Here is a 56064-nt window from a genome sequence, read left to right on the forward strand (position 1 = left end):
TTAACAATCTCCTTAAAATACGTCCATCTTGCTAAATCCACAGCAACAACTCTTCCAGTTTCCCCAACCATGTAAGCTAACGGCACTGTTGATATGGCATGAGCTCCGCAGCCTATCTCAAGAATATTCATTCCTTCTTTAATCCCGGCAAATTGCAAAACTTTAAAACGTTCGAGCATCTCAATGTGGAGCCAGTTATTGGGAAGAGAAGGTTCATCCCTTGGTGGTATCTTTGAAAGAATATCTTTTACAAATTCTTTTTCAGAGTTCACGGCTGAACACCGATTACATTGTAAAAACAGCTCTCTTTAAAGCTCTTTTGCAGAAAAAGATTTAAAAGTTGAGGTTGATATTTATGCAGACAAAAATTTTGAAAGAACAAATAAGGCCATCACTTGTGGGCAAATATTGCCCTAACGACTCCATTTTCAATGGCATCAATTCTGACAAAGCCGAACCTTTCGAACTGCACTATGTCGTCAACTTTAACATCTGCATCTTTCTCAAGCAGACCTCTCTTGACTATGAGCTCATCTCCCTCTGGAATTATAACTTCGCATTCTTTTCCTTCTGGAACCCAGTGAATCATATGCCATCTGTGTTCTCTCGCCTTTTCATATTCAATGCTGTCAAACTCTGCAACTATCTTCTCTTCACTGACCTCAAGGAGCTTAACATTGAAGAGGTCTTTGAGCCTTATGTATCCACTCTTTTTAAGCAGCTCCAAATCATCTTTTGAAACATAAATTGGTTTTTCTGGCATGAATTTGAGCTCTCTGTATCCTCTCTCGGGATGATCTGGATGGAGCGGAACTTTTGCAGTGAATTCTTTGTCAAAGCCTTTGATATACATTGGAATTGGGTCAGCAACAAAGAAATAGCGGTTTGCTATCGGGTCAATCAGCTTTCTGTTTATCGCAGCCAAGTTGTCCCAGCTTATGGTTGTGTCACTCCTTTTAAGCCCGACGCTTACTATGAGTTCTTTAATAGCCTCCGGAAGGATTCCTCTTCTCTTTAATGCCCTAATTGTTCCTAATCTCGGGTCGTCCCAGCCTAGGTATCTGCCCTCCTGAATTCCTTTTCTCGTTTTTGATTTGCTCAGAATTACTCCTTCAATTGACAATCTACCATGATGAACAGTTACTGGATACTCCCAGCCGAAATACTCGTAGATATATCTTTGCCTCGTCTCATTCTCGGCATGCTCTTGTCCTCTGAAGATGTGAGTTACGCCGAGATCATGGTCATCGATAGCTGATGCGAAGTTATAGAGTGGCCAAACTCTGTATTTATCCCCAGTTCTGGGATGATCTGGATTGTCAATTATTCTTAAAGCGGGCCAGTCTCTTACAGCAGGATTTGGATGATTTAAATCAGTTTTTATCCTAACAACAGCTTCTCCTTCTTTATAAGTTCCGTCAAGCATTTTTCTCCATTCTTCAAGCTGAACTTCTGGAGGTAAATCTCTATGTGGACAGGCTTTTCCCCCATCTCTAAGCTTTCTAAATTCCTCGGGCTTACAAGTGCAAACGTAAGCTTTACCCATCTTTATTAGCTCTTCAGCATACTTGTAATAAATCTCAAGCCTGTCGCTGGCATAATGGATTTCATCAATCTTGAAGCCGAGCCACTTTAAATCCTCAATTATCCACTCATAAAAGATGGGCTCGGGTCTCTTCACCTTAGGATCGGTGTCATCAAATCTCAAAATGAACTTGCCATCATACATCCTCGCATATTCGTGGCTTAAAATAGCTGCACGGGCATTTCCCAAGTGAAAAGCACCATCGGGATTTGGTGCAAATCTTGTAACTACTTTACCCTTCTCAGCTTTGGGAAGCGGGGGCAAACCTTTCTTTTCTTCGTGCTTCTTCTCTACCTTCTTAAAGAACTCCGGATAAATCTCTCTGAGCTTTGCCTCTTGCTTTTCTATGCTCATACTGTTGACTTCTTCAACTATCTTACTCACAATAGGAATTATTTCCCTAGCTTTTGGTCTCAGCTCTGGATGGCTGCCGAGAACTTTGCCTATGACTGCCTTAGGGTTAGCTTTTCCACCGTGCTGAATTGCGTTGATGAGCGCGTACTTTAAAATTAACTCTTCCATACTATCACCTCTAAAAGAGTGAGCGTTGGGAGAGTTATAAATCTTCTGAAATTTCTGGAATGTCTCTGGGCAGTTGATGTTTTTGAAAGTAAGAATATCTAGCGAAGAGGCAAAAGCTTTAGAATCTAAGGGCAACCAGAAAAAGCTAAGAGATGGGTCTAAATATTATTGTTCATCTTATACCTATCAAAAAGCCTTAAAAACGTCCAAGGAACCAAAAACACCATTGCGAATGTCGATAATGCAAATGTTGGCAATCCGGGAGCTCCAGATTTCCAAGCGACGTAGCCAGCCCCACTGACAAATAGACCAATAGTCGTCATTATTGCCCTCTTTTTAAGAGGTATCTCTGATGTATCTGGCAGATTGAATTGTTTAAATGCTGAATATCCCACCACAGCACCAATTAGAGAACCCTCAACTATTGAAAATGTTTCGTTGGCATACCCAACACTCCTTGATATTACAGGGAGCAGAAGGCTTAGAATAATCCCTAACAGAGCAACTTTTGGCGTGTATTTGATTTTTTCCTTTAGATACACCCCAATGAAAATAACTGCTGTTCCCAGCAGAATTCCGCCAAATATATCTCTCCAATAGTGGACTCCTAAAACTATTCTAGAAAGCGAAATTAGGACTATCATGGCCAAGCAGAAAAAGTGAACTCCAATGCTCTTTTTTGTATAGGCAAAGTATCCGAATACCATACTTGAGCCTTGAGCATGCCCGCTTGGAAAGCCATATCCTCTGGCTTCAACTATTCTGTAACTCTCGGGAGGTCTCGGCAGCTTGAAGAAATTTTTAAGGAACAGATTAATCCACATGCCGAAAATGAAAGGAATAAAGAGTGCTATTCCATATGATGAGCTGTAGCCGAGGTATATCACTGGGATTAAAACCATGTAAAATTTCTCATCTCCGAAGAATGTTATAGCCTTCCAAAATGCATAAACTTGAAAGTGGGTTGCTAAAACGGAAGAAAGCATGAGAAAAATTGAAACAGCAAGTAATGCCTTGTCAAGTCTCCTCATAGTTGCACCTCAAAGGTATTTCTCGAAAAACTCCAGAATTCTCTTCTTATATTCATCTTTTGCTAGGAGTATTGTCCTGACATGAGGAGCTTCTGTAACCCAAAGCTCAACGTTTTGATTGATTTTCTTATTCCTTTCATGGAACTCCTGGATTTCTTCAACTTTAACGAGCGGGTCTTTCTTTCCAGCTATTAGTAAGAGGGGCTTCTTCACTTTGTCTGCATATTCTAATGGATGAACAGGTTTTCCGCCGCTTATCCACATTGTGAAGGGCTTAACAAAGATATATAGCCATTTGGGGAGCTTTGCAAAATATTTGAGCCCTCTTGCTCCTGTTTTGTCGAGGTGCATTGGTGGAGAATCGGCAACTCCACAGCAGACTCTTTCGTCTTCAGCCAGAGCCCTTATAGTGACCATTCCACCCATTGAAAAACCTATAAGTCCAATCTTCTTAGCTTTCTCTGGGTGATTCTTCCTAAGCCAGTCAATTGCTGAGACTAGATCAATCAACTCTTTGTCCCCAACTGTTGTGTATTTTCCCTCACTCTTTCCATGTGCTCTGAAGTCAAAGGCAAGAACATTGTAGCCAGCTTTTAGTAGAATCTCCATCGTCGGTTTTATGTAGATGTCGTTCCATTTGCTTGAGGTGTATCCGTGGAGTGGGATTACTGTTTTTTCATTTTCTTGGTCAATCCACCATGCTTGAAGTTTTAGACCGTCTCTGGTTTGTATCATCACTTCCTCGTAGTTATAGCCTAAATCTTTTGGTGTCCACTCTTTAATCTCTCTCGGTGGCTTGACCATTTTGTACGCTACAAAGACCACAAAGAGGAAAAAGAAGACTAAGAGGATAACCAAAATTTTCAGAATCATGACTGCTCACCCGGCTCAAGGTTCTTCATACGCCATATCATTGGCATGGCCAACAACACAAGCAGTGCACCGATTGGGAATAAAATGCGGTAATTTTCACCGGCTAAGTCAACTATTGCACCACCAATTGTTCCTGCTAAAAGCACTGGTAGTGAACGAGTAGCTTCAAAGAATCCATAGTATCTGCCCGTAAATGCCTCTTTCTCATAGTGCGTCAATAAATCGCCGATAACTGGATAAGATGCTGCCATTAGTATTCCCCAACCTATTCCAGCTAATCCCAATGCTATCACTATTTCTGTTTGCGTTCTTATGAACCATCCCCAAAGTTGCGGCAAGGCAAAAATGATGCCTCCGAGAATTATGCTGAGCCTCCTTCCAAGCTTGTCATAGATTATTCCTCCAGGTAGAGCTCCAAGAAGGACTGTTATGTTGAATAGAGCCATTAAGTACAAGCCGAGAGATGTCACGGCTTTAACGTTCTCTTCAGTAGCTGAACCGTGGAGGATAAATGCAAGAATTCCATAGAGGAAGATTGCTATGAACTCAAAGCTCATCCACCAGAGTGTTTGTGCAGCATAGAACTTGAGGAAGTCCTTGTTTTCAACTATGCTCTTTAAATATCCGATGAGACTTTCGTCCTCTTCAATTTCTGGTGCTTTTGGTTCTTTAACTATGAAATACACAAACAATGCTGCACCGATGAGAAAGGCAGCGGTTACTATGAAAGGTATCTTTAGATATGGTGTTTGAGCTAGGGCTTTTATACCTTCGGCTTCTCCTGTTTCGGCAACAGCTTTGGCTATCAAAAATCCTGCTAACCCAAAGAGGAAAAGATTGCCTGCCCATTCCAAAAGCGTAATTACACCGCTCGCTTTTCCTCTTTCACCACTCTCTATTGTGTCTGGCATTAAGGCTCTAAACTGTGCGGTGTATAGGTGCATTGAGAAGTAGAAGAATGCTAGCGTTAGTGCGAAACCTGCCAGAGGTACTCCAAGTGCATAGGCAGTGTAAATCATTAACGCTGCAACTCCAGCCAATATTCCCCCGATCATTATGAAAGGTCGTCTCCTTCCATGTTTTGATTTCAATGTATCGCTGTAATATCCCAAGAGTGGTGGGATTAGCAGTCCAATGATACCTTCAAGGGCTAGGATTGTTCCTTTGATAAATGCAGACTGAGTATAGCTGGAAAGCAATGGAAAGGAAAGTCCTTTATTTAATGCCCATCCTACACTTCTACTAAAACCAAGAAGCGCTAATCCCAAGACTACTCCCCAGCTGAACCTTTTACGCTCCATTACACCCCCTCCGTTTTTGCTAAATAAAAATTAAGTTTCTGAAAGTTTTATGCTTTATGGTGGTTGGAAAACAAGAAAAAAGCAAAAAGAAAGTCAATCCATATCTGGAATTAGCTCGTATATGTCTTGTGGCGTTTGCCCTACAATGTCTCCTCTTCTGACAAACTGGACTGCAATCAGTGCCAAGACAAAGAATATTGTAGCAAAGATGAGCAACGACTGATATCCAAAGTGGTCTATTGCTATTCCAGAGAGAGGTGGCGCAAAGATGTTCGCTGCCATTGAGAAGAAGTAGTAGAGACCCGTATAGCCACCAACTTTTTCTTCTGTTGTCATGTCAACGACCATTGGGAGTGAGTTTACGTTCACCATCCCCCATCCAAAGCCTCCAAGGAGGAAGAGTCCGGCAAACGCTTTTACAACGAGGTTTACTGCTATTTTCCCGCTTGCAGCTTGGGTTCCGAGATATAAGGCAATAAGCATTACAACTATTATCACGAATAGTCCTAGTGTTATTGTTCTTTTTCTTCCAATTTTTCCTCCTATGAATCCTGCAGGGATTGAGAACACCATAAATCCTAAGGCGAAAAGTCCAAGCAAGAATGCTCCGGTGCTTTCTTTTATTCCTAGTTCAAACTTTGCGTAGCTTGTGAAAAATGTTTCTAGGGAATTAAATGCTATGAACCACAAGAATATTGCCAGCAAGATGAATAGAAGGCTCTTTTCTTGGCTTGCAAAAACGTCTTTGAGATTCTCCTTCAGCTCCCCAAAGCTTTCGTGACTCGTTTTCTTGAGCAGTTCCCATAAGCTGACCTTTTCCTTTGATGGCTTTCTGTATTCTTCCGGTTCTTTTATAAAGATGACAACCAGCAAATTGGCAATCAACATCATTGCGGCTCCAACATAGAAAGGTAGGGCATAGTTGATATCATAGAGAGCTTTTCCTCCAAAATACGCGAAGAGTGCACCTAATCCACCCATAAAGTTTATTATTCCATTTGCTTGGCTTCTGAATCTAGATGGGGTTATATCTGGCATTAGAGCAATTACTGGAGATCTAAAGACTGCCATGAAGAAGTTCATCAAGATGATAGTTCCCATCATTAGGGCTAAGTTTTTGTGTGCCCTTGCAACTGGTATCAAAGCAAAGAATATTGCTGCAGATGGTGCCCCTATTAGAATATAAGGCATTCTCCTTCCCCATCTTGTTCTTGTTTTATCACTTAGTGCTCCAAGGTAGGGAAGCATAACAATTGCAAAGACATTGTCTATAACCATTACAATACCAATTATAAATGAGCTCAGTGCAAAGTCTTTCAGAAATATTGGCACATAAGCGTTGTACAATGCCCAGATAATGCTTATTCCGAAGAATCCAAATCCCAAAAGGAATATCCTTTTATAGCTGAACTTTTCGTTCATTATTGTACACCTCCTGCATTTGATGCATATTTTTGTCTAAGTGACAAGACATTTTTAAATTTTGAGCATATGTATTTGGAGTTGTGATGAAAATGTCCAGAGCTCTAGTCCTTGGTCACAGTGGCTTTAGGGAGTTATATCCAGAAAACACTATAATAGCGTTTGAAAAAGCAATTAAAGCTGGAGCCGATGGAATTGAGTTTGATGTTTGGCTCACAAAAGATGGAAAGCTTGTTACACTTCATGACGGCAAATTTAGGACAAATGATGAAGTTTACTGCATTAAGGAGTTGAGCTTAGAGAGCCTTAGAAATCTCCACCCTTATGGCAAATTTATCCCAACTGTTGATGAACTTTTTGAAAGGTTTCCCAACTCAATTTTTAATATTGACGTGAAGGATAAAGAAGCTGTAAAGCCTCTTTTAAAACTTGTTGAGAAGTTTGACAGCTTTGATAGGGCGATATTTTCATCTCCAAGCCCCGAGACACTTAAATTTATTAGAGAACATTCTAAAGAAGCTATGCTTGGATTTTCTATAGTCACGGAAGCTGGAATAGCCAAAGCAGCGTTGCTTAAAAGAAACTTGAACTTGTATTCCCTCCACGTGCCGTTAGATGGTATTAGCTATGTGGGATTCCCTATGTTTGTTGCTCTGTTAAAGTGGGCAAGAGGGTTGGGAGTTAAGGTCTTTATGTGGAACTATGAAATGGATGAGCTTTTCTGGTTGCCTAGATTGAAGGGATTATATGACGGAATTATTGCAGATAACGTTGTAAAAGTACTAAATCTCTTAGAATTAGGCGTTCTTTAGGCAAAATGTTTTTAAACTGTAGAAGGTGTTTCTTTTGAGGCGATGGACATGCCAAGCTGGGAAGAGAACAGAGTTTTAGTCCTTGGACATAGAGGATTCATGTCAAAATATCCTGAGAACAGTATTTTGGCATTTGTTGAAGCTATAAGTGCTGGTGCAGATGGTATTGAGCTCGACGTCTGGCTGACCAAAGATGGGAAAGCGATAATAATGCACGATGAAACTTTAGAAAGAACTGCAAAGATAAAGAAAAAGACCAAGGATGTTACTCTTGAGGAGATAAAGGCTGCTGACTTGGGGATGGGTCAGAGGATTCCAACTCTTGAGGAAGTTTTCCAAGCTATCCCAAAAGATGCTCTCATTAATATCGAGATTAAAGATGTAGATGCTGCAGAGGAGAGTATTAAAATAGTTAGAAAATTTGATGCCTGCGATAGAGTTATGATTTCTTCATTCAACATCGATGCCCTCAGAAAGGTTAGGGAATACAGCGAAAATGTTAGACTTGGCCTTTTAATTGATAATGAGCAGGTAGTCCCACAAATTCCTAAGCTGAAGAAAGAGCTCAAGCTCTGGTCTGTGAATGCTCCTATGGAAGGAATACCAATTATTGGATTTGAGAAGTTCAGGCAGGCTTTGGCTTGGGCTAAGAGCTTGGGATTAAAGGTTGTGCTTTGGACTGAAAATGACGAGCTATACTATCAAAATGACAACTTAAAGCGCTTAGTGGGTCTTTTTGATGTCATAATTACGGATGATGTTGCAAGGATGATTGAATATCTGAAGAGTTTAGGTTTGAGGTGATTCCTTTTATTTCTTCATGCTTGAGTGAGCGAAGGAATTATATATTGCCGGAGTGTATTCCTAGATGGTGGGAAGATGGAAATTGTGATTCCTGATGATGTTCTTATATCGCTCAAGCTTCCCAGAAAGGAGCTTGAAAAGGAGCTTAAGCTCGAGTTAGCGGTTATTCTTTATCAACGGGGAGCATTGTCACTTGGGAAAGCCGCTAAACTTGCGGGCATTACAAAAAGGAAGTTCCTGGAGGAACTTGCAAAAAGAGGGATTCCAAGACACTACACAGAAAAGGAACTTGAGGAGGATTTGGAGTTTGCCCGTAGTTAGCAACTCCACACCGTTAATTCACTTGGCTAAGATTGATAGACTCGATCTTCTAAAAGAGTTCTTTGGAGAAATCTTTATTCCTGAAGCCGTTTATAGAGAGTGCATCCTTGAGGGTAAAGGTTCAGAAGATTCTGAGCTCATTGAAAAGGCTGAGTGGATTAAAGTTGTGAGAATAAAAGACGAGACCCTCAAAAAGTCTTTAATGCTCGAGCTTGATGAGGGAGAAAGTGAGGCAATAGTTTTAGCCCTTGAGATGAATTCCGAATTGCTCCTCATTGATGACTATGATGGTAGGGAAATTGCAAGGGCATTAGGTTTGAAAGTTACAGGAACAATTGGTGTCTTGTTAAAGGCAAAGTTTCAAGGAAAAATCACCAGCTTAAAAGAGGAGCTCGAAAAGCTCAAGAAAACCGGCTTTTGGCTAAGCGATGAGCTTTATAAAAAGATATTGGAAGAAGTTGGAGAGAGTTAAGTTTCCTTTGCCTTCTTCATGCCGATTTCAACGCCCTTGGCTATGGCTTCTTGGAGAAGTTGCTGAGTCTTAAAGAATCTATACCTGCGATAAGCAAAAATCCCAATAATTAAAGCGGCAAATGTTGATAAACCATCAATCATGGCCAAATACAAATTTCCAGAGGAGTAATACGCCATAGGGTTAAATAAAAACCCTAACGCCCAAATGAATATGAAGCTTTTGTAAATTTTTCTGAATCTTCAAGGGACTCTCCTAGGATGCTACCTTTTTCCTCTGGACATCCCAGATACTTAAAAATACGATAAATACATAAACAATGCCTAGGAAGTACCTAACTCCTACAGAGATATAATCAGTGTCCATTTCCCTTCTCCCTCCGGGATATTAGTAAATTTCTATTCTCTTTTGAAATATTTATAGATTTTCCCTTCTCCTGAAGGGTGAATATATCGGGGCGAGGGACGTCAGCCCCCGATAGATGAGAAAAAGCGAGGTGTGGAGCGGAGCTCCACTACAGGGGATTGAAGGTAGAGGAAGATAAGGGGGCGGAGCCCCCTTGTCGTCCCTCACCGAAGGGTTAATATATCTAACTTGGTGATTTTTCATTTTGGTGAACATCAATGGACAAATTTATACTTTCTCTTGATGAAGGGACAACTTCTGCTCGGGCAATAATCTTCGACAAGGAGAGTAACATCTTGGGGGTTGGGCAGTATGAGTTTCCCCAGTATTACCCAAAGCCAGGATGGGTTGAACATAATCCTGAAGAAATCTGGGATGCTCAGCTTAGGGCTATAAAAACAGCTCTAGAAAATGCTAAAATCACTCCAGAGCAGATAGCAGCAATTGGAATAACAAATCAGAGGGAAACAACGATAATCTGGAACAAAGATGGAAAGCCGGTTTACAATGCTATTGTCTGGCAGTGCAGAAGAACTGCGGAGATAATTGAGGACATTAAGCGAAATTATGGAGAGATAATAAAGGAAAAGACGGGACTTGTTCCAGATGCCTATTTTTCAGCTTCAAAGATCAAGTGGCTCCTTGACAACGTCCCAGGTTTGAAAGAAAAAGCTCAGAAAGGGGAAGTGATGTTTGGAACAATTGACACCTTCTTGATTTACGAGCTCACAGGTGAACATGTTACTGATTACTCCAATGCCTCAAGAACGATGCTCTTCAATATCAAGAAGCTAGAGTGGGATGAGGAGCTTTTGGAAATCTTCGGAATTCCAGATGCAATTTTGCCTGAGGTTAAGGAGTCAAGTGAGATTTATGGCTACACTAAAAAAGAGCTGTTTGGTGTTGAGATTCCAGTGAGCGGAGACGCTGGGGATCAGCAGGCAGCTCTGTTTGGGCAGGCATGCTTTGATGAAGGCATGGTAAAAGCAACTTACGGCACTGGAAACTTCATCCTCGTCAATACAGGCAATAAAATAAAGTATTCCCAAAACCTTCTCACGACCATAGCTTGGGGATTGAATGGAAAAATCAGCTATGCCCTTGAGGGAAGCGTTTTTATAACCGGCGCAGCTGTTCAGTGGCTTAGGGATGGGTTAAAAATTATAAACAGTGCAGCTGAAACCGAGGAACTTGCCTCAAAGTTAGCATCAAATGAGGGAGTTTACTTTGTACCAGCCTTTGTTGGTCTCGGTGCTCCTTACTGGGATCAGTTTGCAAGGGGTTTGATAATTGGTATAACAAGAGGCACTACAAGGGAGCACCTTGCGAGAGCTACGCTTGAGGCGATAGCGTATCTCACGAAAGATGTGATAGATGATATGGAGAAGGAAGTTTCAATCAAGGAGCTTAGGGTTGATGGGGGAGCAACCAAGAACAACTTCCTCATGCAGTTCCAAGCTGACATCTTAGGAAAAATGGTCATAAGACCTGTTGTTCAAGAGACAACCGCTTTGGGAGCTGCATATCTGGCTGGTTTAGCAGTGAACTACTGGGAAAGCTTAGAGGAAATCAGAGATCTTTGGAAAGTTGAAAGAGTGTTTGAACCAAAGATGGATGAGAAAGAGAGGGAAAAGCTCTACAAGGGTTGGAAAGAGGCCGTAAAAAGAGCTCTAGGATGGGCAAGGATCATTGGAATTTAAGTTCTCAAATTTTGGTTTTAGGGCATTATTGAAAGTATTTTCACATTTAAAGCCTGTTGGAAGCAGAAAATATTTAAACTTTACTTCATCTAACTTTTAAATATTTGAAGTGGAAACCAGTGGAGGTGTATTCATGAAAACTAAAGTCGCTATTATCGGTGCTGGAATTGTTGGTGCAAGCATTGCCAGAGTTCTCAGCAGGTACGAGAATCTTGAAATTCATCTGATAGAAAAGGAAGCAGATGTTGGATGGGGAGTCAGCAAGGCAAATACAGCTTTAATCCATGGAGGTTACGATGATGATCCAGACAAATACCCAATGAGAGCAAAGCTGTGCATAAAAGGAAATCGCTTATGGCACCAATGGGTTAAGGAGCTTGAGATTCCCCACATATGGAATGGAGCATTGATTGTTGCCCTTAAAGATGAGGACTTTGATGAGCTTGAGCGGTTATTAGAGAGAGGAAAGAGAAATGGCGTTCCAGAGATGAGAATAATCGATAGGGAGGAACTGTTTCATCTCGAACCCAATGTGAATCCAAACGCCTTGGGTGCTCTTTATGTTCCAATAGTTGGTCAGATAGGGCCAATACCAGCTGTAATTGCAATTGTTGAGAATGCTGTTGCTAACGGGGTAAAGGTTCACTTAGAGACAGAAGTTAGAGGGATAAAAGTAGAGAACGGGGAAGTTAAAGGTGTTGAGACAAACAATGGCTTCATTGAGGCTGATATTGTAATAAATGCTGCTGGTCTCTATGCTGATGAAATATCAAAGATGGCTGGAATTGATTACTTCGAAATTCATCCGAGAAAAGGTGAATACTGGATTTTTGATGAAGGAATTCCGGGTCCAAATCATGTTCTCTTTCCAACACCGACTCCAATAAGCAAAGGTGTTGTTGTCACAACTGAAATTTCTGGTCATCTAATGATTGGGCCAAACGCTCAAGATTTGCCTAAGGACTACAAGGATGACACAAGCACAACGAGGGGAGGTCTTGAAGAGGTCTGGCAAAAAGCTCAGGAAATCTGGCCGAATTTACCTCCGAGATGGAAGGTCATCAGGACTTTTGCTGGACTAAGACCAGAACCCACTGGAGGGGACTTTATAATTAAGGCTGAGGAAGAAGTTCAAGGCTTCATAAATGTTGCCGGAATCCGCTCGCCTGGCTTAACTTCAGCCCCAGCAATCGGATACGAAGTTAGGGACATAATTGAGAGAGATTTGGGAATCAAGCTTAAGGAAAAGGAGAAGTGGAACCCATATCGCAAGGAAATCACTCATTTCTTCATGCTTCAGCCCAATCAAATCAATGAACTCGTAAAGAAGAACCCAGCTTATGGCAGAATTGTCTGCCGCTGTAACAAAGTTAGCGAAGGAGACGTTTTGGAGGCAATTGAGAGAATGAAGTTCATTGGAGTTAAAACGCCAAGCGTTGATTCAGTTAAGTTCAGAACAAAAGCCACAACAGGAACTTGTCAAGGCTCATTCTGTAAGGTAGTGATAATCAATCTGCTGGCTAGAGAATATGGTATCCTTCCATGGAAAGTTACCCTCAAAGGTAAAGGCAGCGAGATTGGTATTGGGGATGTTAAAGTCCTCCTTAGGGGTGAGGCTCAATGAATTCAACTATACTCCAGTACGATGTTGTCGTTATTGGCGGTGGTCCAGCGGGTTTGGCTGCTGCTGTTAAAGCTAAAGAGTATGGATTAAATGTCCTTCTCCTCGATGAGAACGATTATCTGGGCGGAATTTTGCCGCAGTGCATTCATCCGGGCTTTGGAATTCACTATTTCAGGGAAGAGCTTACTGGACCAGAGTTCTCCCACAGATTCATGCAGAGGGTTAAGGATCTTAAGATTGACTACTTTGTGAAGGCAAGAGTTCTTGAGATTAAGAACTATTCAGACTTGGAAAAGATTGTGGTGTTCACTTCACCTGAAGGTGCTTTTGAGGTGTGGACTAAGGCAATTATCTACGCCACTGGAGCAAGGGAACGGCATGCATTTGAGATCGGCATTGTTGGAGATAGAGTGGCTGGGATTTATACGGCAGGAGAAGCTCAAACGCTCATGGACATTTACGGTGTAATGCCGGGAAAAGAGGTTGTGATAGTTGGCTCTGGAGATGTTGGCTTGATAATGGCTCGCCGCTTTGCACTTGAAGGAGCGAAAGTCAAAGCAGTGATTGAGCTGATGCCCTATCCTGGGGGTTTGGCGAGAAATGTAATGATTCTGAGGGACTTCAGCATTCCACTATACTTGAGTCATAAAGTTGTTGAGGTCAGAGGAAAGAAGAGAGTGGAGAAAGTTAAGGTCATGAAGGTTGATGAAAATCTAAGAGAAATTCCAGGAACTGAGTTCTGGATCAAATGCGACACCATGATAATTTCAGCCGGTTTAATTCCACAAGTGAAGCTCTTAACAGGCATAGGTGTTGAAATAGACCCGGCCACTGGAGGGCCTGTGGTTAATGACCTACTAGAAACCACAGTTCCAGGGATATTCGTTGCTGGGAATTCTTTGCTGATAAATGACTTGGTGGATTATGTTGCTGAGCAAGGTGAATTGGCTGCTTATGGAGCAAAGCTGTTCATTGAAAACGGGGGAATTCCAGCTGAAAAGTGGATAAAGCTTGAAAAAGGCAACAACATTCGCTTAGCTGTTCCTCACTACTTAAGCGGCAAGAGAGATGTTTACATTTATGCAAGAGTCAAAAAACCCATGGAAAATGTTGTACTTAACTTTCCAGAGATTGACAAGAAGATAAGGCTGCCTGTTGTAAGGCCCGCAGAGATGCTCAGAATTAGGCTTAGGAAAGAGGAGATAGCGAAAGCTAAGGACAAGATTACAATGGAGGTGATTCAGCAATGACAGTGGAGGTTTACAAGTTTACGTGCATCATTTGTCCCCTTAGCTGTGATATTGAAGTGGAAGTAGAGAACGGAGAGATTAAGGAAATCAAAGGCTACACATGTCCAAGAGGAAAAGAATGGGCTATCGAGGAGATTACAAATCCTAAACGTGTTGTCATGAGCGTAATTAAAGTCAAGAACGGCAACATGCCAACAGTTTCCGTAAAGACAACCAAGCCAATTCCGAAAACAAAGATTCCAGAACTCATGAAGCTTTTGGCGGAGATTGAAGTTGAAGCACCGATAAAAGTTGGACAGATAATTCTTGAAAATCCTCTCGGCTTGGATACAAAAATAGTTGCAACGAGGGAGGTTGAGAAAGTTTAGTTTTCTTTTTCCTTTGAAAATATTTCTTTGAATTTCCTATAGATTTCCTCAGAGAGCACTGAGGGTTCCTCTTCTGGAGCAAAACATCTGTAAAAGACTTTTATCTTCTCTTTGTTCCATGAATCTGCATCACATATGTGTGGACTTGTTCCCCATGTCCTTTTCTCATAGAGAATTTCTGCTGGTAGTTTATCTCTAACTCTAATTATTAGCGTTCTTTTTGTATGAGTGTACTTACCTTCTGAATCTTTCTCTGCAGTTATAATGCAGTATCCATCTTTCCATTCCGCTTTTGTAATGTTCCAAGAAGACAGCGCTTGTTTAACAAATTGGAGGGGATGAGTTAGGTATTCTCGGTATTCGCTGACATTAAAGACTTCTTTTGAAGAACTATCCTTGTATGGGTCATGAGAGTATTTGTAAACATAAATCTTGTCACCATCCTTTATCACCTCAATCACTGTCCATGAATGTTGTCTCCATGAGATACTCTGTTTGTAGTAGTCATAAGGACCACAGTTCAAATAACCATAAATAAAGTACGGCATAGTTCCCATTGGCCCCCACCATGTTTCCCCATGTATGATGTATTCGTATTTTGTCACGTTTTCAATAGAGGCTAGAACTGTTTCAGCGTTACATTCTGCTTTTGGCGCTTTCCTAGCTTTGTAAACAAAAGAGAAAGACAAAAGTGTTAGCAAGAAAATAAGTATGAGAAGTCTTTTCACCCTTTCGCACCTTTAAGCTCTTTAGCCCATTCTGGAAGCTTGTATTCATATGTGAACCTTATGGTGTATTCTCCAGTGGCACTAATTGTTTCGTTTGAGTACAGATAGGTAATCTTTGCATTGCTTTTCATAGTGAGCAAAAGAGGCCTTCCATTTTTGTCTACTAAGAGTACGCCAGCAATATTTTCCTTGACGAGCTTTCTCATCACATTGATATAATCTTGGACTGCAGTTGAATTTGGATATGATGCCATTATACTTGGTGTTGAGATGTATTGTTTAGAAAGAACAAAATGGATCTCATAGCTACTTCCTTGTTTCTTTATTCCAGTGATGTTAGCATCTGAGAGTATGTCTTTTACGTTTAATAACTCATCTCTGCTCTCAATGAACTTATTCAATATTTCCTCTTTCGTTAAACCTGGATAGTACTGTTCATATGTTTTGTATAAATCGCTGAGAGTGAATACCCATGTGCCGTTTTGCAGCTTCCCATTTTGGTTGGTTTCCATTCTCACATAATTCTTTGAGCCGTCAAAATACTGGAGCATTCTTGTTTTGTAAAGTCCGCCATCTGTGTAAGTAGCTTTGATCTCTAAAAGCTCAAAGAACTGCTTTTCTTTTCTCTTGATGCCAGAATATATATAGACTTCCCTTGTTAATGAAGGGTACTTCATTACCATCTTTTTCTCATATGTGTAAGTATCGACATTGTCAATTGCCTGCAAAATTGTTTCTTTGGTCAGCGGTTTTGAGCTCTGGAGGCATCCTGAAAAGCTTATGGCCAGAATAATTATAACAAGCAGTCCAAGGAGTTTCTTCATTTTTTCTCAACCTCACTAATCCACTCTGGGAGTTGGTATTTATAGATGACGGTTACGTTATATTCAACATACCGTTCCACTGTAACATTTGCTGCTAGGTATGTCTCGATAATTGATTTTTTCATTTCAAACTTCACAGGTAGAGAATCGTTATTAACCCACACAATGCTTACAATGTTCTCTGTAACATTCCTTCTTAGCATATTTATGTAATCCTGTATTACTTCAGAGTCCTCTGATTTTGTATCTAGAAATGTTGGAGCTTTCTCATAATATCTGACAAGCTCAAATGTAATTTTGTAAAACGTTCCATCATTTTCAATTGATGTTATAGTTGCGTTTTCCAGCATTTTCTTCAAATTAGCCAGTGTATCTCTGGTTTTTATCATTATCTCAATGAACTCTTCTTTGCTCATGTTTTTGGAGTATCTGCTCATATTTTTGTAAATTTCATCAATTGGAACTTTTCCCGTTCGGGTGGTATTTCTTTTCGAATCTTCAACTTTGAAATAAACATACGAGCCATCAAAATACTGCCACAGCTTAAAGGTGTAATTTTCATTTGTCATTTGGGTGAACTCAAAAAAGTGAAGAGTTTTTCTATCTATTCCAACAACGCCGTAGATATTGTAAGTTCTGTTCTGAGTGCTTCTTATTTCGCTAAACTCGTAGGTGTAAGCATTGACATTATTAAGTGCACTTAGAATTGAACTCTTTGTTGGCTGTTGGGCCTGTTGGATGCAACCAGAAGCAATGGCAAGTGCCAATAGACTCACCAACATAAGAACAGCAAGTTTCTTTTTCATGGCCTCACCAAAATATATTAAACTGCTGAGTTTGATAAGACTTTCGCTAGATAAAAGTAAACATGTTAAAGAGCCTCAAACTTCTGAAGGAATATTCTGAGGTCAGTCTTAAAAGGCTCTTGAGCTTTGGCTATTTTTTCTTCTAAGAGTTTTTTAAATTCTTTTTCATCGGCAGTCTTTTCTTTTAGCCCATTAATGGTCTCTTTCAGTTTATCAAAGTATTCCACGTAGGGTCTTGCTTCAAACAGGGCATCTTTAATTTTCTTTTCAAGCTCAGCCATACCTCCTCCCTCCTACAAACCAGTACCACCACTGCTTCTCTAGGTCTTCCTTCTGCCCGAGCATTACAAAGTATCTGATTAACGCCAAGTTCAGGAAGAGTAGCATTATGACGAGTATATAATACGCTGGAACAGCTATTGCAAGGAATGCATAGTAGTCCCATATGAAATGCAAGAAGATTGCAAGCGCAAAATAATTAGTTACGCTGTGGATTTTGCCTTCCGCCTTAAGTCCATATCCTACACCAACTATAGCACTCCACGTTGCGTGGGCTATTGGTGTTAAGAATGCCCTTGTTATAGTTGTTCCGACTCCATATCCAAGGCCGTATAGCAAATTCTCGGTGGCTGCAAAGCCTAATCCAGCAGCAACGCCATAAACAACGCCGTCCATTATTCCATCCATCTGGCCTGCTTTGTAGGGCCATCTAATTGCTAGAGCTTTTGCTGGCTCCTCTACAATGCCAGCAGTTAAAGCTAGATAGAATGCTGTCGCTGGGAAGATAGTGTAACCAAAGTTTACTCTCCCTGGAGTTAAAATGCTCTCAATTATGAAAGCGACTATAACCGAGAGAGTACCTCCGAGTATAAATGTTCCTATTACATATCTCTTTGGTTCTGGTTCGAATTTATCCTCATGATAAAAGTACCATAATAATGCCAATGCAGGAGCATAGGCGAAAAAGATTATTGTACTCAGCACATCCATGTTATCACCAAATTGAATTCTGCTTTTGGGCTCTTAAATTTTCCTAAGAACGTTTTTTAACTGGTTCACAGTACTGAAGTTTAGGAGTTCATCTTCTAAAGGTACTATGACTTTTGCATTTTCAATGTTAAATTTCAGAAGGAATGGGGAAACAATTTCCCTTAGAATGTCATTCCCATAAGCCCATGGAGTAAAGGCCGGTAGAACAATAAGCTCATCACTTAGCAGAAAGATTGGAACTTTAATCAATGCTCCAACTTCATCTCTAAGCCTAATTGCGGGATGTTCATGCCCTATTATGAACCTGTTCCCCTCAACAAGCTTATGTCCATGAACTATTTTCCAGCCGCTGATTTCAATCTCATCAACAACCTCAACTCCAAGCTCTTTAATCCATAATATCCCAATGTCATGATTACCTCTAATGACAACAATTTCCTTTACTAATGGAGAAATTTCCTCAAAAAATGCTCTTAACTCAAGATGCTCTCTCTTAAACGGAATAAATGAGTGCTTTAAATCGCCATTAATGATGAGTCTCTTTGGCTTTTCCTTCTGGAGCATGGCTCTTAATGAGCTTATCATTTCATGAAATGCTTTTGGCAGGTATGCTCCCTCTCTAGCCAAGCTTTCCTCATACCCCAAGTGCAAATCTGAGATAATAAGATTATTTCCTATTTTCAACGCCTTATTTGGGAGAGGCTGGGGTCTCATGATAAACAATAGATTGCTTCAATTTTTAAACCTATTGAATTTTGTTAGGTAAGCAAAACATTTTTAAGTTTGAACTCTGAATTGATATCAGGTGGGAAGTTTGGCATATATCGGATTTGCAAGGACACATTTTGGTCCCTACGAAACATATGAGAAGATTCTTGAAGAACTTAGAAAAAGAGGATTCAACATTTCTTTTTCCAAGCATCATTGGATGGGAGATGCTCCATTTGGTTTGATAATTGCAGATAGTGATAAAGGGAAAATAGCAGTTAGATGGGCGCTGGGGGATAGGTTTGAGCTTAAGCTGGAAGAAGTAAGCGATGAAGATTGGGATGAATTCATTGAGGACACTCTTGAGTATTTAAGCGGAGATTGAATTAAACTTATTGTTAAAGACGTTTGGTTTAGAAAATTCCTAAATCATTACTTTTTCTTTGCCAATTTGGTGGTTCTAATGAAGCCGATATACCCTGAAGAACTCAAATACGGGCAAAAACCAAAGATGGTTGTAGTTTCATGTAGCGACTCAAGGATTCCTGGTGGAATAGTCTTTTCAGATTGGAAATTTGTTCCCGGCCAATACTTTGAAATAAGAAACGCTAGAAACTGCTATCTCCTCTCAAAAGAGTCATTCTTCTATGCAGTGGCTCACTTAAAAGTTGAGGAAGTTGCAATCGTTGGACACAACAACTGTGGAATGATGAAAGCTTTGATAAAAGGTAAAGACGATGTTCCAGAGATTCAAAATGTGATAGACCTCATAATAGGGAAAGTTTTTGGAGGAGATCTTCCAACAGATGAAGTTGATGAGTTGGCGAAAGAAAACGTGCACAGGCAAATAGAGCTCTTGCTCGAGGAGCCTTTGGTCAAGGAAAGATATGAAAGCGGAGACTTAAAGCTCAAAGGCTACTACTATGATTTCAGCAAAGGTGTTCCAGAGCTTTATTTGATAAATGAAAACGGCAAGAAACTTAACGAGAAAGTTTTCTAAATTTTCCTTTCCTGCTTAATCCTTTCAATTACATCAAGTAAGCTCCACAAATCTCTGATCACATGAAGGTGGGGAGTCTGAGCTAAAATTTCCTCTTTCACGTATTTTGCAGTCATTGGGAAGTAATACCAAACATACTCTGTGTTCTCATCACCCCTTCCTATAAAGCGCCAAGGCTTATCATCAACCCAAATAAAAATTTCATCGCCATATTTTTCCCTTACAAGCCAAAAAGCTTCACAAAGACTTAACTCTTTTCCAAAGACTATTACATCATCAAACAACTCATAGAAACCGCTCACTCTAAGGCGATATTCCTTCATACCGTCTATAAAGTCCTCAGCGGAGAATGAGATAACGATATGTCCATCTTCCTTCAGCTTCTTTAGGAGCTCCTTTGCACTGTCAAGTTCTTTTGTAAGCTTTGCTCTTTCCTCAAACCACGTTCTAAAGAATTTTGCTTTGAAGATAAATGGCTGCTTTACTTTTCCACTGTGCTTTCCAAAGCTAGGCCTTTCAAGGTATTCCTCAATTTTTGTTAGGATCTTAGCCCAGAATCCTTTAAATGGGAGCCAGCGAAAGTGCTTTTCTAAAGCTTTTCTAAAGGCCTTTTCAATTACTGAATAGCTGTCAACTAATGTACCGTCGAAGTCAAATGCGACTATCATATTTCTCACCGCCTAACGTATCATCTCATTAGCCATTAAAAGCTTATCTGCAAACATAACACTCCAAGGTATCACAAAGCATATATTCTATTGACGACAAATATTTAGACGACCATCTAAAAGGTGATGCTTATGGGGAGGCAATATTTACCTAATCTGGCACATAAAGATGAAATGCTCAAGGAGATTGGATTTGGTAGTATTGATGAACTCTTTTCTGATGTTCCAAAGGAAGTAATGCACGAGTTCAATCTTCCAGAGGGAAAAAGCGAATACGAAGTTTTCTTTGAGATGAACCAAATTCTTGACAAAAACAAAACCGTCTTAGAGATGCCATCATTTTTAGGGGCTGGGACATACTTCCACTACGTTCCAGCGCATGTCAAGTACCTCATTGAGCGGAGCGAATTTTTAACAGCTTATACACCGTATCAGGCAGAGATCAGCCAAGGAATGCTCCAAGTACTCTTCGAGTACCAAAGCTTGATAGCGGAGCTTGTAGGTTTGGAGATTGTAAATGCCTCGATGTATGACTGGGGAACTGCTTTAGGTGAAGCAGCTTTAATGGCGGCAAGAGTTACCAAAAAGAATAAGTTCGTAGTTCCAAAGCACATAAGCCCAGAAAAGAAGAGGGTTCTTGAAACGTATGTCGCTGGAGCTGGAATGGAGATAGTTTATGTCGACTGGAACGAGAAAGGACAGATTGACTTAGAGAAGCTCAAAGAAAGCGTTGAAAATGCGGCAGGAGTTTACGTTGAGATGCCCAACTTCTTTGGGCTAATTGAAGAGAATATCGTTGAGATTGGTGAAATTGCTCACGATAACAAAGCTCTATTTGTTGTTGGGGTGGACCCAACAATTCTTGGGGTAGTTGAAGCTCCTGGCGAATTGGGTGCGGATGTTGTAATTGGTGAGGCAGCTTTCTTTGGAAACCCAATGAACTTCGGCGGCCCAAGGGCTGGAATTTTTGCAACAAGGAATGATAAGAAGCTTATTAGACAAATGCCAGGAAGAATAATTGGAATGACAAAAGACGCTGATGGAAAGAGAGCCTTCGTAATGACACTCCAAACAAGAGAGCAGCACATTAGAAGAGCAAAGGCAACATCAAACATCTGTTCAAACGAAGCTCTTGTAGCAGTTGCAGCAGCAATACACTTGGCATCACTTGGCCCTCAAGGTCTGAGGAGGCTTGGAGAAATAATCCTCAAGAACACTGCATACTTCAAGAAGAGAATAAGCGAAGTTGCTGAGCTGCCTTTTGACGGAATCAACTTCAAAGATGTTCTTGTGCAGTTTGAGGTGCCTTATGATGTAATTCATGAGCGCTTATTAGGAAAGAATATTCATGGCGGTTATTACATCAAGCCACACTTCCCAGAGCTTGGCGAGAGTGCGTTATTTGCAGTAACTGAAACAACAAGAAAAGAATGGATTGAGAGCCTTATAGTTGCGTTGAAAGAAATAATAGCCGAGGCCGGGCTGTGAGGTGATGAAAATGTACAGACAAGCTAAATGGGATGAACCCTTGATATTTGAGCTCTCAAAGCCTGGAAGAGTTGGATTCTCACTTCCAGATCCGATTGAAGATGTTGAAGTTAATATCCCCGAAAAGCTCAAGAGAAAGAAGCTTGAGCTCCCAGAGCTGAGCGAACCTGAGGTTGTCAGACACTATACAAGATTGAGCGAGATGAATTATGGCGTTGACAGTGGGATGTATCCTCTTGGCTCTTGTACAATGAAATACAACCCAAAGATAAATGAGGAAATTGCTGGGCACCCAAAGGTTGCATTCATACACCCATATCAAGATGAAAGAACAGTCCAAGGAGCTTTGCAAATAATGTGGGAGCTTGAACAGTGGCTTAAGGAAATCACGGGCATGGACAGGTTTACTTTACAGCCAGCTGCTGGAGCTAACGGCGAGTTTACGGGTGTGATGATTATTAGGGCTTATCACCTCGACCGCGGCGAAACTCGGAGGAATGAGATGATTGTTCCGGACTCAGCTCACGGAACAAATCCAGCATCAGCGGCAATGGCTGGCTTCAAGGTCATTGAAATTCCATCAAATGAGCAAGGAATGGTTGATTTAGAAGCTTTGGAGAATGCTGTAAGCGAAAAGACGGCTGGATTGATGCTCACAAACCCAAACACTCTCGGTATTTTTGAGGAAGACATCTTGGAGATCGCAAAGATTGTCCATAAAGCTGGAGGATTGCTTTACTATGACGGAGCAAACTTAAACGGTATTCTCGGAAAAGTCAGACCTGGAGACATGGGTTTTGATGTTATTCACGTCAATTTGCACAAGACCTTCTCAACTCCTCATGGCGGCGGAGGGCCAGGAGCTGGGCCTGTTGGTGTCAAAGACTTCCTGAAGGACTACCTCCCGGTGCCGGTTGTTGAATACGACGAAGAGAACAACCGTTATTATCTAAACTATGATCTACCGAAGAGTATTGGAAAAGTGGAGGAATTTTACGGGAACTTTGCCGTTTTGGTTAGGGCATTGACGTATCTAAAGATAATGGGCAAAAGTGGACTTAAAGCTGTAAGCGAGATTGCTGTTCTCAATGCCAACTATCTAACGCAGAAACTCAAAGGGACGAGAGGTTATGAGTTGCCTCACAAGGAGCTTAGAAAGCACGAAGTTGTGTTTAGTGCTGAACCTATGAAGAAGGAGACTGGAGTTAAAGCCCTTGATGTGGCCAAGAGATTGCTTGACCATGGCTTACATGCGCCAACAATTTACTTCCCACTCATCGTGCATGAGGCTTTGATGATTGAGCCAACCGAAACGGTGACCAAGGAAGATATTGACTACTACGTTGAAGTTCTCAAGAAGATTAGCGAGGAGGCTTATAATAATCCTGAATTAGTTAAGAGCGCTCCGCACAATACAGCGGTTAGAAGAGTTGACGATGTTTTGGCAGCAAAAAGGCCGATAATTACGTGGAGAATGTACAAGCAGCTTAAAGAGAAGGGAGAGATTGATATTTAATGTTTTTATTTTCTTTTAGAATTTTCCTATTTTGGTATCTTGTGCTTCCTTTGATATTAATGAGCAGTTATTCAAGCCCTCTGATGGTCTGAGAAATGGCGTATTTTACAAGTAGCTAATATTTGAGTAGTCATGTGTTTGAGAAAAGTACAGGAAATTACAGGAAATTTACTGGTGGGCCCGCGGGGCTTTGAACCCCGGACCACGCGGTTATGAGCCGCGCGCTCTGACCAGGCTGAGCTACGGGCCCACAAAAGTGTTGGCGCCGCCGCCCCGACTCGAACGGGGGACCACGCGGTTAACAGCCGCGCGCTCTACCGACTAAGCTACGGCGGCACAGCCCAATGATAGAGATACGAGGAGGATTTATAAAGATTACGGTATCCCACATGACGTTCCTCCTGTGAGATTTTTTAGCAGGGTTGGACTATGTGGGAGTTGAAATTCATCATCTGAGAGCTTTTATGAGATGGCTTTCCACTCTGCCTAACAAACAGCTCATAGAGACGGTGGAAGTAAGCAAGCCAGAATAAAAGTTGGTTATGTGTCCGAGGAAACCGGGAAGGGAAAGTACTAACTAGTCTAGTCATATTTATGGTGACTGGTGTAGAATAAAGCTAATTCATGGAGTTGTTAATACATTGATGTTAATTATCTAGCAAAATTCTTATAAAGCTTTACAATGATGTAAAACTTAGGTGATGCCCATGGACTTTGGGCTCTTTATGGAAAAGTATGGATACAAAATTCTGCTAGTACTTTTAGCCTTGTGTATATTTGCTCCAGTAGTTGCTATTTTTGGAGGGCTCTTGGCCAGAATAGGAGGGAAATTTGGAGTTTTGTGTGGGGCTATACTATTAATTGGGGCAATAGTAGCTTCCATGACTTCTCGGAGGAAAGTTGATGCTCAAGGCGAAACATGCAGAAAGAATTTGACAAAAGAGTATTAGTTCCGAAGTCATTTTGTTTTCATTCTTTAGATTCATCCTTAGAGGGCTCCTTATAATTATTAGCGAAAACTTTATATATCTACCAAAACTTTTCTTCATTCGGTGCCCCGGTGGCTCAGCCTGGGAGAGCGGCGGACTTGTAATCCGCAGGTCCCGGGTTCAAATCCCGGCCGGGGCTCCAACCTTCGGCATGGGGCCGTGGGGTAGCTTGGTCTATCCTGCCGGCTTTGGGAGCCGGCGACCCGAGTTCAAATCTCGGCGGCCCCACCATAGCTTTTTGGGATTTAATGCCCCGGTGGCTCAGCCTGGTGGAGCGGCCGCTTGGTAAGCGGCAGGTCGCGGGTTCAAACCCCGCCCGGGGCTCCATTCTATCAATTTCTACAAGATAAAAAATTCGACAGTGTCCAAAGTTCAAATGTTCATTTTTGTACATCAATGTGGGTTTTCGGCTATAAAAACCCTTCTTAAACTTTACGTAAGGAATATAAACCCTATCCCCGATTTATCTCACGAAAAGCTTATATACCCAAAGCGAAAGCTGGAGGTAGTGAGAGATTATACTTTCTAAAAATTCTAAGGGGGCAATTCTCGGTGGCGGCGAAAAAGGAGTTTAATATATTTGATCATGAATTAGTTCCTGAGCACAGAGTATTAAGCGAGGAGGAGAAAGAGGAACTGCTTAAAAAGTACAGGATAAAGATTTCTCAGCTACCTCAGATAAAAGCTAAAGACCCAGTTGTTGTTGCCCTTGGGGCTAAGCCGGGGGATATTATTGAAATCAAAAGAAAAAGCCCGACTGCGGGTGTTTACTATTACTATAGAATTGTTGTTGAGGATTGAATTCTTGAGGTGAGAACATGAGAGGTCCAACTGTTGTTGAGGTTACTCCGGATGACCTTTGGAGTGTTATGGAAAGCTATTGGAATGAAAAGGGGCTTGTTAGACAGCATCTTGATTCTTATAACGCCTTCATAGAGCATGGAATGCAAGAAGTCATCAATGAATTTGGCGGCATAAAACCAGATATTCCAAACTTTGAGGTGAAATTTGGAAAGATTAGGCTTGGAGAGCCAGAATTCCAGGAGGCACAAGGCCAAAGAAAGCCACTTTATCCAATGGACGCTCGTATAAGAAACCTCACTTATGCTGCTCCAATATACCTTGAAATGATTCCAGTTGTTAACGGCATTGAGCAGGAACCTGTTGAGGTCAGGATTGGTGAACTTCCGATAATGCTCAAGTCAAAGGCATGCAGACTCTACGGGAAGAGCCAGGAGGAGTTAATAAAGCTTGGAGAGGATCCAAAAGATCCAGGTGGTTACTTTATTATCAATGGTTCGGAGAGAGTTATTGTTTCTATTGAGGATTTGGCACCAAATAGAACTCTAGTTGAGAAGGATGAAAGACAAGAAAAGGTTATTGCAAAGTGTTTTTCATATAGACACGGTTATAGGGCTCTAATTGCTGTGGAGAGAAGAAAAGACGGCTTGCTTTACGTTTCTATACCCAACGTTCCTGGTGTCGTTAAGTTCGTTTATGTGATGAGAGCTCTTGGTCTTGAGAGTGATAAGGAAATCGTTGATGCAATAAGCGATGATCCAAGAATCCAGCAGGTTCTCTTCGACAACCTTGAAGATGCAAGTGACATCCAGACTCAAGAAGAAGCTTTAGACCACATTGGCAAGAAAGCCCTTCCAGGCCAGCCAAGAGAGTACCGCTTAAGGAGAGCGGAGTCAATAATTGACAATAATCTGTTGCCCCACATGGGAGTTAGACCAGAGGATAGGATTAAGAAAGCATATTATCTTGGTATGATGGCTTTGAAGGTTCTGGAGCTTTCACTTGGTCTGAGAGGAGAAGATGACAAAGACCACTATGCAAACAAGAGGTTGAGGCTTGCTGGAGATCTGCTTAGAGATCTCTTCAGAGTTGCATTTAGTCAGCTCGTTAAGGATATGCAGTATCAGTTAACTAAGACGTATCAAAGAAAAGGTGAGAAGTACGTTTTTGAGAACGTTCAAAGATTTGTGAGGAATTCTGTGAGACCAGACGTTCTTACAGAGAGAATTGAGCATGCATTAGCCACTGGTGCTTGGCCAGGAGGAAGAACTGGTGTTAGCCAGCTCTTGGATAGAACAAACTACATGTCAACACTCTCACACTTGAGAAGAGTTACCTCACCTCTGAGCAGAGACCAGCCGCACTTCGAAGCAAGAGACTTGCACGGAACCCACTGGGGAAGAATTTGTCCAACTGAAACGCCGGAAGGTCCAAACTGTGGTCTTGTCAAGAACTTAGCATTGATGGCCCAGATTACAACTGCTATCCCAGAGGAAGAGGTTCTTAAGTACCTGAGGAAGCTCGGTATTGTTTCAATTGAAGAGAGGAGGCCAAACCCACAGGTCTGGAGAGTCTATTTGAACGGTGTCCTTATTGGAACAGTTGAGGATGGCATAGCTTTGGTAAACAGGATTAAAGCTGACAGAAGGGCTGGTAAGATTAGTGATGTCATAAACGTTGCATATTATGATGATGTTAAGGAAGTTTACATAAACAGCGATGATGGTAGAGTGAGAAGACCCCTTATTGTCGTTGAAAATGGTATTCCAAAGCTTACAAAGGAGCACGTTGAAGGAATAAAGAATGGAACACTAACATGGAGCGATCTCATTAAAATGGGTGTCATTGAGTACCTCGATGCAGAGGAAGAGGAGAACGCCTACGTTGCAACTTGGCCATGGGAAGTCACAAAGGAGCACACCCACCTTGAGCTCATGCCTGCTGCAATCCTTGGTATTCCGGCATCACTCGTTCCCTATCCAGAGCACAATGCAGCTCCAAGAAACACTTACGGAGCAGGTATGGCTAAGCAGAGCTTAGGCTTAGGATGGGCTAACTTCAGAATCAGAGTTGACACCAGAGGGCACCTCTTGCACTATCCGCAGATTCCGCTTGTTAACTCAAGAATAATGAAGGCTGTCGGTTTTGAAGAGAGACCTGCTGGTCAGAACTTTGTTGTTGCTGTCCTCAGCTATCAGGGTTACAACATGGAAGACGCTATTGTAATCAATAAGGCATCAATTGAGAGAGGATTAGCGAGATCAACATTCTTCAGAACATACGAGGCTGAGGAAAAGAAGTATCTCGGTGGTCAGACAGATAAGTTTGAAATTCCAGATCCAACTGTTAGGGGATACAGAGGAGAAAAGTACTACAGGCATCTTGATGAGGATGGTATAATCTTCCCAGAATCAAAGGTCAACGGTAAAGATGTCCTTGTCGGTAGAACTTCACCACCAAGATTCCTTGAAGAGCAGAGCGGATTAGGTGGAATAATTCTCCAAGAGAGGAGAGAGACTAGTGTTGCCGTAAGGCCGAGTGAGAAGGGTGTTGTTGACAAGGTCATAATTACTGAGACTGGCGATGGAACTAAGCTCGTTAAAGTTACCGTTAGAGACCTCAGAATTCCGGAGCTTGGAGATAAGTTCGCAAGCAGACATGGACAGAAGGGTGTTATAGGCTTAATCGTTCCACAAGAGGACATGCCATGGACAGAGAGCGGAATAGTTCCAGATTTAATAGTTAACCCACACGGTATTCCATCTCGTATGACTGTCGGACAGCTCATTGAAGCAATTGGTGGAAAAGTTGCATCACTTAAGGGAAGAAGAATTGATGGAACAGCATTCATTGGAGAGCCAGAAGAAAAACTTAGAAAAGAACTCGAAGAGCTTGGCTTCAAACACAGCGGGAGAGAAATCATGTATGATGGAATTACTGGAAGAAGATTGGAGGCAGACATCTTTATCGGTGTCATCTATTACCAGAGGCTTCACCACATGGTTGCCGATAAAATGCACGCTCGTTCAAGAGGTCCAGTGCAAGTCCTTACAAAGCAACCAACTGAAGGCAGAGCAAGGGAAGGTGGTCTTAGATTCGGTGAAATGGAAAGAGACGTTCTCATTGGACACGGTGCTGCAATGCTCCTTGTAGAGCGTCTTCTTGAGGAGAGTGATAAGACAGAGGTCTGGGTCTGTGAAAACTGTGGACATCTAGCGTTAGAAGACAAGAGAAGAGGGCAGATATACTGTCCAGTATGTGGAGAAACTGAAAAGATAAGCAAAGTTGAGATGAGCTATGCATTTAAGCTGTTGTTGGACGAGCTTAAGGCTATGGTAATAAGACCTGCTTTGAGATTAAAGGAGAGGGTGTGAGAGCGATGCAGTCAATTAAAAAGGTTATCGGTTCAATTGAGTTTGGTGTTCTTTCCCCTCAAGAAATTAGAAAGATGAGTGCTGCAGAGATAACTGTCCCAGACACTTACGATGACGACGGTTATCCAATAGAAGGAGGACTAATGGACAAGCGTTTGGGCGTTATTGACCCAGGTTTGAGATGTGAAACATGTGGTGCTAGATACGGCGAGTGTCCCGGTCACTTTGGACACATTGAGCTCGCTCGTCCAGTAATTCACGTTGGATTCGCTAAGACAATCTACCGCATCTTGGAAAGTACTTGTAGAGAATGTGGAAGAATAAAGCTTACTGATGAAGAAATTGAGGAATACATGAAGAAGTTTGAACTGGTTGGTGACAGAAAGAAGACAAAAGACAAGCTCATCAAGGAGATTCACAAGAAAGCTAAGGAGAGAATGGTCTGTCCGCACTGTGGTGCTCCTCAGTTCCCATTGAAGTTTGAGAGACCAACAATCTACTGGGAAATCAGAAAGGATGAGCAAGGAAACGAATATAGGCACAGAATGATGCCCACTGAAGTGAGAGATAGACTTGAGAAGATACCTGACAAGGATTTGCCTCTTCTCGGTCTTCATCCCGAAAAATCTCGTCCGGAATGGATGGTTCTCACGGTTCTGCCTGTTCCTCCTGTCACTGTCAGGCCTTCTATCACATTAGAGAGCGGTATAAGAGCTGAGGACGATTTGACTCACAAGCTCGTTGATATCATCAGAATCAACAACAGACTTAAGACAAACATTGAAGCTGGTGCACCACAGCTGATTATTGAAGACCTTTGGGATCTCTTGCAGTATCACGTTACCACTTATATCAACAACGAAACCTCAGGTGTTCCAGCGGCAAAGCACAAGAGCGGACGTCCATTGAAAACACTAGCACAGAGATTGAAAGGTAAGGAAGGAAGATTCAGAGGAAATCTCAGCGGTAAGCGTGTTAACTTCTCGGCACGTACAGTTATTTCTCCAGACCCAATGCTCAGCATTAACGAGGTCGGTGTTCCAATAGAGATTGCGATGGAATTGACAGTTCCAGAGAAAGTTACGGACTTCAATCTTGAGAAGCTCAGAAAGATGGTTCTCAATGGTCCAGAAAAGTATCCTGGAGCGAACTATGTAATTGACCCGCAGGGGAGAAGAATTAGACTCATGGAAAGCAATAGAGAGACAATTGCAGATATGCTTGACATAGGATGGACAGTAGAGAGACATTTAATGGATGGAGATATAGTTCTCTTCAACAGACAGCCATCTCTGCACAGAATGTCTATTATGGCTCACCGTGTTAGAGTAATGCCTTACAAAACTTTCCGCCTCAACTTGGCAGTCTGTCCACCGTATAACGCTGATTTCGATGGAGATGAAATGAATCTCCACGTTCCACAAACAGAAGAGGCACAAGCTGAGGCAAGGATTTTGATGGAAGTTCAGAACCACATCATCTCACCAAGGTATGGTGGTCCAATTATCGGTGGGATTCAAGATCACATCTCTGGTGGATACCTGCTTACAAGGGAGGGTGCATACTTCACAAGAATTGAAGTCGAGCAGATGCTCATGTTTGCTGGCATTGATGTTAGCAAGCTTCCAGAGCCAGATAAAGTTGAGAATGGCATTGAATACTGGAGCGGAAAGACTATATTCTCTCTCCTCCTTCCAGAGAATCTGATACTGTGGTATGAGAACAAGCTTGGAGCAAATGAGAGCAAAAAGAGGAAGATCTTGGAAGCACTGGATAAGTTGTTCCTTGAAAAGAAGGAAGAAGTCATAGAAGAAATTAAAAGAAACTCTGACGACGGTTTTGTTGTCATAATCGATGGCAAGCTTTTAAGCGGTGCAATTGACAAGAAGGCTTACGGTAGAGAGGACGGTAAAATTCTCGATATTATTGTGCGTGAATACGGGGTTGAGAGAGCGAGGCAGTTCCTTGATCAAGTTACAAAGCTTGCAATTTGGGTGATAACACACAAAGGTTTCACAACAGCAATTGATGATGAGGACCTGCCAGAGGAAGCAATGGACAGGATTAAAGAAATCATTAGAGAGGCAGAAGAAAGAGTAAAGAGGCTCATTGAGGCTTACAAGGCTGGAGAACTTGAACCATTGCCCGGTAAAACCCTTGAAGAAACATTGGAGAGCAAAATCATGGCAGTTCTTGCTGAGGCAAGAGACAATGCGGGTAAAGTTGCTGAGCAGTACCTCGGTATGAATAACTTCGCAGTTATCATGGCAAAAACCGGTGCAAGAGGTAAGATACTCAACATCACCCAGATGGCAGCTTTGCTTGGTCAGCAGTCAATTAGAGGTAAGCGTTTATACAGAGGTTACAGAGGAAGAGTTCTAAGCCACTTTAAGCCTGGAGACTTAGGTGCAAGAGCTAGAGGATTCGTTATCAATTCATATAAGAGCGGATTAACACCACAGGAATACTTCTTCCACGCAATGGGTGGTAGAGAAGGGCTGGTTGATACAGCAGTTAGAACAGCCCAGAGCGGTTACATGCAGCGTAGACTAATCAACGCACTCCAAGACCTTAAAGTTGACTATGATGGAACAGTCAGAGATCCAACTGGAATAATCGTCCAGTTCCGCTATGGTGAGGATGGTGTTGACCCAATGAAGAGCTGGCAAGGAAAGACGGTTGACATTGATAGAGTTATTGTGAGGTCTCTAATTAAATTGAGAGCAAACAGTAAGAGGTGATTTGGATGGTAGCCCCTTCTACTATTAAATCCTTAATTGAGAAAAATGCTGCTCATCTTCCTGAGAAGACCAAGGAGGAACTTTACGAGAAGCTTGTGAAGTACAATGAAAAGTACAAGCTCAAGAAAAAGGAAGTTGAGGCGATTATAGAGGAAGTTGTTAAGGAATATGAAAATGCTGTAGTCGAGCCTGGTGAAGCAATTGGAACTGTTGCTGCTCAGTCCATCGGTGAGCCTTCAACACAGATGACTCTCAACACTTTCCACTATGCTGGTGTCGCTGAGATTAACGTTACCCTTGGTCTGCCGAGAATTATTGAGATTGTTGATGCTAGAAAAAATCCCTCAACACCAATCATGACAGTTTATTTAGATGAAGAGCATCGCTATGATAGGGAAAAAGCATTAGAAGTTGCAAGGAGAATTGAAGGTACAACTTTGGTGAATTTAGCCCAGTCAATGACAATTGATATTCTTAACATGGAGTTTATTGTGGAAATCAATCCAGAGCGTTTAGAGAGAAGCGGTTTAACAATGGAAAAGATCAAAAAGAAGCTTGAGAGTTCATTCAAGACCGCAGAATTTGAAGTTGATGGATACACACTTATAGTGAGGCCCAAGAAAGCAGAGAAGCTTTCCGACCTAAGAAGGATCGCCGAAAAGGTTAAAAGCCATCGCTTAAAAGGTCTCTCAGGCGTTGGAAAAACCATAATCCGCAAAGAGGGCGATGAGTACGTGATCTACACAGAGGGCTCAAACTTTAAGCAAGTGCTGAAAGTTCCGGGCGTTGATCCAACAAGAACAAGAACAAACAACATCCACGAAATTGCAGAGGTTTTAGGAATTGAGGCAGCAAGAAATGCAATCATTGAAGAAATCGTAAAGACCATGCAGGAGCAGGGTCTTGAAGTTGATGTGAGACATATTATGCTCGTCGCTGATATAATGACACTTGATGGTGTTGTAAGGCCTATAGGAAGGCATGGTGTGGTTGGTGCGAAAGCGAGCGTATTGGCAAGAGCAGCTTTCGAGATTACCGTTCAGCATCTGTTTGAAGCCGCTGAAAGGGGAGAAGTTGATCCCCTTAACGGTGTCGTTGAAAATGTCCTCATTGGACAGCCTGTTCCAGTCGGAACAGGCATAGTTAGACTAGCTATGAGATTACCACTAAAACCAATAGAGAATGAGTAAGGAGGTGTGATTTATGGATATAGCATTTGAGCTTAGGAAGGCTCTTGAGACGGGGAAAGTTGTCATTGGTTCAAACAAAACTGTAAAATTAGCTAAGATTGGTGGCGCAAAGCTCATCATTGTTGCAAAGAACGCACCAAAGGAGGTTAAGGACGATATCTACTACTATGCCAAGCTCAGCAACATTCCAGTTTATGAGTACGAGGGAACAAGCGTTGACCTTGGAACGCTCTTGGGTAAGCCATTCGTAGTAGCATCTTTAGCCATAGTTGACCCAGGAGAAAGCAACATTTTAGCCTTAGCTGGGGGTAAGCAGTGATGCCCCTGAAGTTAAACACAGACCAAATCAAATATATTGCCCTCTTTGAGAGCTTTACAGGAGCTACAGTGCTTGACTGCATCATTGATCAGGACAGAAACCGCTTAATCTATGTCATAAAGAAGGGTGAAATGGGATTAGCTTTAGGAAAGAGAGGGATGAACGTTAGAAGAATACAGAACATGCTCGGGAAAGAGATTAACCTTATCGAGCATTCAGAGAACCCAGAGGAATTCCTTAGGAACATTTATAAAACGATGGGCGTAAGAGTTAAAAAAGTCCACATAACTGAAAAGAAGGATGGTAAGAAGGTTGCCCTCCTCGATGTCAATCAAAGGGATAAACCGAGGGCAATCGGCAGGGGAGGTCATAACATAAATCTTGTTAAGGAGTTAATGGAGAGACATCATGGGGTTGAAGATGTTGTTATAATTTGAGGTGATGATCATGCCTGGAAAGAAAGCTCCCTATGGGGAATTCGCTGGAAGAAAGCTCAAGCTCAAGAGAAAGAAGTTCAGATGGAGTGATATAAGATTCAAGAGAAGAGTCCTCAGACTCAAGGAAAAGAGCGACCCACTTGAAGGTGCCCCACAAGCAAGAGGAATTGTTCTTGAAAAGATCGCTGTAGAGGCAAAACAGCCAAACTCTGGAATGAGAAAAGCTGTGAGAGTTCAGCTCATCAAGAACGGTAAGGTCGTTACAGCCTTCTGTCCTGGTGATGGAGCTATCAATCACATTGACGAGCACGATGAGGTTATCATCGAGGGTATCGGTGGTCCAAAGGGTGGTTCAATGGGTGACATTCCAGGAATTAGATACAAGGTCGTTAAGGTCAACAGAGTTTCACTCAAGGAATTAGTTAAAGGTAGAAAGGAGAAGCCAAGAAGGTGATGTTCATGGCAAAGCCATTGCAAGAGAGATTTTTCATTCCAAAGGACTTAAAGGTCTTTGGAAAGTGGAGCACTGAGGATGTCGTTGTAAACGATCCATCACTCAAGCCATACATCAACCTTGAGCCACGCTTGTTGCCTCACACTCACGGAAGACATGCAAAGAAACCCTTTGGAAAGGCTAATGTTCACATTGTTGAGAGACTCATCAACAAGGTTATGAGAAGCGGTGCATCAAGCTACAAAGTTGCTGGACACTTCATGAGAAGAGAACACCGTTCATTGATGAGCAAGAAGATGAAGGCTTATGAGGTCGTCAAAGAAGCCTTTGAGATCATTGAGAAGAGAACAAAGCAGAACCCAATCCAAGTTCTCATCAGAGCAATTGAGAACTCAGCTCCAAGAGAAGACACAACAACAGTCATGTTTGGTGGTATAAGGTATCACGTCGCCGTTGATATCTCACCATTGAGAAGGCTTGACGTTGCTCTTAGAAATATTGCCCTGGGAGCATCAGCAAAGTGCTACAGAAATAAGATGAGCTATGCCGAGGCACTTGCAGAGGAAATCATTGCAGCTGCCAACAAGGATACAAAAAGCTACGCTTACAGCAAGAAGGAAGAGATCGAGAGAATTGCACAGTCCTCAAGGTGAGGACTGTTTTTATTCCCCCACTTTTCTATATCATTTGTCTTAAATCCATGAGATGTAGTGTTTGAGGATATTATGTTAGGAGACTTTTCCCAACCATTTCTTTGGGCTTCTTAATTCCGAAGAAATCCAAAACCGTTGGAGCTATGTCCATCAAGCTGGCATTTTTGAGATTGGTGTTCTCAAATCCCCATAAAATTAATGGAACTTTCACAACTTGTTTATTCATTGAACCGTGCATGCCCTTAACCCAGTAACTTGTCCCCTTGATGCCTTTACACTTCGCATGGCTGCAGAACCAGTATCCCTCTTTAGCTGAAACTATTAGCTCTCCACTGTTCGGCGTGTTTAAGTGAGGTAAATCCTCCCTGAAAAAGACGTGCTTAACTCCCGGTGCTTTTAGTAAAACTTGATGAGCTTCTTCAGCTTGGTTTGGGTCTTTTAAATAAATATGAACTCCTCCTCCTGATGAAACACGGAGTGTTTCAATGCCATGCTTCCTCAAATAAGTCTTGAGATTTACCCAAGTGTGAACGTTCTCCTGCCCGTGGTCTGCAAAGATGATAAAAGCATATTCATCTTTTAAATGCTCCCAAATCAGCTTGAGCATTTCGTCAACTGTTTTTACAGCCTTTAAAGTTTCTTTGCTCTCAACACCGTAATCGTGCTGCATTCCATCAATTGAGCAGAAGTGAATCAGCAATAGATCGGGTTTGCATTCCTCATACAAATACAGAGCTGACTGTGCAACCCACACGTCTTTCCTCCAATCTCTTCCATGCTGTCTGTAAAGCTTGTCATCACTGAAGAACGGTGGGAAAATCCTCACGTGAGTTCCGCTGAAAGGTGGCATTGTGTAGCCACTAACAGAAGCGCTTCTTATTCCTTTTTCCCTAAGAATATCAATAATTGTTCTTGCCTTTATCACTTTGTGGGGATTGAAGGCGACCTCATAATCGTAGAAGTTTATCTTTCTGTCAGCTAACCTGTCATAGTATCCATTCTCAACAACACCGTGATCTTTTGGATAAACACCAGTCATCACAGAGGTGTGGACTAAGTCAGTAAGAGTGGGGAAGATGGAGTCGACTACCTCAAAGGAGCCTTCTTCAATCAAAGTCTGGAGGAAGGGCATGTGCTTAAGATTATAAACTCCATTCCCATCGAGACTTATTAAAGCAAGCTTTTCTCTCATGAAAGCACCCCAGTTAGCTGTCAGCCTGACGTGCAGTCATCACCACTCAGACCTAGCGAACTTCATCATCTATGAGTTTCTAGGCATCATAAAATTAAAAGTTTTTCAAAAATTCATCAAGTGTCATCTGTTTCTTCCGCATCTTTAAAAGCCAGCTTTTCTCAAGATATTTCTCAAGAGGATGTTCTAAAAGCTTTCTGATTTCGTTCAAAGCTTCCTGCAGTGTGTTGAATCTCCCGATTGGGTTTTCTAATGCCTTCTTAACTCCTAGTCTAATCTGCCATACTCCAACGGGAGCATAATATTTTGGTGTAACCTCTCTGAACACTAAAATCCTCGCTTGTCTTCTTCTATTCCTTAGGAATTCAAGGACACTTAAACGGGCTGCATAATATGCACCGGTTGTTTCCTCAGCATAGCCTTTAATGCCTCTCCAATCTTCATAGTCATGAATCACTTGGGGCTCTTCACTTCCAAACAGCGAGCCCTTAAGCCACACCTCTAAGAGCTCAAATGCATAACTCTCTGGCATCAAAAGTACAACATATCTGTTTCCAAGGAATTCGTAGAAGTAAAGCTCGAACTCGTTTATTGTGTCATATTTTAGAATTTCCCTTCTCAAGTATTTTCCGATAGTGTCTTGAACTGCTGTAATGCTCCATCTCGTCGGTACAAGCTTTTTGCTAATCCCTAATAAACCAGCTGAGAGCAGTCGTATAATGTAATACTCGTCAAATCCCCAATTATATAACCCCATAATGGCTTCTTCAGCCTTCAGTTCATCGTTTACGACATAGTCAGTCTTTCTTGGTATTTTTGGGTTTTCTGTAAGTTCAAAGTCTAAGAGTTCAGCTTTTGGGCCGATTGGTGGAGCAAATTCATTTGGCAGAACTTTTAAAATCGGCTTCTTCTTGAGGAGAATTTCACTATCTACTGGTCTTATTGACATTGCTAGTTCTTGAATTTCGCTCAGAATTCGCTGGCTTTTGCTAACTTTTACATCAGCTTTTGTTTCCCCCATAACCAAAAGCGAGCGGTATTTTAGAATGTCATTTATCGTTTTGTTCTCCCATTTAAGAGGATTATCAAGGTAAGAAGTATTTCCTTCAATTGGCGGCACAAGAGGACCAATTCTAACCTTTGGATATCCAAATTCCCCAACGAATATGCTTGGAGGTGAAGAACCAAAAATTTCTCGTCTGTTTATAATTCTCTCGACACTCTTGACTACTCTAAATCTCTCAAGAATTGGACATGTAGGCCTGCCACAGAGCAGTTTACGACCTTTGCACAATGCACATAGCTTTGAGTTGAAGAGTTGCATCATTATCTAGTTTGGGCACTGGTATTTATAGTTGCCTCCTCCAAAAAGCTTAAATACCCACTGCCTATGAGTAATAACCGTGCCGCGGTAGCCTAGCCTGGTAGGGCGCCGGCCTGCTAAGCCGGTGGGCGTGGTCCCTCCGGGGTTCAAATCCCCGCCGCGGCGCCAGCCTTACTTCTCTGGGTCAAATGCCGGGATAGCCTAGAGGTGAGGCGGGGGACTGCAGATCCCCTTTACGGGGGTTCGAATCCCCCTCCCGGCTCCATACAAACTTTTCTGACGAAAAGTTTGATCAAAGTTTGTTTATCTTTTTCTAAGTGCTTTTCCTAGAGTGGATTTTTCTCTAGATTAGCACATTTTTAGTGTTTCACTAAAAAAGCATCCTACGAACGCAAGAAGAAAAGGGACTGCTTAAAAATGTTGCTCTTTAAGTAAAATCATGTTGTATTGACAATTCTAGAAAGATAAACAATCTTCCTTAACTTTTTCCACTTATTTCTTCAAGGGGAAAGATGTTAAATTACCTTTAAACTAGATCCAGTTAAAGGCAACAGTACTTTTGAGTCCTTTTCAAATTCATCTCTCTCAAGAAGTTTTTTAAATGCAGCAAAGACGACTGCAGAAGTTGGTTCAACTAAAAAGCCCATTGAGATAAGATCACTAATAGCTTTGTCTATTTCTCTATCTCCTACGGATATACAGAATCCCTTAGTTTCTTTTAGAGCTTTGAGCATTTGCTCTTTTCTCGGAGGCTCCGGAATCGCTATCCCCTCTGCAAGCTTGCTTTTCCTTTTGCTTCGTTTGCACAGGCTTTCATAACCTTCAGCTTGAACCGCAATTAGCTTCGGCATTTTAACTTTTCCAAAATTGTTGAGTTCTTTAAATCCTTTATATAGTCCTAAAAATAGTGTTCCGCTCCCTGTTGGAACTAGGACATAATCAACTTCCCCAACTTGTTCAAAAATTTCATATGCAGCAATTTTCGTACCCTCTAAGAAATAAGGATTATACCAGTGCGAAATATAAAATGCACCTTTGAATTCACGAGCCTTCCAGTGCACATCCATTCTCAAGCCTTTGATTTCATGAACTTCAGCTCCTAAGAGCTTTAAAACCCTTTTCTTCCCTTCACTTGTGCGTTCTGGAATAAACACATGGACTTTAATCCCTTCAGCTTTCCCAAAGAGTGCAAAGCTTATGGCTGCATTCCCTGAAGAATCGAGACTTATCTCCTTGATTCCTTCTTCTTTCAGCTTTGCAATTGTCACGTAACTTCCTCTATCCTTGAATGAGCCGGAGGGCATCAAATATTCAAGCTTGAAAAGAACTTTCACATTTTCAATCTCTTTTTCAACAGTTGGAGTTATTGGAAGGATTAATTTTGGAAGAAAGTTTTCGTTGATGGGTAGGAAGTTCAGGTAACGTCTCACATCTAAATATTTCTCATTCAAAAGACTTTCAAAGCTCTCTCTGAACCCTACTAAAACATCTAGAAGTCCACCACATTCACAAAGCATACGAAACTTTTCATAGGTTTTTCCGCATTTTTGGCATTTTAGCATTTACTCACCACTAAGATTTATGCGAAGACTTTTATTTGCTTTTTGCAAAGCTTATGATAAGGTGATGAAAATGAAGTTTGTATCAGCAGATAGACCCCAAACCGAAGAAGGATATCAATACCACATAGCATGTAAACCTGGAGATGTGGCAAGATATGTGTTATTGCCTGGAGATCCAGAAAGGGTGCCTAAAATAAGCGCTCTGTGGGATGAGGCAAGGGAAATAGCTTTCCACAGGGAGTACAGAACTCACACTGGAAAATACAAGGGAGTTCCAATAAGTGTAACCTCAACAGGAATTGGAGGTCCATCAACAGCAATAGCAATTGAAGAATTGGCAGCTATTGGTGCTGACACTTTCATAAGGGTTGGCTCAACTGGGGCAATTCAGCCAGGAATAGAGATTGGCGATTTAATCATCGCAAAAGCTGCCGTTAGGTTGGAGGGAACATCAAAACAGTATGTTAGGGTTGAATATCCAGCGAGTGCAGATTATGAAGTGACCTTAGCATTGATTGAAGCTGCTGAGACATTAGGAGTTCGCTACCATGTAGGAATTACAGCATCAACGGACAGCTTCTATGTCGGTCAGGCAAGACCGGGGTTAAATGGCTATTTCCCCAGCTTTGCAAAGCATTTGATTGATGACCTAAGACAAGCCAAAGTCACGAACTTTGAAATGGAAGCAGCGACACTCTTTACGTTGGCTAACATCTATGGCCTTAGAGCTGGCTGTGTATGTGCAGTCTTTGCGAATAGAGTTACCAATGAGTTCGGAAAAGCTGGGGAGAAAGAGGCTGCATTAGTTGCAAGTGAGGCCGTAAAAATTTTGGCAGAATGGGATGAAGAGAAGGAGAAGAAAGGAAAGAAATACTGGTTCCCAAGCTTGAGGAAGCTTTAATTTTTCTCTTTTTGAATTTAATTTCTTGGAATGTGGAGTTTAACTCTTTAATTTTGAGCAAAACATTGTATTCTATGATAACTTTGCATGAGATAAACGAACTCCCAATTTAGATTTTCTTAGAAAAGTTTGTGGGAAAAGTTTGTGGTGCGGTGGCCGGGATTTGAACCCGGGCCCGCGGCGTGGCAGGCCGCTGTCCTAGACCAGGCTAGACTACCACCGCACAGTCCGTTAAATACTAACATAAGAGTGCCTTTATAAGTTTTTCGCCAGCAAACTTTATAAAGAGCATTTTTAAAAACCCAATGGGCGTGCCCCGGTGGCCTAGTCTGGATAGGGCGCGAGGCTGCGGACCTCGAGGTCCGGGGTTCAAATCCCCGCCGGGGCGCCATTCTTCTAAAACAAAGTTAAAGAGAAGAAATTAATCTCCAGTAGCACCTTTCAATGCATCCTTGCACATACATCTCCTCTCTTTTGGAATGTACTCAATTGCTTTCATGAGGAGATACTTTATTTCTTCGCTCTTCTTTGCCATTAATTCGACGACTTCTGTATGGGTCAGCTTCTGAGAACTTATTCCGGCAGCAAAGTTCGTAACTATTGCGACGCTTGAATAACACATCTCAAGTTCTCTTGCCAAAATTGCCTCTGGACATTGGGTCATTCCAACAACATCTGCCCCTAAAATTCTCAATGCTCTAATCTCGGCTCTAGTTTCAAATCTTGGTCCTTCCATACAAGCATAAGTACCCTTTGGATGATAATTAAAGCCAAGCTCTTTTGCCGCTCTAATGAGGGCATTCCTAATCTCTGGACAATATGGGTCAGTGAAATCTACATGGGCAACAAATTTTCTGTCATGTGGTGAATCTTCCCCATCATAGAATGTGTATACCCGGCTCTTTGTGAAATCCATAAGCTGGTCCAGAATCACAAAATCTCCAGGCTTCATTGCTTCGTTTAGCGATCCCACAGCTGAGGTTGCTAAAATCCTTTCAACTCCAAGTTCATAAAGCCCCCAGATATTTGCGCGATAATTTATTTTATGCGGTGGAACACTGTGCTTTTCTCCATGTCTGGCCAAAAATGCTATCTCTTCCCCCTTATATGTCCCTATTTTCACTTTGATCTTTCCGTAGGGGGTATTAACTTCTTCCTCTCTTATGTTCTCTAAGAGCTTGGGGTCGTAAACTCCAGAACCTCCAATAATTGCTATCCTCACCATTTGTATCACCTTAAGAGAAGAGTACAAAAGAAGGTTTAAAAAGACTACTTTTTCTACACTGTTTTTCTTCTCTAAAAGTTTTCTTTAAATTTCTCATATTTCAATGAGCTCAGATAACTTTGCAAGTGACTTAACTTAAGAGGAATTAGATAAAATATACGACAAAAAACGAAAGAGTTTACATCAGCTGAGGTCATCATACACAATGCTTACTGTCTCGCCATCATCTAGAGCTACAAAGCTGACTTTGACTTTTTTTCCGGTCTTCGGATCAATAACAATGAAATCAGGATTATCGAGGTACTTACTTGATGGTATTTTCCAAACATCGCTGTAATGTTTCTTTAGCTCCTTTACAAATCTATTAATATCTTTCCTAATCACAGCTGTCATATATACATCACCACATATACATACAACCTCAAGGTATAAAAGGTTTTTTAATCGCCATTCGTTAAAAAGACTATCGACAATTGTCTATTTAAAGTGTTTTGCATAACATTGCACCTTGTGGGACGTTTAATTCTCTTGCCACGGGTTTGCACTTTGCCTTTAACAGGAAGAACACTCTCTTGTCTCTAAGCTCACTTAAAGTTTCAAAGTTCCCTTGGCCTTTTGCAATTATAACATCGGCCTTGTCAAATATCTCAAGGAGTTCGTTGCTGACTCTGTCAATTGGGATTCCAACTATTCTGGTTCCAGTTGATATAACTTTCCCCACTTCGTCCAATTTGGCCTCTTTTAGATCGTTGACAGTTGCGTCGTTGATTATAGCCCCTTCTTTTCCAGCAATATAAATTGTTAGCTCTGGAAACTCTTTTTTAATTTTCTCTAATAACAGTTTATCAAAATATATCTCCCCACAATTATCAGTTAAATACAACAAAATTTTTGCTCTTCTTAGCTTTTCAAACAGCTTTTCACTCTCGTCAATGTACAGTTCTTCTTTTAGCATTTCCAAAATATCTTCCTCAATTTTTTCGGGTTCATACCCAACAGCAAAGTCAATCACATTGCCAGCTATTGCTAATTTAAGTGCAGTTCTCAGGTCAATTTCGAGCTTTTTCTTTAGATTTTCTACAACTCTCTGCGCAAGTTTGTTTGATTTGTCTTTGTACTCTCTAAATGGATCATCGACTCCTAAATACTCATAAAGCTCAAGAAAGACCTCACTTCCCACAACAGCGGGAATTGAATCTTCATTAAAGTGTTTTGCAAAAAGCTTTGCAGAAAATACCATTGCTTTTTTTCTTTTCTCCAATTCCTCTGTGCTGAGTTCAGCTATCTTTTGGCATTGATTAATTTGACAAGCCAGGCACTCGTAATGCACTTTCATTTCTTTTCACCCTGTTCCTTTCCTACTTTGTACTTTTTAAGTTTAAGCATTCTATATTTTGGTTCTCCTTACAAGATAAAACGAAATCCTAAGAATTTTTAGATGATATGGAGAATAATTCAAAATTCTACGCTGAAACTCCTACCTATAATGTAAAAAGATTTTTAAGCCAGCTTACCGAACAATTGTTCGGTGATGAAACAATGGAAATTATAGAGAACGCTAAATTTGGAAGGTTTCACTATAAACTCTTGGCAATTTTGGGCACAATATGGGCGTTCATAGCTATTAACACTCTCTCTGTAGCTTTCATCATCCCATTGTTGAAAAAAGAACCTGCTTTTCAAGGTAGCCTAACAAAGCTTGGGGCAATGGGTTCTGCTGCCCTTTGGGGCATGCTGCTTGGAGCATGGTTCTTTGGAATTCTAGCGGATTACATTGGAAGGAAGAAGAGCTTAAGCTTGGCAGTGCTGACATTTGGTCTAGGTTCAATAGTAAGTGCCTTTGTTCAAAGCTTAGATCAGCTTATCATTCTCAGATTCATGGTTGGCCTTGGTTTAGGCGGTTCTCTCCCAGTTGCGAGCTCATACTTTGCTGAGTTCATGCCAAAAAAGATCAGAGGGGCTATGATTTCAATCTTAGAGAGCTTTTGGGCGATTGGTACTATAATAATTGGAATTGTTGCTTTAATAGTGAAGGCAGACTGGAGAAGCATACTTTTATTTGGAGGTGCAATCATATTAGCATTGCCTCTCTTGGCTACACTACCAGAATCCCCACGCTTCTTGCTTCTTAAAGGAAGGATCAAGGAAGCTGAAGAAATAATAGCGAAAATCTTTGAGGTTTCTGTAAAACTGGAAATGACTAAAGAGGAACACAGAAAAATTACTATCGCAGAGCTCTGGAGCAAATATGCAAAGATAACGTTCATGTTAACGATCGCATGGTTCAGTATTGCATTCGCCTATTATGGCTTTTTCATATGGCTCCCAAAGTTTCTTGCATCAGCTCTTAATATTACAGTCTTTAAGAGCTTTCAGTATTTCATAATCACTGCAGTTGCTCAGTTGCCGGGTTATTGGAGTGCTGCGTATCTCATTGAGAAAATTGGAAGAAAGAAAACACTTTCAAGTTATCTCTTCCTATCAGGGCTAGCTGGACTCCTATTCTACAAGTTCGTAAGCTCTGGAAATGCCTCAATGATACTCTTAAGTGCTGTATTATTCAGCTTCTTCAACTTAGGTGCATGGGGAGCAATCTATGCCTATACTCCGGAGTTGTATCCAACAAGTGTTAGAGGTACTGGAACGGGATGGGCTGGAGCCATGGCAAGAATAGGCGGTGGATTAGCTCCAATAATTGCTGGAAGAGTGATGGAGATTTCAACAGTTGGGGTAGCAGTACTTATAATAGCAGTAATTTCAATAGTGGGGGCTTTGAATATAGCGATACTTGGAAAAGAAACGAAAGGAAAAGCCTTAGAGTAACTTCTCCACATATGCGAGCTCTTCTGGTACTGGTCTTCTCTTTTGTTTTTCTATCTCTCTAATGATCATGTAACCGTGAAGGATTGGTAACCATTCCATATCTCCCACCTCCTTTTTCTTTTTCCCCCATACTCAATAATTATTAAATATTTTGAGCTTAAAAGCTTTGTGCGTTTTAAAATGGATGTGAATACCCGTTTTAGCTCAAAACTCTCGCAAAACAGCAAAAATGTCCGATTTTTAAATTTAATGAACATGTTAGAACATAAAAAAGAGCTAAAATAGAGTTGTTTGTTGTATATGTATCCATCAATACAATTTAAAGAACCTATAGGATTATAAAGTTTGTATCACTCTTTCTTATGGTGGGAAGAAATGGCTCTAGAGAGTTTAGGCAAAGCGTTGAATAATGCATTAAAAAAGCTTGCACGTGCAAGTTCTGTTGATGAGGCATTGGTTAAAGAAGTTGTGAGAGACATTCAGAGAGCTTTAATCATGAGTGATGTTAATGTTAGACTTGTTCTTGACTTAACTAAAAAAATTCAAAAGAGAGCTTTAGAAGAAAAGCCTCCTGCAGGTGTTTCAAAGAAGGAGCATATAATAAAAATCGTTTATGAAGAACTCACAAATTTCCTTGGAAGAGAAGCAAAACCAATAGAAATCAAAGAGAAGCCAACTGTTTTGCTCATGGTGGGTATTCAAGGTTCTGGTAAAACAACAACTGTTGCTAAGCTTGCGAGGTATTTCCAAAAGAGGGGATATAAAGTCGGAGTGGTGTGTTCTGACACTTGGCGTCCTGGTGCTTATCACCAGCTTAAGCAGCTGGTTGAGCCCTATGGGATTGAAGTTTTTGGAGATCCCAATGAAAAAGATGCTGTTAAGCTTGCTAAAGAAGGGGTTGAATATTTCAAGCACAAGGGTGTTGACATAATCATGATCGATTCAGCTGGAAGACATAAAGAGGAAAAGGGCTTAATTGAAGAGATGAGGCAGATAAGTGAAGCAATAAAGCCTCATGAGGTTATTCTCGTTATAGATGGAACAATTGGACAGCAGGCTTATAATCAGGCTCTAGCATTTAAAGAGGCAACTCCGATAGGTTCAATCATAGTTACAAAGCTTGACGGTTCAGCTAAGGGTGGTGGTGCTCTTTCTGCTGTCGTTGCAACTGGTGCTCCCATAAAGTTTATCGGCGTTGGTGAGAGGATTGACGACTTAGAACCTTTTGACCCTAAGAGATTTGTCTCTCGTCTATTGGGATTAGGAGATATTCAAGGTCTCTTGGAGAAGTTTGAAGAGCTAAGTAAAGCTCAAGAGTTCAAAGAAGAGGATTTGGAGAAGTTCATGCGTGGAAAGTTCAATCTAAAGGATATGTATGCTCAACTCGAAGCTATGAGCAAGATGGGACCATTAAAGCAAATTCTCCAGATGATCCCAGGACTGGGATATTCTCTGCCAGATGATGTTGTTCGTGTAAGCGAACAAAGGCTTAAAAAGTTTAAAGTTATTATGGACTCAATGACTGAAGAGGAGCTTGAACATCCTGAGATTATCAACTATTCACGTATTAAGAGGATCGCCAGAGGTTCTGGAACCACAGTAAAAGATGTTAAGGAGTTGCTTGAGCAATATAATCAAATGAAGAAATTCTTTAAGAGCATGAACAAGAGAAGCCTTAATAGGATGATGAAAAGATTTGGTATGGGAGGGTTTGGCATATGATGGAGGCATTTGTTTTGATCATTGTAAAGCCTGGAAATGAGGAGAAGGTATACAATAAACTTAAAGACAAGCCAATGGTGAAAGAAATTTACCGGGTGTATGGAGAATATGATATCATTATGAGAGTGGAAGTTAGCAACATTGCAGAGCTTGATAAGTTTAATGATGAAATTCTCAGGAAAATAGGGGACATAGAAATGACGGAGACGTTGATAGCAAGTTCATATAGAGTTTAGGAGGTGAAGTGGTGGAGAAAAAGTGGGTAGCAACAATTCATTTAGATACACTTGAAATTGAATTCGATCCTTTTTTTAAATTTAAATGTCTTGAAAACTGTGCTGAATGCTGTTTTAGGCTTGACATTCCTCTTAGGGATGAAGACATAGAAAAGATTGAAGAACTTGGATATAATACTTGGGAGTTCGTTGATTATGAAAAAATGTTTTACAGAGGGGACAAGTTTTTAGGTTATGCCCTGAAAAAAAGACCCTTCGATGATGGCTGTGTATTTCTCGAAGAGGATGGGAAATGCAAAATATATCCTTACAGGCCTCTTGCATGCAAACTTTATCCATTTGTGCTTGTGAGACAAGGGACTGTGATTGAAGTTTATGTGAAGAAGGATGACTTTTGTAAGGGAATAAATCATCCAGAAGGAAGAAAAATTGACTTAGAATTCGTTAGAGAGTATTTTTGGGAAGTTATCGAGGAATATAGAAAAAAACTTGGTTTTTCCGACGATTCTTAGACTAATAGTACCCATGTAGATTGTAATTCTCACCGAAACCTATTTATACATTTTTTTGTCAATGATTTTTTCAAAGGAGGTGAAAGCTTTGAGTCAAATAGAGGCAGTCAAGGAAAAGCTTAGGGTGGTAAGGATACTCAAATTGCTTAAAAAGAGATATACATATGAGGAACTCTCAAAGATAACAGGATTACCCATTACAGTGCTTAACAGATATGTGAGAGGAAAAGTTCTACCAAGTACCGATAGAGCTAAAGAGCTTTTAGAACTTCTATCTCCCTACATTAACATAGAGGAGGAGGTCAGAAGGAGAATACAGTTTGATGAACATGGTCTTTTTGATAACATGAAAATATTAAGCGATACAAACTTAATGAGTCTAATAGCTGAAGAAGTTGCATCAAAATACATCAGTAAGAATATTTCAAAGGTTCTCACAGCAGCGACAGACGGAATACCATTGGCAGTTCATATAGCGAATGAACTGAATGTTGACGTCGTCTATGCAAAAAAGAAAAAAGAAGTTGGAGTTGAGAAATTCTATGAAGTTAATTATGTTCCCAGTGCCTCAGGAAGCGTCATGACTTTATATCTACCACAATGGGCATTAAAAAAGGGGGAACGCGTTTTAATAGTTGATGATGTAATCAGAAGTGGGGAGACTCAGAGAGCTTTGTTAGAAATGTGTAAGCAGGCAGGTGCTGTACCTGTTGGAATGTTCTTCCTCATAAGTGTTGGCAATATTATTGATGTTCTTAAGAATGACTACAATATCCCAGTTGACAGCTTAGTGAGGCTATGATAAGCATGGAAATACAGAAGCTTGACAACATACTGAACGGGGAGTTAGAGAGAAAAAACAAAAGGTTAGTGCATCAATTTGCTCTATCTTCTCTTTTTAACTCAGAACCATAAAGTCATTCTAGCAGAGGGAGTATCATGAAAATAAGGTTAAATGCTATAAAAAATAGAAAACTTGGGAGAGTCTTAAAATGGGACGATTTTTAGTTTATAATGCAGGGGGTAAAAGTTTAGTTGTTGATGCAAATATTGGAGAGAGATTTTCTTTTTATTGTTCTGAGGAAGAATGTGGGATAGAGATAGTAATTGAGGGCACCATACGACATGCAACTTTTGAGGAGTTCATTAAAGTGAGAAATAATGTTATCGAGCAGAATGAGGATTTTAGAGTTCTTGAAGATGTGATTCCGGAAGAACCTATGATTTTTAAGGGTATAGTCAATGGAAAAGAAGTTGAATTACCAGTTGAAAAACTGGAGGAGGTGGCAAAGCGATTTATTGATAGGTATCTAAATTTTTAAGACGAAATCTTCCTTTACTATGTCCATGGCAACATGAGTATTCGTTTTTTCAACTCCATCGATTGTTAAGACTTTCTTCACAAACCTGTTCATATCTTCTCTTCCCTTAAACTTTGCAATAACTATAATATCATACTCTCCAGTAACATCATAAACACATAGAACATGATCATCTTTAGCAATTTCCCTCTCAATTTGGATAATTCTCTTTCCTTGGGCTCTAACTCCTATGATGGCTGTCAGCTCATAACCAAGTTTCTCGTAATCCAACTTTGGATAAAATCCTTTTAATATTCCTTCTTCCTCAAGTCTCTTTAATCTATTATATACCGTGCCAACAGCAACGTTAAGCTTCTTAGCAATCTCTCTGTAAGATAAGCGTGCGTCTTTTTGCAGTAATGAAAGTATCTTCCTATCAAGTTCATCTATCATTATTCTCACCTTATAGAACTTCACCGCAAAGTTTAAATATTCTTCTCCTTCACCTCATACCGGGTTTGAGGACCGGTAGCCTAGCCAGGATAGGGCGGCGGCCTCCTAAGCCGCAGGTCCGGGGTTCGAATCCCCGCCGGTCCGCCAGAGACTGGATTTCTTCTTCTCTTAGGTTGTGAATCAATTTTCGCTGTGCATTTCCATACATTGAAGATAAAATATTGGCAGAAAGTTTTATAAATTAACAAAAACTAACTAAAACTTGAGGATTTTCTAGAACCTGTAAATGCACAAGTGAAGGCAAAAAATTCTGGAAAGTCTTATTAAAAACAAGAATACAGGGAGGTGAGAGCAATGATCGAAGATGCACTCATGCTCTATATAATGAGCAGTGTGAAAGAGGAGGACAAAAAGAAAAAGAAGAAATTCCTGCTCTTCCATCGCTGAGTTCTCTTTTTTGCGAAACCTTTAAATATTTTTTAGTAAAATAAAGTTAGAAAAAGGAGGTGATGGGAATGACATACGTGGCTGTATTAGCCAACATAAACGGGAATTTTCCAGCTTTAGTTAAAGCACTGGGAAAAATTGAAGAGCTTAAAGAGAATGGTTATGATATTGAGAAATATTATATTCTCGGAAATATTGTAGGGTTGTTCCCGTATCCAAAGGAGATTCTGGACACTCTAGATGACTTGATCAAGAATAACAAAGTTAAGGTAATTCGCGGTGAATTTGACCAAATAATAGCTATGAGTGATCCTCACGCTGAAGGCCCGGATTACATTGATAATATCAGTCTTCCAAAGCATGTTAAAGTTGCTTTAAAATACACATGGGAAAAGCTTGGACATGAGGGCAGGGAATTTATAAGGGATTTACCGATTTATCTGGTTGACAAAATTGGAGACAATGACATATTTGGTGTCTATGGAAGTCCATTGAATCCATTTGGGGGTGTAGTTCTCCCAGAGCAGCCAACTTCGTATTACGAAGCAATAATGAGACCAGTAAAGGATTATGAGATTCTCTTAGTGGCTTCTCCAAAGATGCCCGTGAATGCTATGACAAGATACGGAAGGGTAGTCTGTCCAGGAAGCGTAGGATTCCCACCAGGAAAAGAACACAAAGCAACATTTGCTCTTATTGATGTTGATACACTCCATGTGAAGTTCATTGAAGTTGATTACGACAAGAAAATAATTGAGGATAAGATAAAGAGAGAAGGCCTCCCAGAGGAGCTGATTAGAGTACTTTATCATGGAAAGCTTTGACGTTCTTTTTTATTTCCTTCTTCAAGAGTAGCACATAGAGCAAGAACCCAACAAATAATACTTTTTTTGACATGAAAACTAATAGCTGGAGGGGGATTGCAAATAACAACGGTTTGTACGATTTGGGGGATATCCTTAGCTTTCTGTGGCCAAGATATGCTGTCCCACACAGTATAGTTAGGTATCCGATTAACAGTCCCAACATTGTTCCATATTCGTTGAGTTTTTTAATGAGTGGTATCCAAGTAATCAACGCTACTAAAGCTCCCAAAATTGCAATTATACTTCCTTCTTTTACATATTTTGTGGAATTCAAGGCAATAATGCTGGGGTTGTAAGCTATGTAAATCTCAACTGCCAGCAGTGCAATGTAGAATTCATTTCCAAGATTAAACCCAAAAAGGAATGAAATCACTTCTTTTCCGATAAGTAAAAGAGCAAAAACAACGAAAGCGGTAAAAAGAGATAATAACTCTGTAGTCTTTTCTGCAAGCAGCTTTACATAATTTAATTCTTCTTTCCCGTATTTATACGAGTAGAGAGGCATGATTGCAGATTGTAGCACTTGAGGCAAATAAGTCAGCAGAAATGCGGCTGATAAGGATGCCGAAATCCTTCCAGCGATTAGTGCATTTCCAAGCTTTTCGCTTAAAAAATAGGGGCCCTGAACTAAAAATACTCCAGATAGAGTTCCAAGAAATGCAAAAGATGAATAGCGGAGTAAAAGGTAAAGTTCATCTTTTTTAGGTTTTCCGAGTAAACTCTTTTTTAAGAGATACCCAAAGGCAAAAAGTGATATTGTAAAAAGCAGCGCTATGTATGGTAGAAAGGGATTTTTGGAGTAAAAGCTGATAATGAAAGGCACAAAGCTGATTAGCATTACATATGCATAAATTTCCCCTTTATGAATTCCGTAGATGAAATTTCTAAAAGTGAGCTGAATAGCCCTAAGAACCGATAGAATAGCAAGATATATATTTAGAGGGGCTAGCAAAATTCCAATTAGGGGAAATGAGAATGAGATTGATGTCATTGATTTTATTTTTTCAAAATTTTCTTTTGCAAGGAATTCTGACGAGTATTTGCCTAATGCTACTGCAAAAAAGCTCAGAGGCATCGCTATGAGAAATGCTTGAGAGATCAGAGAATTTGCAGAGCCTAAAACTTCCACTCCAAATTTTCTTGAAATAATAATGCTGTAAAGAAATCTGCTTATCCCAAATAAAGCCAAGGCTATTATGCTTGCGATTGAATGCCTTATTAGAACTCTCTTTTCATAGCCCATGAGAAAAAATTAGATGTAGAGGATTTAACCTTTATGGAATCCTAAATAAAACCCAACTACAAAGGCTCCTCCACCAGGAAGGATTCCAACGACTTTATCTGCTAGACTTAGAGTTTGAGTTGCTGCACTCTCTGTGAGATTGAACAGCGCATCAGTGTTTATTGTTATTACCCCTTTTTGCTGGAGCCAAAATAAGCTAAGCACGTATACACCAATTAGAGCTAATACAAGCTTGATGAACTTTTTAAGTGCGTAGCCTGTTATAAAGCCAACTAGCCCTCCAACCCCCATGTCTCCAACGATTCCACTAAAATTCACGTCCATTTTAGCCTCACCTATCAACATCTATACAGTTAGGAGTTAAATACTTTTACATTGTTTTATAAACACGAAATGTTTAAAGGATATAAAAGAAAAATATTTATAGATTGGGGAAGTTTGATATAACCTATGTATCATTATGGGTGATATCTATGACTGAACCCATGGATAGGTTGAAAGAAAAGCTAACAAAAGAAGTCTTGTGGATATACATTCTGAGCCTTCTAAAAGAAAGGCCAATGTATGCATATGAGCTAAAAAGTAGAATAAAGGAGAAATTTGGATTTGAACCCGCAACAGTAAGCAGTTATGTTGTTCTATACAAGCTTGAAAAGGATGGGTATGTTACATCAAAATGGCAAGAAAGCGAGACTGGGAAACCATCAAGAAAGTACTATGAGCTCACAGAAAAAGGTAGAAATCTCTTAGAAGAAGGAATAAGCTTTATAGAAAATATTTTGGAGAAGCTTAAAAGCTAACGTCCAACTCCTCCTCTTGGCTCTCTAGCTTTTGGTCTTAGTCCCTTGTATCCACACTTCCTGCACTTTTCAGCTTTCCATGGATTGGTTGCCCCACACCTCATGCAGATATATTTTCTAAATAGCCTGGCCTCTGCTTCTGGAAACCTCGCCATAATAATCCCTCCATGATCTTGACTATGCACAGTTATGGACTTTTCTTTTTAAACTTTACCGTTCAAACTTTACCTTGCAAAGTTTGATCAAAGGTTTAAATCTTCAAAAAGGCTAATTTAGAGTTGTATGTCTTCGGAATTTTGAGAATTTTGATTAAGACGAAGTTTATAATGGTGCGGGGGACGGGATTCGAACCCGCGCAGCCCTCCGGCAGCGGATCTTAAGTCCGCCCCCTTTGGCCAGGCTCGGGCACCCCCGCTCATTCACTAAGATGAAGGATGTAAATTAAAAAGCTTTCGGTATTTAGAAAGCCTCGGAAGTGATGGCCCTCCTCACCTTTCGGTGCCGGGCCTTCTCCTCATCGGCAATAATTAATTCTCCCAGAAATTTATAAACCTAAACTCTAACGCTCATTTGGTGATAGCGATGATAAAAGTTAAGGTCATTGGGAGGAAAATTGAGAAGGAGATTGAGTGGCAGAAGGGTATGAAAGTTGCAGATGTCCTGAGAGCTGTTGGCTTCAACACGGAGAGTGCAATAGCAAAAGTGAATGGAAAAGTTGCCTTAGAAGATGATCCTATTAAAGATGGTGATTATGTCGAGGTTATTCCGGTGGTTTCGGGAGGATAAAAGAAGAAAAATCAGCCAAGCCTCTCTCTCATGAATTTTTCTAAGTTATCCATAGCCTGCTCAAGGATTTCGACTGGTGGCAGGAAGACAGCTCTGAAGTGCCATTCGCCGCCTTCTCCAAATCCTGAGCCGTGAACCACCAAGATGTGGGCATTTCTGAGAACGTCGAGGACGAATTCCTTATCACTCTTCCACTTGCTCTTCTCCTCAATGCGTGGGAAGATGTAAAACGCTCCTTCTGGTTTTTGTGCACTTAAGCCGGGAATTTCATTTAACCTCTTGTAAATGTAGTCTCTCCTCTCTTTGAGCTTTTTCATATATTCATCAAGGTAATCCATTGGACCAGTGAGACCAGCGATTGCAGCTTTCTGGGCAGGTGTGTTTGGACAAAGCCTTATCCTTGCGAGCTTGCCTATAGCTTCTTTTACTTCGGCGAGCTTGTTTTCTGGATCAACAAAGTACATGTAGCCCAATCTCCATCCTGTTGCAAAGTAAACCTTTGAAAGGCCGTTCATAACAATTACAGGCACGTCCTTTGTCAATGAGCCTGGAGAAACGTGTTTTCCTTCATAAGTCATTAAATCGTAGATTTCATCACTGATAACAGGAATATCATATTCTCCAGCCAAGTCAAGAATTTCTTTGAGCGTTTTCTTGTCATATAAAGCTCCAGTTGGATTATTTGGATTTATAACAGCTATAGCTTTTGTCTTTTCGCTTATCTTTTTCCTCATGTCATCTATATCTGGCTGCCAGCCTTCTTCCTCAATTCCAAGATAAGCTTTTGGGACTCCATCGTAAAACTTTACAAGTGCTACATATGGTGGATAACTTGGTCCTGGAATAAGTACCTCATCTCCTGGTTCAACGATAGCACCAAAGATGAATTGTAATGCCTCTGTAACTGCCGCTGTTACCATTACATCATCCACGGTTATGTCAACACCATTTTTCTTCTTCTCCCTTTCAACGATTGCCTTTCTAAGCTCTATATCGCCTTCACTTTCTCCATAGTAGTTGTGTCCTTCCATAATTGCCCTACAATACGCTTCTTTCATGTGTTGGGGCGGCTGAAAGTCGAATTTAACAGGATCGCCAATATTGAGCTTGATTATTTTTATCCCCTGTTTCTCAAGTTCTCTAGCAGGTAAAACAACATCTCTGATCGCATATTCAATACCCATCGCCCTTTTAGATGCATGAATCATTTCAATCACCAGCGAAGTGTTTTCATAATTAGTTGAACATTCCATCATAAAAGCTTAGTGGATACCCAAAATTGAAGATTGAATACTGTCATTTGTTTAGAAAACTTTATTTAAATCTTAAACAAAATTTTTTATAAGGGAAGAACTATGAGGAAACTGATTATCATTGTTTTGGTAATTATTCTAGCCCCTCTATTTCAATTTGCAAGTGGAAGCGTTCCGAACAAAATTTTGCTAATTAGATATGAAGGGGAAGACATGTATACGACAAATCCCTTTGAGTGGAGTACGACGTTTAAATGTAGCCGGCCTCTCGAAGTTACTTACGTTGATTCAATCTCATTTAGGGGTAATTGGAGAGAGGACTACACGGCATATTATGAGGTCACTATGGAAGTTCTGAAAGAAGGTTTCTGGCAGTTTGCCATAGACAGCGACGATGCTTCAGATTTGATCATAGACGGGAAAATCGTAGTCAGCTGGTATGGCGGGCATGGCTTCTGCAATTGTCAAGACCATAGAGGAACCATATATCTAACCAAAGGGAATCATACGCTAATTGTGAGGATGCAGGAAAAAACAGGGGGTGATGGTGTCGTTCTTTACTTTAAATCCCCAAGCGATTCTGAGTGGAGAGTCTTCTCGGCTCAAAATTTAATTGGAAAAGCAAAGCTCTATGCAAAGTCAAACGTTGATACAACCTCCACGTGTCAAAATGCTGTGAGAATAACGCAATTTTACATCCCCGATAGAGAGGGAATACTTGGAGTTCTTTATGTTCGATTTTCCTCACGCTCCCCGAAATACGTCAATTTACCTTCAGAGTGGAGTGACTTCTTCGATTGTAATAATATCATTGAAAGCGGTATTTTAAACGGATTCGTAATGTCTTTTGGGAATAGAGGCGAGGAATATACCACGTATCTCGAGGCAATTCTCGAAGTTGATAAAGAAGGTGTGTGGTATTTCGCAATCGATGGAGACGATGCGGTTGACTTGATTATCGATGGCAAAATTGTCGCCGATTGGTACGGTGGACATGCCCCATGCTATTGCCAAGAGCACACTGGAATAGTATACCTAACAAAAGGAAACCACACAGTAATTGTTAGGCATCAAGAGTATACGGGCGTGGATGGAGTTGTTGTTTACTTCAAGGCACCTGGTGATACTGAATGGAAAAAGCTAACCATTGACAATCTTCAAGGAAAGGGTAAACTCTACGTGCCCGTTAGGGATGAGGACTATCTTAGAAGCTGTACATTTACGCAGATAATAACAACTTACCTACCTCCAAGAGGCTTGTTAGTCCCAGGAATACTGCTTGTCGAGTATGCTGGTAAGCAAAGTGGATATGCATACGGCCCAGATGAATGGGAAGAGCATTATAACTGTGGTGAAATTAAGAGGATCAGAATTGTGGACAGAATTTACTGGTACAACTGGATTGAGAATAATGTAAGCTTCCACTATGAGGCCCTCCTAAACGTAAAGATTCCAGGAGAGTATCGATTTGCAATCGATGGAGACGATGCTGTGGACGTTGTGCTTGACGGGAAAATAATAGCCCACTGGTATGGTGGTCATGCTCCCCATAGAGGAACACCTGATACATGGCAAATAAAAGATAAGGAAATCTCTGACAAGATACACCTCTCTGAGGGATGGCACACGCTGATGGTCAGACATCAAGAGTACACGGGAATTGAGGCAGTAATACTCTATATACAGTTTCCCATGAGAGACGATTGGGTCCTGTTCTCGTTGGACAACGTAAAAGAATACATGGATGTCTATGCTTATGTTCCTGATGACAACACTCTAAGATCCTGTATGTTTGTAAGGGGCGAACCCCTAATAACTCCAGAAGCTACTACAACTCCAACAAAAGCTCCAATTTCATGGAAAGTACTTCTGATATCTGCAATCCTTATCATATCTCTGACTATCAAAAGGCGATGATCCAAAAATACTTAAGGCAAACAAATCTTCATTAAATCAGTGGGCGATGACGAATAGCAAGCATGCTGATTAGTGATGACGTGAACACCCTCTGAGCCTACTCCCAATATGCCAAGCCTATGTGCCTATCAGCACCTCCGTAATAAAGATATGTTCTTCCTTCATGCTCAACTAGCCCCTCTATGAAAACAACGTTATCTACCCAGCCTTTTATTTCCCACTCATAAGTTGGTTCCAGTATTGGCTTTTCGCTTCTCGCTATCAGTTTTGTGGGATTTTTTATGTCAAAAACAGCTATGCCGGCTTTGTACTTTCTACCTCCATTTTCAAGACCAGCGCTGTTGTAGATTAAAACTATTCCAAAATCCGTCATAAATGCTGGAGGCCCTGGTTCAACAAGGATATTATCGAAGTTATCCTTTCTTGGAGTTAGAACTGGCTCTTCAATGTATTCCCAGTTAATTAAATCATCGGAATATGCTAGCCAGATATTTGAATCGCCAAAGTACATGATATATTTCCCTTTAAACTCTCCTATCTTCAGCTTTTCTGGTAGGATTGCACCACTCTTTGTCCAATTATCAGTTTGAGGGAACTCCTCAAATAAAACACCTTTCTTTTCCCAGTTCACCAAATTCTTGGATGTAGCTAAGCAGAGCTTTGCAGTCTTTCCGTCATAGCCCGTGTAGGTCATGTAGTATGTTTTCCCAACCTTTACAACTCTTGGATCTTCAACACCTTTTTTCTCCCAGCTGTACTCTGGTTCAATCACTGGCTCTGGATGTTTGATGAAATGAATGCCATCTTCACTAAGAGCAAGCCCTATTCTACCTGTGATGTCATCGTTTTTGCTTTCAGCTCTGTAGAGCATCACAATCGTGTCCCTTTCTTTTATTAAAGCTGGATTATAGATATTTTTAGAATCAAAGCCCTCTTTTGAAGGTGATAAAATTGGCTTTGGGAACTTTTTTAATGGAGGCACTATAACATTCCCATCTCGGATATCAATCCTAATCAACCTTCTTCACCTCAACTTCAACAGTCTCGTATTTTCTTTTAGCAATCAGCTTGTATTTGATCCCCCTAATTGTTATGCTCTTTATTTCAACTCTCTCGAGGCCTTCTGGGAGCTGTGGATTTGCTGAGACTCCTTCTGGGGTAAGCCCGAGCATAGCTGTTAAGAATGCAAAAGAGCTTGCAGCGCTCCAGGCCTGAGGGACATTCGCTCTTGGAACGGGGATTGGAATTTCACTTTCAACTCCACTAAAAAGCTCTGGTAACTGGAAGTTCATTAAAGTTGCAGCTTTTAATATTCTAGCTCCAAG

Annotated in this window: 59 protein-coding genes and 11 tRNA genes (2 of these 70 only partly in view); 39 read left to right on the forward strand and 31 right to left on the reverse strand. The window is 40.9% G+C overall.

The genetic code is table 11. From position 1 onward, the window contains the following. The 6 genes from TES1_RS01540 to TES1_RS01565 all read right to left on the reverse strand — a co-directional run. Window positions 1-272, reverse strand: partial view of a class I SAM-dependent methyltransferase gene (locus TES1_RS01540; RefSeq protein WP_042679599.1) — the 5' end (the start) only. The gene continues 532 nt to the left of window position 1, outside the view; 272 of the gene's 804 nt are visible here — the first part of the coding sequence; it begins with the start codon at window positions 270-272; the stop codon falls past the left edge of the window. Window positions 273-391: 119 nt separating this feature from the next. Further along, complete coding sequence (locus TES1_RS01545; RefSeq protein ID WP_042679601.1) at window positions 392-2107, reverse strand: glutamate--tRNA ligase; 1716 nt, start codon at window positions 2105-2107, stop codon at window positions 392-394. A gap of 158 nt (window positions 2108-2265) precedes the next feature. Then, window positions 2266-3138: a phosphatase PAP2 family protein gene (locus TES1_RS01550; protein WP_042679603.1), complete on the reverse strand. Its 873-nt coding sequence runs from the start codon at window positions 3136-3138 to the stop codon at window positions 2266-2268. A gap of 9 nt (window positions 3139-3147) precedes the next feature. Further along, window positions 3148-4011 carry an alpha/beta hydrolase gene (locus tag TES1_RS01555; protein WP_042679605.1) on the reverse strand — a complete coding sequence of 288 codons (864 nt, stop codon included), beginning with the start codon at window positions 4009-4011 and terminating at the stop codon, window positions 3148-3150. After that, the gene (locus TES1_RS01560) at window positions 4008-5312 is read right to left on the reverse strand and encodes an MFS transporter (RefSeq protein WP_042679607.1); all 1305 of its coding nucleotides are present in this window, start codon (window positions 5310-5312) and stop codon (window positions 4008-4010) included. The genes TES1_RS01555 and TES1_RS01560 overlap by 4 nt, the downstream gene beginning before the upstream one ends. A gap of 93 nt (window positions 5313-5405) precedes the next feature. Further along, window positions 5406-6734 (reverse strand): SLC45 family MFS transporter, encoded by a 1329-nt coding sequence (locus TES1_RS01565; RefSeq protein ID WP_042679610.1) that lies wholly within the window; start codon window positions 6732-6734, stop codon window positions 5406-5408. Window positions 6735-6820: 86 nt separating this feature from the next. Here TES1_RS01565 and TES1_RS01570 point away from each other — a divergent pair, with 86 nt between their 5' ends. The 4 genes from TES1_RS01570 to TES1_RS01585 all read left to right on the forward strand — a co-directional run bounded on the left by TES1_RS01570 (window position 6821) and on the right by TES1_RS01585 (window position 9143). After that, window positions 6821-7546: a glycerophosphodiester phosphodiesterase family protein gene (locus TES1_RS01570; protein ID WP_042679612.1), complete on the forward strand. Its 726-nt coding sequence runs from the start codon at window positions 6821-6823 to the stop codon at window positions 7544-7546. A 48-nt stretch (window positions 7547-7594) separates the two neighbouring features. Next, on the forward strand, window positions 7595-8350 hold the full coding sequence (locus TES1_RS01575; protein ID WP_042679614.1) for a glycerophosphodiester phosphodiesterase family protein: 756 nt from the start codon (window positions 7595-7597) through the stop codon (window positions 8348-8350). Between the two features lie 75 nt (window positions 8351-8425). After that, window positions 8426-8671, forward strand: a complete 246-nt coding sequence (locus TES1_RS01580) for a UPF0175 family protein (protein WP_042679616.1) — start codon at window positions 8426-8428, stop codon at window positions 8669-8671. After that, a complete protein-coding gene (locus TES1_RS01585; RefSeq protein WP_042679618.1) occupies window positions 8658-9143 on the forward strand; it encodes a DUF3368 domain-containing protein in 486 nt (161 codons plus the stop codon). Before TES1_RS01580 ends, TES1_RS01585 begins: the two co-directional genes overlap by 14 nt. Here TES1_RS01585 and TES1_RS11070 read toward each other — a convergent pair. Further along, complete coding sequence (locus tag TES1_RS11070; RefSeq protein ID WP_227738501.1) at window positions 9140-9322, reverse strand: hypothetical protein; 183 nt, start codon at window positions 9320-9322, stop codon at window positions 9140-9142. The genes TES1_RS01585 and TES1_RS11070 overlap by 4 nt on opposite strands. A 444-nt stretch (window positions 9323-9766) precedes the next feature. Between TES1_RS11070 and glpK the strand changes: the two genes are divergently transcribed. From glpK to TES1_RS01605, 4 genes are all read left to right on the forward strand, one after another. Next, entirely contained in the window at window positions 9767-11248 is a 1482-nt protein-coding gene (gene glpK / locus TES1_RS01590; RefSeq protein WP_042679620.1) for a glycerol kinase GlpK, read from the forward strand. A gap of 133 nt (window positions 11249-11381) precedes the next feature. Beyond that, on the forward strand, window positions 11382-12872 hold the full coding sequence (locus tag TES1_RS01595) for an NAD(P)/FAD-dependent oxidoreductase (RefSeq protein ID WP_042679622.1): 1491 nt from the start codon (window positions 11382-11384) through the stop codon (window positions 12870-12872). Then, on the forward strand, window positions 12869-14122 hold the full coding sequence (locus TES1_RS01600; protein ID WP_042679624.1) for an NAD(P)/FAD-dependent oxidoreductase: 1254 nt from the start codon (window positions 12869-12871) through the stop codon (window positions 14120-14122). The genes TES1_RS01595 and TES1_RS01600 overlap by 4 nt, the downstream gene beginning before the upstream one ends. After that, window positions 14119-14490, forward strand: a complete 372-nt coding sequence (locus TES1_RS01605) for a DUF1667 domain-containing protein (protein ID WP_042679626.1) — start codon at window positions 14119-14121, stop codon at window positions 14488-14490. The genes TES1_RS01600 and TES1_RS01605 overlap by 4 nt, the downstream gene beginning before the upstream one ends. Here TES1_RS01605 and TES1_RS01610 read toward each other — a convergent pair. The 6 genes from TES1_RS01610 to TES1_RS01635 form a co-directional block, all read right to left on the reverse strand. Beyond that, complete coding sequence (locus TES1_RS01610; protein WP_042679629.1) at window positions 14487-15218, reverse strand: hypothetical protein; 732 nt, start codon at window positions 15216-15218, stop codon at window positions 14487-14489. The genes TES1_RS01605 and TES1_RS01610 overlap by 4 nt on opposite strands. Beyond that, window positions 15215-16042, reverse strand: a complete 828-nt coding sequence (locus tag TES1_RS01615) for a hypothetical protein (RefSeq protein WP_042679631.1) — start codon at window positions 16040-16042, stop codon at window positions 15215-15217. Before TES1_RS01615 ends, TES1_RS01610 begins: the two co-directional genes overlap by 4 nt. Beyond that, the gene (locus tag TES1_RS01620; protein ID WP_042679633.1) at window positions 16039-16848 is read right to left on the reverse strand and encodes a hypothetical protein; all 810 of its coding nucleotides are present in this window, start codon (window positions 16846-16848) and stop codon (window positions 16039-16041) included. The genes TES1_RS01615 and TES1_RS01620 overlap by 4 nt, the downstream gene beginning before the upstream one ends. A gap of 65 nt (window positions 16849-16913) precedes the next feature. Next, window positions 16914-17129 (reverse strand): hypothetical protein, encoded by a 216-nt coding sequence (locus TES1_RS01625; protein WP_042679635.1) that lies wholly within the window; start codon window positions 17127-17129, stop codon window positions 16914-16916. Then, complete coding sequence (locus TES1_RS01630) at window positions 17122-17838, reverse strand: PrsW family intramembrane metalloprotease (RefSeq protein WP_042679637.1); 717 nt, start codon at window positions 17836-17838, stop codon at window positions 17122-17124. The genes TES1_RS01625 and TES1_RS01630 overlap by 8 nt, the downstream gene beginning before the upstream one ends. A 33-nt stretch (window positions 17839-17871) precedes the next feature. Beyond that, window positions 17872-18552: a metallophosphoesterase gene (locus TES1_RS01635; RefSeq protein WP_042679639.1), complete on the reverse strand. Its 681-nt coding sequence runs from the start codon at window positions 18550-18552 to the stop codon at window positions 17872-17874. A 100-nt stretch (window positions 18553-18652) separates the two neighbouring features. On the opposite strand from TES1_RS01635, the gene TES1_RS01640 reads away from it, so the two are divergent. Next, window positions 18653-18931 carry a hypothetical protein gene (locus TES1_RS01640; protein WP_042679641.1) on the forward strand — a complete coding sequence of 93 codons (279 nt, stop codon included), beginning with the start codon at window positions 18653-18655 and terminating at the stop codon, window positions 18929-18931. 78 nt (window positions 18932-19009) lie between these two features. Then, window positions 19010-19546: a carbonic anhydrase gene (locus TES1_RS01645; RefSeq protein WP_042679643.1), complete on the forward strand. Its 537-nt coding sequence runs from the start codon at window positions 19010-19012 to the stop codon at window positions 19544-19546. Here the strand turns inward: TES1_RS01645 and TES1_RS01650 are convergent. Next, the gene (locus TES1_RS01650) at window positions 19543-20214 is read right to left on the reverse strand and encodes an HAD family hydrolase (RefSeq protein WP_042679645.1); all 672 of its coding nucleotides are present in this window, start codon (window positions 20212-20214) and stop codon (window positions 19543-19545) included. The genes TES1_RS01645 and TES1_RS01650 overlap by 4 nt on opposite strands. Window positions 20215-20346: 132 nt before the next feature. Here TES1_RS01650 and gcvPA point away from each other — a divergent pair, with 132 nt between their 5' ends. Both gcvPA and gcvPB read left to right on the forward strand, forming a co-directional pair. Next, window positions 20347-21702, forward strand: a complete 1356-nt coding sequence (gene gcvPA / locus TES1_RS01655; protein ID WP_042679647.1) for an aminomethyl-transferring glycine dehydrogenase subunit GcvPA — start codon at window positions 20347-20349, stop codon at window positions 21700-21702. Between the two features lie 10 nt (window positions 21703-21712). Beyond that, window positions 21713-23218 (forward strand): aminomethyl-transferring glycine dehydrogenase subunit GcvPB, encoded by a 1506-nt coding sequence (gene gcvPB / locus TES1_RS01660; protein WP_042679649.1) that lies wholly within the window; start codon window positions 21713-21715, stop codon window positions 23216-23218. Window positions 23219-23390: 172 nt separating this feature from the next. Here gcvPB and TES1_RS01665 read toward each other — a convergent pair. Next, a tRNA-Ile gene (locus tag TES1_RS01665) sits at window positions 23391-23468 on the reverse strand. A gap of 10 nt (window positions 23469-23478) precedes the next feature. After that, a tRNA-Asn gene (locus TES1_RS01670) sits at window positions 23479-23554 on the reverse strand. Between the two features lie 371 nt (window positions 23555-23925). Here TES1_RS01670 and TES1_RS01675 point away from each other — a divergent pair. From TES1_RS01675 to rpsG, 12 genes are all read left to right on the forward strand, one after another. Then, the gene (locus TES1_RS01675; RefSeq protein WP_042679651.1) at window positions 23926-24168 is read left to right on the forward strand and encodes a hypothetical protein; all 243 of its coding nucleotides are present in this window, start codon (window positions 23926-23928) and stop codon (window positions 24166-24168) included. A gap of 104 nt (window positions 24169-24272) precedes the next feature. After that, a tRNA-Thr gene (locus TES1_RS01680) sits at window positions 24273-24349 on the forward strand. Between the two features lie 11 nt (window positions 24350-24360). Continuing rightward, window positions 24361-24438: transfer RNA gene (locus TES1_RS01685), tRNA-Pro, on the forward strand. A gap of 19 nt (window positions 24439-24457) precedes the next feature. Continuing rightward, window positions 24458-24534: transfer RNA gene (locus TES1_RS01690), tRNA-Thr, on the forward strand. A 225-nt stretch (window positions 24535-24759) separates the two neighbouring features. Beyond that, window positions 24760-25008 (forward strand): DNA-directed RNA polymerase subunit H, encoded by a 249-nt coding sequence (locus TES1_RS01695; protein ID WP_042679653.1) that lies wholly within the window; start codon window positions 24760-24762, stop codon window positions 25006-25008. A 17-nt stretch (window positions 25009-25025) separates the two neighbouring features. Beyond that, the gene (locus tag TES1_RS01700; protein WP_042679656.1) at window positions 25026-28382 is read left to right on the forward strand and encodes a DNA-directed RNA polymerase subunit B; all 3357 of its coding nucleotides are present in this window, start codon (window positions 25026-25028) and stop codon (window positions 28380-28382) included. A gap of 5 nt (window positions 28383-28387) precedes the next feature. Next, window positions 28388-31123, forward strand: coding sequence for a DNA-directed RNA polymerase subunit A' (locus tag TES1_RS01705; protein WP_042682644.1), 2736 nt, complete (start codon window positions 28388-28390; stop codon window positions 31121-31123). Window positions 31124-31128: 5 nt separating this feature from the next. Next, window positions 31129-32313: a DNA-directed RNA polymerase subunit A'' gene (rpoA2, locus tag TES1_RS01710; RefSeq protein WP_042679660.1), complete on the forward strand. Its 1185-nt coding sequence runs from the start codon at window positions 31129-31131 to the stop codon at window positions 32311-32313. Between the two features lie 13 nt (window positions 32314-32326). After that, complete coding sequence (locus tag TES1_RS01715) at window positions 32327-32632, forward strand: 50S ribosomal protein L30e (RefSeq protein ID WP_042679662.1); 306 nt, start codon at window positions 32327-32329, stop codon at window positions 32630-32632. Continuing rightward, on the forward strand, window positions 32632-33069 hold the full coding sequence (locus tag TES1_RS01720; protein ID WP_042679664.1) for a NusA-like transcription termination signal-binding factor: 438 nt from the start codon (window positions 32632-32634) through the stop codon (window positions 33067-33069). Before TES1_RS01715 ends, TES1_RS01720 begins: the two co-directional genes overlap by 1 nt. A gap of 10 nt (window positions 33070-33079) precedes the next feature. Further along, the gene (locus TES1_RS01725; protein WP_042679666.1) at window positions 33080-33523 is read left to right on the forward strand and encodes a 30S ribosomal protein S12; all 444 of its coding nucleotides are present in this window, start codon (window positions 33080-33082) and stop codon (window positions 33521-33523) included. Window positions 33524-33528: 5 nt separating this feature from the next. Beyond that, on the forward strand, window positions 33529-34176 hold the full coding sequence (gene rpsG / locus TES1_RS01730) for a 30S ribosomal protein S7 (protein WP_042679669.1): 648 nt from the start codon (window positions 33529-33531) through the stop codon (window positions 34174-34176). Between the two features lie 70 nt (window positions 34177-34246). Here rpsG and TES1_RS01735 read toward each other — a convergent pair whose 3' ends face one another. After that, window positions 34247-35368, reverse strand: coding sequence for an alkaline phosphatase family protein (locus TES1_RS01735; protein WP_042679671.1), 1122 nt, complete (start codon window positions 35366-35368; stop codon window positions 34247-34249). 94 nt (window positions 35369-35462) lie between these two features. Then, window positions 35463-36695: an Nre family DNA repair protein gene (locus TES1_RS01740; protein WP_042679673.1), complete on the reverse strand. Its 1233-nt coding sequence runs from the start codon at window positions 36693-36695 to the stop codon at window positions 35463-35465. A 78-nt stretch (window positions 36696-36773) separates the two neighbouring features. Here TES1_RS01740 and TES1_RS01745 point away from each other — a divergent pair. Then, window positions 36774-36860: transfer RNA gene (locus tag TES1_RS01745), tRNA-Ser, on the forward strand. Between the two features lie 22 nt (window positions 36861-36882). After that, a tRNA-Cys gene (locus TES1_RS01750) sits at window positions 36883-36957 on the forward strand. Between the two features lie 250 nt (window positions 36958-37207). On the opposite strand, the gene TES1_RS01755 is transcribed toward TES1_RS01750, so the two are convergent. Beyond that, window positions 37208-38254 (reverse strand): pyridoxal-phosphate dependent enzyme, encoded by a 1047-nt coding sequence (locus tag TES1_RS01755; RefSeq protein ID WP_042679675.1) that lies wholly within the window; start codon window positions 38252-38254, stop codon window positions 37208-37210. 64 nt (window positions 38255-38318) lie between these two features. Between TES1_RS01755 and udp the strand changes: the two genes are divergently transcribed. Continuing rightward, window positions 38319-39155 (forward strand): uridine phosphorylase, encoded by an 837-nt coding sequence (gene udp, locus TES1_RS01760; protein WP_042679677.1) that lies wholly within the window; start codon window positions 38319-38321, stop codon window positions 39153-39155. 145 nt (window positions 39156-39300) lie between these two features. Here the strand turns inward: udp and TES1_RS01765 are convergent. Then, window positions 39301-39378, reverse strand: a tRNA-Gly gene (locus TES1_RS01765). Between the two features lie 90 nt (window positions 39379-39468). Between TES1_RS01765 and TES1_RS01770 the strand changes: the two genes are divergently transcribed. Continuing rightward, window positions 39469-39546, forward strand: a tRNA-Arg gene (locus TES1_RS01770). Between the two features lie 30 nt (window positions 39547-39576). On the opposite strand, the gene mtnP is transcribed toward TES1_RS01770, so the two are convergent. From mtnP to TES1_RS01785, 3 genes are all read right to left on the reverse strand, one after another. Next, window positions 39577-40380, reverse strand: coding sequence for an S-methyl-5'-thioadenosine phosphorylase (mtnP, locus tag TES1_RS01775; protein ID WP_042679680.1), 804 nt, complete (start codon window positions 40378-40380; stop codon window positions 39577-39579). 183 nt (window positions 40381-40563) lie between these two features. Further along, window positions 40564-40773 carry a hypothetical protein gene (locus TES1_RS01780; protein WP_042679682.1) on the reverse strand — a complete coding sequence of 70 codons (210 nt, stop codon included), beginning with the start codon at window positions 40771-40773 and terminating at the stop codon, window positions 40564-40566. A gap of 88 nt (window positions 40774-40861) precedes the next feature. Continuing rightward, window positions 40862-41716, reverse strand: coding sequence for a damage-control phosphatase (locus TES1_RS01785; RefSeq protein WP_042679684.1), 855 nt, complete (start codon window positions 41714-41716; stop codon window positions 40862-40864). Between the two features lie 203 nt (window positions 41717-41919). Here TES1_RS01785 and TES1_RS01790 point away from each other — a divergent pair, with 203 nt between their 5' ends. The 6 genes from TES1_RS01790 to TES1_RS01815 all read left to right on the forward strand — a co-directional run bounded on the left by TES1_RS01790 (window position 41920) and on the right by TES1_RS01815 (window position 46995). Further along, window positions 41920-43203: an MFS transporter gene (locus TES1_RS01790; protein ID WP_042679686.1), complete on the forward strand. Its 1284-nt coding sequence runs from the start codon at window positions 41920-41922 to the stop codon at window positions 43201-43203. 375 nt (window positions 43204-43578) lie between these two features. Then, window positions 43579-44925 (forward strand): signal recognition particle protein Srp54, encoded by a 1347-nt coding sequence (locus TES1_RS01795; protein ID WP_042679689.1) that lies wholly within the window; start codon window positions 43579-43581, stop codon window positions 44923-44925. Continuing rightward, the gene (locus tag TES1_RS01800; RefSeq protein ID WP_042679691.1) at window positions 44922-45161 is read left to right on the forward strand and encodes an Lrp/AsnC ligand binding domain-containing protein; all 240 of its coding nucleotides are present in this window, start codon (window positions 44922-44924) and stop codon (window positions 45159-45161) included. The genes TES1_RS01795 and TES1_RS01800 overlap by 4 nt, the downstream gene beginning before the upstream one ends. Window positions 45162-45172: 11 nt before the next feature. Beyond that, window positions 45173-45673, forward strand: a complete 501-nt coding sequence (locus TES1_RS01805; RefSeq protein ID WP_042682646.1) for a YkgJ family cysteine cluster protein — start codon at window positions 45173-45175, stop codon at window positions 45671-45673. 88 nt (window positions 45674-45761) lie between these two features. Then, a complete protein-coding gene (locus tag TES1_RS01810; RefSeq protein ID WP_042679693.1) occupies window positions 45762-46475 on the forward strand; it encodes a phosphoribosyltransferase family protein in 714 nt (237 codons plus the stop codon). Between the two features lie 190 nt (window positions 46476-46665). Beyond that, window positions 46666-46995, forward strand: coding sequence for a hypothetical protein (locus TES1_RS01815; protein ID WP_042679695.1), 330 nt, complete (start codon window positions 46666-46668; stop codon window positions 46993-46995). Here the strand turns inward: TES1_RS01815 and TES1_RS01820 are convergent. Continuing rightward, a complete protein-coding gene (locus TES1_RS01820; protein ID WP_394296080.1) occupies window positions 46984-47427 on the reverse strand; it encodes an Lrp/AsnC family transcriptional regulator in 444 nt (147 codons plus the stop codon). The genes TES1_RS01815 and TES1_RS01820 overlap by 12 nt on opposite strands. 69 nt (window positions 47428-47496) lie before the next feature. On the opposite strand from TES1_RS01820, the gene TES1_RS01825 reads away from it, so the two are divergent. Both TES1_RS01825 and TES1_RS01830 read left to right on the forward strand, forming a co-directional pair. After that, window positions 47497-47574: transfer RNA gene (locus TES1_RS01825), tRNA-Arg, on the forward strand. Between the two features lie 368 nt (window positions 47575-47942). Then, window positions 47943-48698 carry a metallophosphoesterase family protein gene (locus TES1_RS01830; protein ID WP_042679697.1) on the forward strand — a complete coding sequence of 252 codons (756 nt, stop codon included), beginning with the start codon at window positions 47943-47945 and terminating at the stop codon, window positions 48696-48698. Here the strand turns inward: TES1_RS01830 and TES1_RS01835 are convergent. Together TES1_RS01835 and TES1_RS01840 are read right to left on the reverse strand one after the other, a co-directional pair. Next, the gene (locus TES1_RS01835; RefSeq protein WP_042679699.1) at window positions 48670-49983 is read right to left on the reverse strand and encodes a lipopolysaccharide biosynthesis protein; all 1314 of its coding nucleotides are present in this window, start codon (window positions 49981-49983) and stop codon (window positions 48670-48672) included. The two genes, TES1_RS01830 and TES1_RS01835, sit on opposite strands and share 29 nt — an antisense overlap. A 24-nt stretch (window positions 49984-50007) precedes the next feature. Beyond that, complete coding sequence (locus TES1_RS01840) at window positions 50008-50307, reverse strand: FUN14 domain-containing protein (protein ID WP_042679701.1); 300 nt, start codon at window positions 50305-50307, stop codon at window positions 50008-50010. A gap of 149 nt (window positions 50308-50456) precedes the next feature. On the opposite strand from TES1_RS01840, the gene TES1_RS01845 reads away from it, so the two are divergent. Continuing rightward, window positions 50457-50783 carry a PadR family transcriptional regulator gene (locus TES1_RS01845; RefSeq protein ID WP_042679703.1) on the forward strand — a complete coding sequence of 109 codons (327 nt, stop codon included), beginning with the start codon at window positions 50457-50459 and terminating at the stop codon, window positions 50781-50783. Here the strand turns inward: TES1_RS01845 and TES1_RS01850 are convergent. Together TES1_RS01850 and TES1_RS01855 are read right to left on the reverse strand one after the other, a co-directional pair. Next, window positions 50780-50938 (reverse strand): 50S ribosomal protein L40e, encoded by a 159-nt coding sequence (locus tag TES1_RS01850; RefSeq protein ID WP_042679704.1) that lies wholly within the window; start codon window positions 50936-50938, stop codon window positions 50780-50782. The genes TES1_RS01845 and TES1_RS01850 overlap by 4 nt on opposite strands. A gap of 172 nt (window positions 50939-51110) precedes the next feature. Beyond that, window positions 51111-51198 (reverse strand) — tRNA-Leu (locus tag TES1_RS01855). A gap of 167 nt (window positions 51199-51365) precedes the next feature. Here TES1_RS01855 and TES1_RS01860 point away from each other — a divergent pair. After that, entirely contained in the window at window positions 51366-51569 is a 204-nt protein-coding gene (locus TES1_RS01860; RefSeq protein ID WP_042679706.1) for a MoaD/ThiS family protein, read from the forward strand. Window positions 51570-51580: 11 nt separating this feature from the next. On the opposite strand, the gene TES1_RS01865 is transcribed toward TES1_RS01860, so the two are convergent. Further along, window positions 51581-52777, reverse strand: a complete 1197-nt coding sequence (locus TES1_RS01865) for a pyridoxal phosphate-dependent aminotransferase (protein WP_042679708.1) — start codon at window positions 52775-52777, stop codon at window positions 51581-51583. 147 nt (window positions 52778-52924) lie between these two features. Between TES1_RS01865 and TES1_RS01870 the strand changes: the two genes are divergently transcribed. Further along, on the forward strand, window positions 52925-54739 hold the full coding sequence (locus TES1_RS01870) for a PA14 domain-containing protein (protein ID WP_042679711.1): 1815 nt from the start codon (window positions 52925-52927) through the stop codon (window positions 54737-54739). Between the two features lie 97 nt (window positions 54740-54836). Here TES1_RS01870 and TES1_RS01875 read toward each other — a convergent pair whose 3' ends face one another. Beyond that, window positions 54837-55757 (reverse strand): glycoside hydrolase family 130 protein, encoded by a 921-nt coding sequence (locus TES1_RS01875; RefSeq protein ID WP_042679713.1) that lies wholly within the window; start codon window positions 55755-55757, stop codon window positions 54837-54839. Next, window positions 55750-56064 carry the end of an amylo-alpha-1,6-glucosidase gene (locus TES1_RS01880; protein WP_042679714.1) on the reverse strand. It continues 1629 nt past the right edge of the window, so only the last 315 of its 1944 coding nucleotides appear in the window; its start codon lies beyond the right edge, outside the window — the gene reads right to left on this strand; the stop codon is at window positions 55750-55752. Before TES1_RS01880 ends, TES1_RS01875 begins: the two co-directional genes overlap by 8 nt.

The organism is Thermococcus paralvinellae (assembly GCF_000517445.1).
Lineage (GTDB): Archaea > Methanobacteriota_B > Thermococci > Thermococcales > Thermococcaceae > Thermococcus_B > Thermococcus_B paralvinellae.

Coding starts and splice junctions, on each gene's coding strand:
- TES1_RS01545 (WP_042679601.1), bottom strand. CDS start 2,107: ATGGAAGAGTTAATTTTAAAGTACGCGCTCATCAACGCAATTCAGCAC.
- TES1_RS01550 (WP_042679603.1), bottom strand. CDS start 3,138: ATGAGGAGACTTGACAAGGCATTACTTGCTGTTTCAATTTTTCTCATG.
- TES1_RS01555 (WP_042679605.1), bottom strand. CDS start 4,011: ATGATTCTGAAAATTTTGGTTATCCTCTTAGTCTTCTTTTTCCTCTTT.
- TES1_RS01560 (WP_042679607.1), bottom strand. CDS start 5,312: ATGGAGCGTAAAAGGTTCAGCTGGGGAGTAGTCTTGGGATTAGCGCTT.
- TES1_RS01565 (WP_042679610.1), bottom strand. CDS start 6,734: ATGAACGAAAAGTTCAGCTATAAAAGGATATTCCTTTTGGGATTTGGA.
- TES1_RS01570 (WP_042679612.1), top strand. CDS start 6,821: ATGAAAATGTCCAGAGCTCTAGTCCTTGGTCACAGTGGCTTTAGGGAG.
- TES1_RS01575 (WP_042679614.1), top strand. CDS start 7,595: ATGCCAAGCTGGGAAGAGAACAGAGTTTTAGTCCTTGGACATAGAGGA.
- TES1_RS01580 (WP_042679616.1), top strand. CDS start 8,426: ATGGAAATTGTGATTCCTGATGATGTTCTTATATCGCTCAAGCTTCCC.
- TES1_RS11070 (WP_227738501.1), bottom strand. CDS start 9,322: ATGGCGTATTACTCCTCTGGAAATTTGTATTTGGCCATGATTGATGGT.
- glpK (WP_042679620.1), top strand. CDS start 9,767: ATGGACAAATTTATACTTTCTCTTGATGAAGGGACAACTTCTGCTCGG.
- TES1_RS01595 (WP_042679622.1), top strand. CDS start 11,382: ATGAAAACTAAAGTCGCTATTATCGGTGCTGGAATTGTTGGTGCAAGC.
- TES1_RS01600 (WP_042679624.1), top strand. CDS start 12,869: ATGAATTCAACTATACTCCAGTACGATGTTGTCGTTATTGGCGGTGGT.
- TES1_RS01605 (WP_042679626.1), top strand. CDS start 14,119: ATGACAGTGGAGGTTTACAAGTTTACGTGCATCATTTGTCCCCTTAGC.
- TES1_RS01615 (WP_042679631.1), bottom strand. CDS start 16,042: ATGAAGAAACTCCTTGGACTGCTTGTTATAATTATTCTGGCCATAAGC.
- TES1_RS01620 (WP_042679633.1), bottom strand. CDS start 16,848: ATGAAAAAGAAACTTGCTGTTCTTATGTTGGTGAGTCTATTGGCACTT.
- TES1_RS01625 (WP_042679635.1), bottom strand. CDS start 17,129: ATGGCTGAGCTTGAAAAGAAAATTAAAGATGCCCTGTTTGAAGCAAGA.
- TES1_RS01630 (WP_042679637.1), bottom strand. CDS start 17,838: ATGGATGTGCTGAGTACAATAATCTTTTTCGCCTATGCTCCTGCATTG.
- TES1_RS01635 (WP_042679639.1), bottom strand. CDS start 18,552: ATGAGACCCCAGCCTCTCCCAAATAAGGCGTTGAAAATAGGAAATAAT.
- TES1_RS01645 (WP_042679643.1), top strand. CDS start 19,010: ATGAAGCCGATATACCCTGAAGAACTCAAATACGGGCAAAAACCAAAG.
- TES1_RS01650 (WP_042679645.1), bottom strand. CDS start 20,214: ATGATAGTCGCATTTGACTTCGACGGTACATTAGTTGACAGCTATTCA.
- gcvPA (WP_042679647.1), top strand. CDS start 20,347: ATGGGGAGGCAATATTTACCTAATCTGGCACATAAAGATGAAATGCTC.
- gcvPB (WP_042679649.1), top strand. CDS start 21,713: ATGTACAGACAAGCTAAATGGGATGAACCCTTGATATTTGAGCTCTCA.
- TES1_RS01675 (WP_042679651.1), top strand. CDS start 23,926: ATGGACTTTGGGCTCTTTATGGAAAAGTATGGATACAAAATTCTGCTA.
- TES1_RS01700 (WP_042679656.1), top strand. CDS start 25,026: ATGAGAGGTCCAACTGTTGTTGAGGTTACTCCGGATGACCTTTGGAGT.
- TES1_RS01705 (WP_042682644.1), top strand. CDS start 28,388: ATGCAGTCAATTAAAAAGGTTATCGGTTCAATTGAGTTTGGTGTTCTT.
- rpoA2 (WP_042679660.1), top strand. CDS start 31,129: ATGGTAGCCCCTTCTACTATTAAATCCTTAATTGAGAAAAATGCTGCT.
- TES1_RS01715 (WP_042679662.1), top strand. CDS start 32,327: ATGGATATAGCATTTGAGCTTAGGAAGGCTCTTGAGACGGGGAAAGTT.
- TES1_RS01720 (WP_042679664.1), top strand. CDS start 32,632: ATGCCCCTGAAGTTAAACACAGACCAAATCAAATATATTGCCCTCTTT.
- TES1_RS01725 (WP_042679666.1), top strand. CDS start 33,080: ATGCCTGGAAAGAAAGCTCCCTATGGGGAATTCGCTGGAAGAAAGCTC.
- rpsG (WP_042679669.1), top strand. CDS start 33,529: ATGGCAAAGCCATTGCAAGAGAGATTTTTCATTCCAAAGGACTTAAAG.
- TES1_RS01735 (WP_042679671.1), bottom strand. CDS start 35,368: ATGAGAGAAAAGCTTGCTTTAATAAGTCTCGATGGGAATGGAGTTTAT.
- TES1_RS01740 (WP_042679673.1), bottom strand. CDS start 36,695: ATGATGCAACTCTTCAACTCAAAGCTATGTGCATTGTGCAAAGGTCGT.
- TES1_RS01755 (WP_042679675.1), bottom strand. CDS start 38,254: ATGCTAAAATGCCAAAAATGCGGAAAAACCTATGAAAAGTTTCGTATG.
- udp (WP_042679677.1), top strand. CDS start 38,319: ATGAAAATGAAGTTTGTATCAGCAGATAGACCCCAAACCGAAGAAGGA.
- mtnP (WP_042679680.1), bottom strand. CDS start 40,380: ATGGTGAGGATAGCAATTATTGGAGGTTCTGGAGTTTACGACCCCAAG.
- TES1_RS01780 (WP_042679682.1), bottom strand. CDS start 40,773: ATGACAGCTGTGATTAGGAAAGATATTAATAGATTTGTAAAGGAGCTA.
- TES1_RS01785 (WP_042679684.1), bottom strand. CDS start 41,716: ATGAAAGTGCATTACGAGTGCCTGGCTTGTCAAATTAATCAATGCCAA.
- TES1_RS01790 (WP_042679686.1), top strand. CDS start 41,920: ATGGAAATTATAGAGAACGCTAAATTTGGAAGGTTTCACTATAAACTC.
- TES1_RS01795 (WP_042679689.1), top strand. CDS start 43,579: ATGGCTCTAGAGAGTTTAGGCAAAGCGTTGAATAATGCATTAAAAAAG.
- TES1_RS01800 (WP_042679691.1), top strand. CDS start 44,922: ATGATGGAGGCATTTGTTTTGATCATTGTAAAGCCTGGAAATGAGGAG.
- TES1_RS01815 (WP_042679695.1), top strand. CDS start 46,666: ATGGGACGATTTTTAGTTTATAATGCAGGGGGTAAAAGTTTAGTTGTT.
- TES1_RS01820 (WP_394296080.1), bottom strand. CDS start 47,427: ATGATAGATGAACTTGATAGGAAGATACTTTCATTACTGCAAAAAGAC.
- TES1_RS01830 (WP_042679697.1), top strand. CDS start 47,943: ATGACATACGTGGCTGTATTAGCCAACATAAACGGGAATTTTCCAGCT.
- TES1_RS01835 (WP_042679699.1), bottom strand. CDS start 49,983: ATGGGCTATGAAAAGAGAGTTCTAATAAGGCATTCAATCGCAAGCATA.
- TES1_RS01840 (WP_042679701.1), bottom strand. CDS start 50,307: ATGGACGTGAATTTTAGTGGAATCGTTGGAGACATGGGGGTTGGAGGG.
- TES1_RS01845 (WP_042679703.1), top strand. CDS start 50,457: ATGACTGAACCCATGGATAGGTTGAAAGAAAAGCTAACAAAAGAAGTC.
- TES1_RS01850 (WP_042679704.1), bottom strand. CDS start 50,938: ATGGCGAGGTTTCCAGAAGCAGAGGCCAGGCTATTTAGAAAATATATC.
- TES1_RS01860 (WP_042679706.1), top strand. CDS start 51,366: ATGATAAAAGTTAAGGTCATTGGGAGGAAAATTGAGAAGGAGATTGAG.
- TES1_RS01865 (WP_042679708.1), bottom strand. CDS start 52,777: ATGATTCATGCATCTAAAAGGGCGATGGGTATTGAATATGCGATCAGA.
- TES1_RS01870 (WP_042679711.1), top strand. CDS start 52,925: ATGAGGAAACTGATTATCATTGTTTTGGTAATTATTCTAGCCCCTCTA.